The organism is Hymenobacter sp., from assembly GCF_036387835.1.
Classification (GTDB): Bacteria; Bacteroidota; Bacteroidia; order Cytophagales; family Hymenobacteraceae; genus Hymenobacter.
Genome location: NZ_DASVSY010000092.1, coordinates 57,672 through 115,342, shown reverse-complemented (window position 1 = coordinate 115,342; position 57,671 = coordinate 57,672). Strand labels below are relative to the sequence as shown.

Below are 57,671 nucleotides of genomic sequence, written 5' to 3'. Positions count from 1 at the left end.
CGGTAGTTTTTGGCTACGGCCACGTTGTACATGGCGCGGGCCTCATCGGAAATAGCAGTAGCAACGCGCAGGGCCAGATCCTCATCGAAAGTGGCCCCGAGCCCAATGGCCTGCGGAAACACCGTCGCCCCGCCGGAGCGGCCCACGCCGTGCAGGGCTTCGTTCCACCAATAATAAGCGGGTACGTTCAGGCGGGGCACGGCCGGGCTGCTGTCCAGCATCTGGCTGACTTTCTCTTCCAGCGTAAGCTTGGAAAGCAAGTCGTTGACGCGCGCGTTTAGGGGTTGAGTGGGATTAAGATAAAGGGCTGTTTGCTGTGCATGCGCTTTGGGCAAGGCCAGCATTGCCAGTAGCGGCAGCAGCAAGTAGTTTCTCTTCATAAGCGGCAGGCAGGGCAGGTGGGAAGGCTACTTTTGACAGCAAGTAAAGCTAATCCCAAAATACTACCAACCTAAAAGTGAATTGGTAAAAGGTGAGGCTGCTCAGGATGAGAGGCTAGAGCAACGAGCTAGTTCGTTGCTCTAGCCTCTCATCCTGAGCAGCCTCACCTTTTACCTTTCACGGATGAGCAACGCTGCGGTACGCTGGAGCTGGCGCGTCTGGTCTTGGAGTTGGGCGAGCAGGCGCTGCTGCTCGGCATCAACCACGGTGGCCGGGACGGTGCCGGGGCGGTGGTGGGCGGTGACGAGGTCGAGAGGACCGGTGGAATCGATGCGGGGGGTGCCGTCGGCGGTTTCGTAGCCTTCGAGGCGGTGCGCCATGTCGTTGAAGGCGCGCACTACGTCGGCAAACTCGTCGTGGTGCGAGGGGAGGCGTTGGGCGTAGTTGCCGTCGGCCACGCGCCGGATACCGGCGGTGAGCTCCTGAATGGGCTTGGTAATGTAGTCGGGGAAGGAAAAGATAAACGAAAGGGTGGCCAGGATGCCCACGGCGGCCAGCAAGCCCAAGGTGCCAATCGTGCGGTTGGCAATGCGTCGGGTGCGCTCGGCCTGCTCTTCAATAGCCCGCAGATTCAACGTGCCCACTCGGTTTATTTGCTGGCGCAGTTGCTGGTACTGCCCCGCCTCGGCAGCGGCAGTAGAGGTCAGGTATTGCTGAAATCCAGCGGTTAGCGAATCAGCCAGCTCCTGCTCGCCGGGTTCGGTGATGTTGTTGCGCTCGGCCGTGAGGTAGCGTTGAAACGTTTGCTGCGCGGCCCTATTGGTACCAGCGCCGGCCAAGCGGGCATCGCGCAGGTCCGACAGGGCGTCGGACAAGTAACGGGAATAGCCAACCGAGCGGTAGTTGTCGCGCAAGGTGGCCGTCGAGTTGCGCGACAGTTGGTAGAGAAAATAAGCGCCTACTCCACTCAGCAGCAGGATAATCAGAAACAAAAAGCCCAAGCCTAGCGTGAGCTTCGATTTGATGGTGCGTTGCATGGCTATGAATGTTAATTGCTGATTGTTGATTGTCCTTCCGACATTCCACGCATCAAGTGGAATGTCGGAAGGACAGCAGGGTTACGCCTCTAGTTTAGAAGCTACAGGTAAAGTAAAGATGAAGGTGCTGCCGGCGCCTAGCTCACTGTTCACCCATAGCTGGCCGCCCTGGCTGGTGATAAACTCGCGGGCAATGCTGAGGCCGAGGCCCGAACCGCCTTTGTAGCCGTTCTTGTCGGGAATCTGGACGAAGCGCTGAAAGATTTTTTCCTGGTATTGCGGCGCGATACCGGGGCCGCTGTCTTGTACGCTTACTTGCACCTGCTGGCCGTCGGGCGCCAGGGTGGCGTAGATGCGGATTTGCTCCTGTTCGGGCGAGTACCGGATGGCGTTGGCCAGCAGGTTGAGCAGCACCCACGTCGTTTTCTCGATGTCGGCGCGCACGGGCGGCAGGTCGCCGGGCGCTTCCAAGGCGAGGCGGAGCTGCTTGGGCTTGAGCTGCAACTGAATGGTGTCGGCGGCAAACTGCATGATGTCGTGCACCTGGCTCGGCTGGAAGTTGAGCTGGATGTTGCCCGACTCCAGGCGCGAAACGTCAATTAATTCTCCGACCAGCTTGAGCAGCCGTTGGTTTTCCTGCTTGAGCGTAAGCACAATGTTCTGCTGCTCGGCATTGAGCGGCCCGACTTTGCCGTTTTGCAGCAGCTTCAAGCTGAAATTGATGCTGGAAAGCGGCGTTTTCAGCTCGTGCGAAACCGTGGCCAGGAAGTTCGATTTGGCTTGGTCCAGCTTCTTGAACTCCGAGATGTTACGCAAGGTCAGAATCGAACCCACAAATTCCTTTTTGTCAAGGGCTTCGTTGAAGCTTACCACATCATGCACGCTGAGGCGGTAGTAGGCTTCCTCGCCTTGCTGCGCAATGGTAAGCAGCGGCGTTTGCTGCTCGCGCTTGGGCGCAGGCACATCCAGGTGGCGCAGCATCTCCCGAAACAGGTCGTTTTCGGCGGCCACTTCATCGGCCCGGCGGCCCACCAGCTTCTCCGAGGGCACGTCGAGCAAGGCGCTAGCCACCGGATTAACCACAATGAGGCGGCGGTTTTGGTCGATGAGCAGCAGGCCTTCATCCAGCGTATCGACGATGCTGGCTACGCGGTTGCGCTCGGCCATCAGCTCGGCCAGCGTGGAGGTGCGGTAGCCTTGCAGCTGCACCAGCATGCGGTTGAAGCTCCGGCCCACGGCCGCAAACTCGTCGTGCCCTTCCACCGGAATCGAGGCCGTAAAGTCCTGGTTGGCGGCGTGGTCGATGCTGGCCGAGAGCTTGCGCAATGGAGTTACCGCCGATTCGGGCACGCTCAGCACAAAAAACAGCATGATGATGCCGCTGAACACCAGCATCGACAGCGTGTAGCGCTGCACCTGCGTGGCCGTCTTGTGGGCGGCTTCGTTTTTGCGGCTGATGACGGCCATGTTCAAGCCAACCATGCGGGCCGTTTCGTGGCGTAGCTGCTGCTCCTTGGGCAGAATCCGGCTCAAGTAAAACGCCGCCGTGCGCGGCTCTGTCGATTCGGGGTCGAGTAGAAGCTGGAGGTCGTCGAGGTTGCGGGTGAGGTTATCGACCATACTCTGCTCGCCTTTCTCGGTTACGTTGCCGGCCTCGCGGGTGAGGAGCTGCTGAAACTGCCGCAGCTCCCGCGCCACCCGGGCATCGTAGCCCGCGGGTATCGTGCCACCCACATAGCGCTGCTGCTGCAGCCGCGACAAGGTGTCGAGGGAAGCCACCATCTGGTGACCTAGCTGCACCGAGTAAAAGTTGTCTTCCAGTACGCCTTGCGTCGTCTGGCCTAAACGCTGAATGGAGTACAGCGTGTACGCCCCCACCCCGCCTAGCAACAGCAGGACGGCCAGAAACCCTAGCGTAATTTTCGTTTTCAGGTTCATGATTTGTTGAGGCTTGGGAGCTTAGAGTCTTAGGGTCTTAGAGGCTTGGAAAAGAACGGTCATGCTGAGCGAAGCCGGAGGCGAAGTCGAAGCATCTCGCTAGGGTGGTAATCCCCTTTGTTGGTGCAACGACTTCGAGCGAGATGCTTCGACTTCGTTGCACTGCGCTCAGCATGACGTTCTATTTTCAAATACAAAGTCTAATACGTTACCAGGTAAATGTCGAGGTCTTGGTCGGTGCGGGCTACTTCCCGAATCAGGTCGTTGGTGACGCCGCGGCGGGTGAAGCCGCCCCACCAGCCTTTCTCACTGGTAACGCCGCAGATAAGCAACGAGACTCCTTTTTCGGCCGCTATGCGGGTTACTTCCGCTACTATATTATCGGCTTTCACCCTAAGAATTTGACCGCCTAACTCGGTGGCCAGTTGCAGGTTGTTGATGAGGTGCCGCTGCGCCGCCAGTCCCACGTTATCAGCCGATTCGGCCGAGGTTTGCACGTAGAGCACGTACCACCTAGCCCCGCCAAGGCGGTCGGCGAGGCGGGAGGTCTTGCGGATGATTTCCTTGGCCGCAACGGCGTTGGAGTTGATGCAGGCCAGTAGCCGGTCGGCGTTGCGTTGCTGCGGGGCCACGGCGGGTGCCCCGCCCGCGTCGGTTTCAATCTGGCGGCCGAGCTGGTTGGCTACTTCCCGCAAGGCTAGTTCGCGCAGCTGCAACAGCTTTTCGGGCTGGAAAAAGTTTTGCAGCGCCGTCGGCACCTTGGTCATCTCATAGATCTTGCCTTCCTCGAGGCGGGTGCGCAGCTCGGTTACGGTCAGGTCCACGTTCACTACCTCGTCGGCCAGCTTGAACACCTGGTCGGGTACCCGCTCCTGCACGTCGGTGCCGGTTATTTTCAATACTTGGTCGTGCAGGCTTTCCAGGTGCTGAATATTGACGGCGCTAATCACGGAAATGCCGGCCTTCACCAGTTGCTCCACGTCCTGCCAGCGTTTTTCGTTGAGGGAGCCGGGCACGTTGGTGTGGGCCAGCTCGTCGACTACTACCACCGAAGGCCGGCGCTGCAGAATGGCCTGTACGTCCATTTCTTCCAGCATCCGGCCTTTGTAGAAAATCTGCTTGCGTGGCATCACCGGCAAACCTTGCAACTGCGCCTCCGTGCCCGCCCGCCCGTGCGTCACCACGTAGCCTAGCACCACATCCACGCCGTGCTGCAGCAGGTCGTGGGCTTCTTGCAGCATGCGGTAGGTTTTGCCCACCCCCGCCGCTAGCCCAATATAGATTTTGAACCGCCCTCGTCGTCGCTCCTGCACCAGGCGCAGAAACCGCTCAGCAGACCGGTCCCGAACATCATCGGCGTTAGGCTCCATGGGTGAATGAGTGATTGAGTGAAGTGGCGACTACTTGCTTGGCGCTAAAGCTAGAAAGACTAGTGTACTAGTTCCCCTCCTCAGCTGAGGAGGGGCTAGGGGCGGCTGACCGACGTTGTTTACCTCGAACGTCCTGCTTCGACTGCGGCAGCGCACCCTGGCTTGAGGCGCCACCTGCGGATGCCAGATCAAGCATAATGTTCGAGGTAAATAGCGCTTTCAATTAAAACGAAATGGCGATGCTGGAGGTGATGTTGCCGTAGCTGTCCGAGGTGTTGCCGTTTTCTTGCAGGAAAATCCGGTCTTCGGCATCCAGCACGCGGCCTTCCACGCGGAAGAGCACGTTGCTGGTGGGAGCGTAGTCGAGGTTGAGGGAGGCGCCCTTTACTTCGTAGTTGGCGCTGCCAGTGGTGGGCGCAAACGAGTTGATGATGACGCCCCGGTCGGCGTAGTAATACTCGCCGCGCAGGGCGGCAGTCCACTTGTCGGCCAGCTTATAGCGCAGGAAAAGGGCGCCGGTGTGCCAGGTATCGTCTTTGCCGCCACTTTCCGCTTTTTCCTGCTTGCCCACGTCAAACACGCCCGCCACCGAGAGGCGGTCGGTGGCCGCGTAGGTGATGTAGAAATCGTGGAAGTAGCGCCGCCGACGGGCCGAATCCTGCGGCTGCTCGTTGCCGTAGAAGGTACTGCTGTTAATGAGCAGCTTGTCGGTGGGTTTCCACTGGATTTGGGTGCCAATGGCTTTTTTCTGGTTGTTTTCGCGGATGTTCTGCCAGCCGTTCAGCACCAGGCCGGTCAAGGTCAGCTTGGGGCCAACCTCATAAGTGAAGCGCACCCCCGACTCGTAGTAGGGCGAGTTTTCGGCCATCAAGGAGCGGGTCAGGGTCCAGTTGTCTTTGCTGATAGCCGACTCGAAGCCGATGTGCGAACCGAAAATACCAGCGTCCAGCCACGCCTTTTGAAACGGCCGGAAACCGGCGTAGGCTTCGTATATGTGCTTGAACACTTGGTCTTCGGCGGCGTAGTTGGCCGTCACGTAGGAGCCGGCGTGCAGGCCGATGGCGCCGCGCACCTTGTCGTCTTGGTAGCGCATGCCAATGATGCCTTGGTTGACGGTAAACTCGTTTTGGCGGTCGTGCGAGTACAGGAAGCCGGGGCGGTCCTGCGTATTAGCGTGCTTGAAGTCGTAGCCGTAGTAGCCGTCCACGAAGCCATAGAAAGTTAGTGGGTTAGGCGTCGCCTCAACGGGGGCGGCGGGCGGCGGCACGGCCAGAGCGGGGTCGGTGGTGGGCGTGACTTGGGCCAGGGTGGTGCCGGTAGCTGCGGTTAGGGCCAAGCCCAAGGTGAATAGGTGCTTCATGATGTTGCGCCAACTTTTAGCTGGCTGTTGAGTTGCCTCACCTCCCGGCCCCTCTCTCTGGAGAGGAGGAGGCAGACTGAACTAAATGGAAAAACGTGTAATCGGACGGTGTAGCGCGGAAATCCTGTGGCTTCCGTTCCGCGATGAGCAAAGCGAGTTCCTACGCGTAGGAGCCGCTCGGTGCGGTACCAGATACTCGCTTTGCTCGTCGCGGAACAGATTTCCTGTGGCTTCCGCGCTACAAATCGGGCGTTAGCGGGTAGCCGGGGCCAGCTCGTCCAGGGCCAGGTTCAGGCGCAGTACGTTCACGGTGGCAGGGCTGAAGCTGCCGCCTTCGGTTTGCTGCCGTACCAGCTCCTGCACGCGGCCAGGGGCCAGGTTGCGGGCTTTGGCAATGCGGCTCACTTGCACCAGCGCACCTTGGGGCGAGAGGTGCGGATCGAGGCCGGAGCCGGAGGCGGTAACCAGTTCGGCGGGTACTTGCGCTTTGCTTACGCCCGGGTTCTGCAGCAGGAAGGTGTCGAGGCGGGCTTGCACGGTGGCCAGGTATTCGGGGTTGCTCGGGCCTTTGTTGGAGCCGGCCGAGCCGCTGGCGTTGTAGTCTACGGCCGAGGGGCGCGAGTTGAAGTATTCGGGCTTGTCGAATTTCTGGCCTACGTTAGCGTAGCCCACTACGCGGCCCTTGCGGCTCAGCTGCACGCCTTCGCCGTGGCCAGGCGCCAGTTGCGCGGCAGCCCACACGATGGCCGGGTAGAGCACACAGCACAGGACAAGCATGGCGAGAGAAAGACGGAAAGCGGGAAAGAGGTTATTTTTCATGGTGGTTTTATTGAAAAGAGGAACGGTCGTGCTGAACACAGTCGAAGCATCTCGCTAGGGTGGTAAACTCCTCCACTTTGCTAAAGTCAGCACGCGAGATGCTTCCTGTCGTCAGCATGACATATACCACTGCAATGTCAGCACGCGAGATACTTCGACTACGCCTCCGGCTTCGCGGACGCTAGATGAAGCATGACGTTCTTGTTTATTTCGTTCTATAAATTAATCAGTTACAGAAACACGCCTACAATCAAGTCAATCAGCTTGATGCCGATGAAGGGGACGATAACGCCGCCGAGGCCGTAGATGAGCAGGTTGCGGCGGAGCAGGGCCGAGGCCCCGATGGGTTTGTAGGCCACACCGCGCAAGGCCAGCGGCACCAGCGCCGGGATGATGATGGCGTTGAAAATCACGGCGCTCAGAATGGCCGATTGTGGCGACTTCAAGCCCATGATGTTGAGGGCGCCGAGGGCCGGAATAGCCACCATAAACAAGGCCGGCACGATGGCAAAGTACTTGGCTACGTCGTTGGCGATGCTGAACGTGGTGAGCGTACCGCGGGTCATGAGCAGCTGCTTACCGATTTCCACGATTTCGATGAGCTTGGTGGGGTCGTTGTCGAGGTCGACCATGTTGCCGGCTTCTTTGGCGGCTTGGGTGCCGGAGTTCATGGCCACTCCCACGTCGGCCTGGGCCAGGGCGGGGGCGTCGTTGGTGCCGTCGCCCATCATGGCTACCAGTTTGCCTTGCTGCTGCTCGTTGCGGATGTAAGTCATCTTGTCTTCGGGCTTGGCTTCGGCAATGAAGTCGTCGACGCCCGATTTCTCGGCAATGAACTTGGCCGTGAGCGGGTTGTCGCCGGTGACCATCACGGTTTTGATGCCCATTTTGCGCAGGCGCTCGAACCGTTCCTGAATGCCGGGCTTGATGATGTCTTGCAGTTCCACTACCCCAAGTACCCGGTCGTTTTCACTGACTACCAGCGGCGTACCGCCGTTGCTGGCCACGGCGTCGGTGCGCTGCGTCACTTCCAGTGGGTAGGGCTGGTTGGCTTTCACGGCCAGCTGGCGGATGGCATCGGAGGCGCCCTTGCGGATACGGGTGCCGTTGGCCAGCGTCACGCCGCTGCTGCGGGTTTCGGCCGTAAACTTGATAAGCTCCGCGCCTTCCAGGCGGCTGCGCAGGGCCTGCGGGTCGATCTGCTTTTCGCGGGCCAGCTCCACAATGGATTTACCTTCGGGTGTTTCGTCGGTGAGCGACGAGACGGTGGCGTACTCAATGAACTCGCGCTCATCGACGCCGGGAGCGGGCCAGAAGTGGGTGGCTTTGCGGTTGCCGATGGTGATGGTACCGGTTTTGTCGAGCAGCAGCACATCAATGTCGCCAGCCGTTTCCACGGCTTTGCCGCTTTTGGTGATGACGTTGGCGCGCAATGCCCGGTCCATGCCGGCAATACCGATGGCCGAGAGCAAGCCGCCGATGGTGGTCGGAATCAGGCACACGAACAAGGCAATGAAAGCGGAAATGGCAATGGGCGTTTTCGAGTATTCGGCAAACGGCGCCAAGGTCACGCACACAATCACGAACACCAGCGTGAAGCCCGCCAGCAGGATGGTGAGGGCAATTTCGTTGGGCGTTTTCTGCCGCGACGCGCCTTCCACCAGCGCAATCATCTTGTCGAGAAACGACTCGCCGGGGGCGGTTGTCACCACCACCCGAATCCGGTCGGACAGCACCTTGGTACCGCCCGTTACGGAAGACTTGTCGCCGCCCGCTTCCCGAATAACAGGAGCCGATTCGCCGGTAATGGCCGACTCGTCGATGGTGGCCAGGCCCTCCACGATTTCGCCGTCGGTGGGAATGATTTCGCCGGCTTCCACCAGGAACTCCTGCCCTTTTTGGAGCTGCGACGACGACACGGAGCTGATGTTGCCGTTGGCGTCGATGACGCGGGCGGGGGTTTCTTCGCGGGTTTTGCGCAAACTTTCGGCTTGCGCTTTGCCGCGCGCTTCGGCAATGGCCTCAGCGAAATTGGCAAACAGCAAGGTCAGGAACAGCACCAGGAACACAGTGAAGTTGTAGCCGAAGCTGCCTTGGGCGGCGTCGGGTTTCACTAGCAGTCCGAGCGTCACGAACAGCATCACCACCGTCCCGATTTCCACGGTGAACATCACCGGATTGCGGAACATAATGCGCGGGTCGAGCTTCACGAAAGCCTGTTTCACGGCTTCGGAGACCAACTCGGGTTGAAATAAGGATTGAGATTTGGAGGCCATTTTGTGTGCTTACGGTGCCTCACCCCCTAGCCCCCTCTCCTTCAGAGAAGGGGAACTAGCCTCTAGTTTTCTAGAGTTAGTTTATTGTTTGGAAGGTGTGACAGTTGAATTTGTAAAAGCTAAAAAGCTATTCTAGTCCCCCTCTCTGAAGGAGAGGGGGCTAGGGGGTGAGGCGACTAGCTCCTAGTACAGTGAGAAATGCTCGGCTATCGGGCCCAAGGTTAGGGCCGGGAAGAAAGCCAGGGCGGCGATAATCCAGATGACGAAGAAAACCATGATGCCAAAGGTGGCGGTGTCGACGCGCAGGGTACCAGCCGATTCGGGGACGAACTTCTTGCGGGCCAGCAGGCCGGCAATGGCCACCGGGCCGATGATGGGCAGGTAGCGGGCCAGCAGCAACACGACGCCAGTGCTGATGTTCCACCACGGCGTGTTGTCGCCGAGGCCCTCGAAGCCGGAGCCGTTGTTGGCGGCCGAAGACGTGTATTCGTAGAGCATCTCGGAGAAGCCGTGGTAGCCGGGGTTGGCCAACCAGCCGCTCAACCCTTGGGGGTCGTGGGCGAAGAGGTAGGAAGCCATGGCCGTGCCCGTGAGGATGAGCAGCGGGTGCAGCAGGGCAATGATTACGGCAATCTTCATCTCGCGGGCCTCGATTTTCTTACCCAAGAATTCGGGGGTGCGGCCCACCATCAAGCCCGAAATAAACACGGCCACAATGATGAAGACGAAGAAGTTGAGGAAGCCCACGCCTACCCCGCCGTAGAAGGCGTTGGTCATCATGCCGAGCAGCGCGTTCATGCCCGAAATCGGGGTCAGCGAGTCGTGCATGGCATTGACCGAGCCGTTGGAGGTGACGGTGGTGGTGATGGCCCACATGGCCGAGGCTGGCGCGCCGAGGCGCATTTCCTTGCCTTCCAGCGAGCCAAGGCTCTGGTCGACGCCCATGTGGCTGATGGCGGGGTTGCCGTGCATTTCCAGGTAGATGGTCGGAATTTGCAGCAGCAGGTAGCCAGCTGTCATCACCCCAAACACCATCCAGCCGAGCTTGGGCCGGCGCAGGTAGTAGCCGAAAGCCAGCGCCATGGCAATAGGAATCAGAATGATGCTGATATTCTCGACAGCATTGGTTAGGTAGGTAGGGTTTTCGAGCGGGTGCGCGGAGTTGACTCCGAAGAAGCCCCCGCCGTTGGTCCCGATTTGCTTGATACCAATCATGGCGGCGGCCGGGCCGCGGCTCACCGTGGCCGAGTCGCCTTGCAGCGTGATGAGGGGCTGCTTGGCCTGGAAGGTCATGGGCGTACCCTGGAACGCCACCACTAGCGCCACTACCAACGAAAGCGGCAGCAGTACGCGCGTCACGCTCTTCACGAAGTAGTTGTAGAAGTTGCCGAGCTTGTCGGTGCTGCCTTCGCGCAGGGCGTTGAACACCACCACGCAAGCCGCCATACCGGCACCCGCCGTCACGAACTGCAGGAACATCAAACACACCAGCTGCGAGAGGTACGTTACCCCCGATTCGCCGGAGTAGTGCTGCAGGTTGCAGTTCACCAGAAACGAAATGGCCGTGTTGAACGCCAAATCAGGACTCATGGAGGGGTTGCCGTCGGGGTTGAGGGGCAATGAGCCTTGGGTGGTAAGCACCAGCATGGCCCAAAAGAACCACAGCAGGTTGATGGAAAGCAGCGCCACCAGGTGCTGCTGCCAGGTCATTTCCTTGTTGGGGTTGATGCCGCTGATGCCAAACAAAGCCCGTTCTAAGGGGCCCATAAAGTCGGACCAGGTACGGTCGCCGCGGTACATGGCGGCCATGTAGCGCCCGAGCGGAATAGCCAGCAGCACGGTAGCCAGAAAGATGCCCGTGATGCTGAGTAGTTGATTATTCATGGAGAGCAAGGAGTGAATGAGCGAATGCGTGATTGAGTGAGGAAAGCCAGGAGTAGGTCGCTCCATTCACTCAGTCACTCATCTAGTCTAGAATTTTTCGGGCTTCAGCAACACGTAGACGAGGTAGCCGAACGTGGCGAGGGCGAGCAGAAACAGGGCAATCATCATGGCAAGGGCTGGAATTAGATGTGGTCGAAAAACTCGACGGATTTGTAGAAGAGCCAGAAGCCGGCGCACCCGGCCAGGGTGAGCAGCGGAATCATAAGAGCAGGTGCCATAGGTGTAGATATTGTAAGTGACAGATTCTACTGCCAGCACTACCAAAGCCGGTCCGAATCGTAGCAACCCACCGAAATACAGCTCAACTCCCTGAATTACAGACGTATAATTTCATACCCTACGGTTCTGTTACCAGACCGGGCCCTAGCATTTTGCTAGGCTGAGGTAGCAGAACGCTAGGCCGCTTGCCCACCCGAACTAGTAGAATAGCTGACGCATCGACTCAACTGCGAGCAGCAGGACCTTAGGACAGCCTATAGTGGCGCTGCTAACGCGGGTTTGATGGAGACGCAGCGGCATGAGCTGCCGGGCAAGCTGGCAGCCTCGTAGCTGCGGCTGGGTTTAGGGTGCTGGCAGTACAGGCCGACGTTTTCGATATAGCTGCCAAGCGGGTATCGTCGAAGCGCAGCACTTGGCTCCTGGCGCTTAGCAAGCACAGGGAAATAACAACAAGCTCCTTTTGTGCTAATAGCAGTGGCCTATTCAGGCTTGAAAATCAGTAGGTCTTCCATAAAAAATTAGAATTACCAGAATGTTGTAACACCTGATGACCTCACTGATGCAAACGTTTGCCTAATTTGCTACCATCATAAAATCCCATCTAATCTATGCTGACAACTACCAGAATATGGCTTGGTGCTGCGCTTCTAGCAAGCTGCACCCTAAGCCCGGACGCCGCGCAGGCTCAAATGCCAGCGGCTTATCAGTGGAAAAACGTTCAGATCCATGGCGGCGGCTTTGTCTCGGGTATCATCTACAGTCCGGCCGAGCAAAACCTGCTCTATGCCCGCACGGACGTAGGCGGCGCTTACCGTTGGAACGTCTCCACCCGCACCTGGATTCCTATCACGGACTACCTCAGCCGGGATGAATCCAACTTTATGGGCGTGCTCAGTGTAGCGCCCGACCCATCGGACCCAAACCGGGTGTACTTAGCCACGGGTACTTACACGCAGTCGTGGGCGGGCCGAGGCGCTATTCTGGCTTCCAACGACAAAGGCAACACCTGGACCCGCTACAACCTCCGAAACAAGCTAGGCGGCAACGAAAACGGCCGTGGCACCGGCGAAGCGCTGCAAGTAGACCCCAACCTAGGCACTACCCTCCTGCTAGGCACCAGCAATGGCGGCCTCTGGAAAAGCACCAACCGGGCCGCCAACTGGAGCAAGGTCACCACCTTCCCGGTCGATACCACGCAGGTAGGCTCTAATGGCATCAGCTTTGTTCTTTTCGACAAGGCAAGCGGCACTACGGGCACTGCTACCGGCACCGTGTATGTGGGTGTACTGCGTACGGGCGCCGCGAACCTGTTCAAGACCACTGACGGCGGGGCCACTTGGGCCGCCGTTGCGGGAGCACCTACCACGCTCATGGCGCACCACGCGGCCCTGGCCGCCGACGGAACGCTGTACCTGGCTTACTCGAACGGCCCCGGCCCCAACGGTGTAACAGCCGGCGACGTAATGAAATATGTGCCGTCTACGGGTGTTTGGACCAGCATCAAGCCTAACGTACCGGTCGGCGGCGGCTATGGTGGCATCTCCCTCGACCCGCAGCGGCCGGGTACTATTGTGGTGAGTACTATCGACCGTTGGGGCCCCGGCGACGAAGTGTTTCGTACCACCGATGGCGGCGCAAACTGGCGGCCTCTGATTAACTGGCGCGCCACCAACAAGTCCAACCTCGACCACTCCCTTTCGCCTTCCAACGCCACTTCCAATCCGCACTGGATTGCCGATGTAGACCTCGACCCTTTCAACTCGAATAACGCGTGGTTCACTACGGGCTACGGCTTGTTTTCCAGCGGCAACATAGCCGCTGCCGACCAAGGCACCCCGACTCCGGCGCAGTGGAAGTTCGAGAACAAAGGCTTGGAAGAACTGGTACCCCGCGGCTTGATTTGCCCGCCCACCGGCGCGCCACTAGTAAGTATAGTGGCGGATATCGACGGCTACCGGCACGACAACCTCGACGTGGTACCCGCTACCCGCCTCACCCCGGAATATGGCACCAATGCCAGCATCGACTTCGCCGAGCTTTTGCCGACTTTTATGGTTCGCACGCACAACAACGCGGCAGGTAAATACGGTGCCTACTCAACCAATGGCGGCACCACCTGGACGCCGTTCGGCAACGCGCCGACGGTAACCGGGGGAGGTGGCAACATTGCCGTAGCCGCCGATGGCAGCCGGATGCTCTGGCAGCCAGATCCGGCCAGCAACCAAACAGTCGGGGTGTATTGGTCGACGGACCGCGGCACCACCTGGACGGCTTCGACGGGCATCACGCCAACCCGATTTGGCGGCAGCCTGCGTCCCGTTGCCGACCGGGTGAACCCGCTGAAGTTTTATGTGTATGATGCCATAGCCGGGCGCGTGCTAACCAGCACCGACGGGGGCGTCACGTTTACGGCAGGCGCTACCACCTTCATCAGCACGCCTGACTACCTGCTCGGCGACGCTACCCTTCGGGCGGTGTTCGGTCGGGAAGGCGAGCTGTGGCTGACCTTTCCTGGCACGTACGGCACTGACCCGCGCGCGGCTCTGTATCGTTCTACCAACTCCGGGGCAGCGTTTCAGGAAGTAACGAACGTAGCGCAAGCCTCGGCCGTTGGTTTCGGTAAGTCCTCGATCAGCACTGGCTATCCAGCTATTTATATAGTAGGCACGGTAGGCAGCACCTACGGTTTCTACCGCTCCGATGATACGGGTGCCACGTGGGTGCGCATCAACGATACCCAACACCAATTCGGTTACGTCGGCATTATAGTGGGCGACCGGAACGTGTACGGGCGCGTTTATCTCACCACGGGTGGCCGGGGCATTGTGTACGGCGAGCTAACGCAGCCGCTGTCAACCACGCAAACCACGAAAGCCGATGGCCGCTCGCTGAGCGTGTACCCCAACCCTGCTAGCAACGGAACCTTCCAGGTAGCCTTAGCTGGTTTCGCACCTGGCGAAGCGCTACAGCTGAAAATCACGACCACAACGGGCCGAGTGGTATATCAGCAGGGCATAACCAACCAAGGAAGCAGCACGCTGGCAACCAACGTTCAGGTAACTCAAAAGCTACGTGCTGGCCTCTATATGGTACAGATAACCGGCAAAAAAGGCTCGCTCACCAGCAAGCTCGTGGTGCAGTAGGTTTAGGTGGCGCCATAGCTTCACCGGCGTCTACAGGTAATAAAAAAGGGTTCTGCCGTAGCTGGCAGGACCCTTTTGCGTTTTCTGGAAGTACCGGTACCGCCCCTACCGAAACGACAGGGGCGGCTTATGATGTGCTAGGCGACGGATACAGACCATGAGAAGTCTGTCCTGCTGAGCTTGCCTTAGGCTACTTCGCGGGCACTTCTTCGCGCACGAGTTGCAGCTCCGGGCGGGCGGGAATAACCAGGGGCACGTTTTCGATGCTGACGTTGCTGTTGTCGAGGCCGAAGCTTTCCTGCTCGGATACGCCTAAGTGCTTGAGCCGCTCGTAGAGGTTCATGACGGTGCTCAGCAGGCCGCGCAGCAGGTAGCGGGTGGGCAGGGTTTTGTTGAGCAGAATGAATTGGAAGTCGCCCACAATTTCGTTTTTATTGAGCGACTCGTAGCGCGAGGTGATGTCCACTTCCTTGTTCTTTACCAAATCCGTAACCACCTGCCGAAACATGATGTTGATGGCGTGGTCGACGCGGAAACCAAGGCGGAAATCGATGCGCACCAGCTCGTTGGGCATAATGTGCTGCACGGTGTAGGTGGTGGTGTAGGGGTCGTCGGTGGTTTCGACGTGGATGAAGTAGTACACGTCGGCCCGCTTAGGGCGCTTCATGAAGATGCTGTAAATCACGCCGTTTTCCACGCATTTCGGATTGTCCGATTTGGTGAGGTACACCAGGTGGGTGGCGTACTTGGGAACCGAATGGTCGTTGCTGAGCTCCTTAAGCATGGGCAGGTACTCGGCCAGGTCTTTGAACTCGGTTAGCTCGTTGCGCAGGCGCTGCCCCCGAATCCAAATCAGCATCACCGACAGCATGATGGAGGCCAGCAGAATGCTCAGCCAGCCGCCTTCCGGAAACTTGCGCAGGTTGGCCACCAGAAACGAGCCTTCGATGGTGAAATACACCACCACCAGCAAGCCTATCCAGAGGACACTAACCCGCTTGTAGTACAGGTAGTAAGCCAGCAGCACCGTGGTCATGAGCATGGTGAGCGTGACGGCCAGCCCGAAAGCAGCTTCCATGTTGCCTGACTCGCGGAAGTAAAGCACCACCCCCACGCAGCCGACGTAAAGCAGCCAGTTGATGCTCGGCACGTAGGCCTGCCCACGTAGCTCGGTGGGGTAGCTGATGCGCACCTTCGGCCAAAACCGCAGCCGCAGCGCCTCAATAATGAGCGTGAACGAACCGGAAATCAGGGCTTGCGAGGCAATGATGGTGGCCAGCGTGCAAATGGCTATGCCCGGCAGCAGAAACCAGTCGGGCATTAGCTTATAGAACAGATTCTGGCCGGCCAGCTTCTGCCCCACGTGCTGCATCAGCCAAGCCGCCTGCCCGAAGTAGTTGAGGATCAAGCAGACCTTGACGAAAGTCCAGGAGAAGTAGATGTTGCCGCGCCCTACGTGCCCAAGGTCGGCGTAGAGAGCTTCGGCCCCCGTGCTGCACAGAAAAATGGCACCGAGCAGCCAGAACCCACCGGGCACGTTCACCACCAAGTTGATGGCGTAGTACGGGTTGAGGGCCTTGAATACGGCCGGATAGTGGAGCAGCTGCACCACGCCAAGCACGGCCAGCATCGAGAAAAACACCAGCATCACCGGCCCGAAGAGCTTCCCGATAATGGCCGTGCCGAACTGCTGGAACACAAACAGCCCGGTGATAATGGCCAGAATAATAGGCACTGTATTGAGGTCGGGCTTAAGAATCTGCAACCCCTCAATGGCCGACGCCACCGAAATGGGCGGCGTAATGATGCCATCGGCCAGCAGCGCAGAAGCCCCCAGAATAGCCGGAATGTAGAGCCACTTTGTTGGCCGCCGCCGCAGCAGCGCGTACAAACTCAGGATACCGCCTTCCCCGTTGTTGTCGGCCCGCAACGCCAGCAGCATGTACTTCACCGTCGTGAGCAAGGTCAGGGTCCAGAAAATAGCGCTGACCGAGCCAAGCACCACTTCTTCCTGAATCGGCCCTCGTGCGAAAATGGCCCGCAACGTATACAGCGGCGACGTGCCAATGTCCCCATACACGATACCCAAAGCAATGAGCACCCCGGCCGGGGTGGCTACGTGCAAGTTTGCGCCGTGCGCAGGCGGGGCGGCAGGAGCGGACGCAGGAGCGGGTGCGGCCTGTGCGGCAGTGGTATTCGTTGATGCCATAGAAAGGAGTAGAGGCAAGTTCCAGGTTGAGCTTACGGCAAAGTGGTGAGTTGGGTGGCCTCACCCCCCGGCCCCCTCTCCATGGGAGAGGGGGCCGGGGGGTGAGGCGCGTGAGGCTCTACAGCCCATACTCCTGGATCTTGCGGTAGAGCGTAGTAAGTGCCACGCCTAAGATGCGGGCGGCTTCGGTTTTGTTGCCGTGGGCCTCCTGCAATACGCTGCGGATGTGGTTGCGCTCCATGCTGCGCAAGGTCCGCTCGTGGTCATCGGGGGTGCCAGACGCGGGCGGCACTACCACGTCGAATTCGGCGGGCAGGTACTCGGGGGTCAGCAGGTCGTCGTCGGCCAGAATGACGGCGCGCTCGAGCACGTTTTTCAGCTCCCGCACATTGCCGCGCCAGTTGTAGTGCGTAAGCTGCCGCAGAAAGTCGGCATCCATGCCGCGCAGGCGCTTGCGCAGCTTACCCGCGTAGAGCTGCAGGAAGTGGTTGGCCAGCGGCTCGATGTCTTCGCGGCGCACGTTGAGCGGTGGCACGGGTACTGTAAACACGGCTAACCGGTAGTACAGGTCGGGGCGAAAATGGCCTTCGTCGGCTTCCTGGCGCAGGTTGCGGTTGGTGGCGGCCACAATGCGCACGTTCACGCGCACGGGTTTGGTATCCCCAATCTTGGTGAAGCTTTGAGTTTCCAGTACCCGCAGTAGCTTGGCTTGCAGTTCCAGCGGCAGCTCCCCTATTTCATCCAGAAACAAGGTGCCACCGTTGGCTTCCTCCATCAGGCCGCGCTTGTCGGTCAGGGCCCCGGTAAAGGCTCCTTTTCGGTAGCCAAACAGCTCCGATTCCAGCAAATCCTTCGGAAAGGCGCTGCAATTGACGGCTATGAACGGCTTGGTGCACCGCGGACTTGCCGCGTGAATAGCTTGCGCAAATAGCTCCTTACCCGAACCCGTAGGGCCTTCCAGCAGCACTGTGCTGTCGGTGGGCGCTACGCGCAGGGCCAGGGCTTTGGCTTGGGCAAGCGGGGCCGAGTGGCCCACCATCGAATCAAAGGTGAACTGCGGGGCCAGCTGCTTTTCCAGCTCAGCTACGCGGCGCTGGAGGCGGGCTTTTTCGGCGGCCCGTTCCACTACTACTACCAGTTGGTCGTCGGAGTCGCCTTTGGTGAGGTAGTCGAAGGCGCCCGACTTCATGGCCTGCACGCCATCAGCAATAGTGCCGAAGGCGGTCATCAGGATTACTTCGGCCAGGGGCGCCACGGCTTTGTAGCGCGGTAACAAGCTCAGACCATGGCCGTCGGGCAGCTTCACGTCTGACAGCACTACCAAAATTTCTTGATTGTGCTCGCGCAGCAGCTCCAGGCCGCGGTGCGCGTCGGGCGCCATCAGCACGGTGTAGCCTTCCAGCTCTAGTACCCGGCCCAAAAGCTGGCGCAGGCTGTTCTCGTCGTCGATGATTAGAATACTGTTGTGAGGCATAAAGGAAAACAAGAAATCATCGACGGCCTTAGGCCCGCAAGGGTACGCAAAACTCAATTATCGCACAAAAGCCTATGCGGCCTTGGGCCGGTTGTTTGCCGCTTGGTTGAAGCACCTTTCGTTGACAGTCATGCTTAGAATACAAGCAAGAGCTCGACAGCAACTTAAGTTCTTTTAGTATGTACCTAGAAGGTAAAGTGGCCGTTAGCTTCCATCTACCAGTAGGTTTACTTATCTTAACCTCGGTTATGCAACATTATTTTATTTTTATTTTTACACTGACTTCACCCTGAGTATAGCCTTTACCGCCGTTTCCTGCCAGAAGCGTGCTTTTATTCACTAGTCATTTATCAGCATGCTTTATGCAGCAAATCCTTCCGCCTTCCAAGCAGTACGAACTCCGCCTTAAAAGCGAGCTTCTTGCGAGTTGGCTCGCAACATCAGCCTTTGCTTTAGCGTCTGTAGTTTCCTATTCTACTGCTAGAAGTAAGACAACCAAAGAGCCGCGTTGCCTCAATTCCAATGGTTATGTAGTGCCACGCCCGGCTGGTTTACCGCTTCTCTTTTCTCACCTGGCAGTTTCCGGCTGTCGAGCCGCCATTACGTATGCGTCGCATTAGTCAGAAGGTCGTCATGATACCGGTGCCAGAACTTCCTCGCTGGCAACAATACCTGCTGCTGGCAGGCTCTTTACTAGCCGTTATCACCTGCGTGTGCTTGCGGCTAAGCCATCACACGCAGGGGATCAGCTTGTTGCCCATGGTGCTTCCTTTTCTGCTTTGGTGGCCCCGCCCCACTCCCCCCGATGAGCTTCTGACCTGGTGGCTCGCGGTGATGTGCGTGTTCATCCTTGTGCTAGGACTACTTATAACTGCGCTGCCGCACATCGTGTCCTTTTTAAGCACGATAGGAGGATAGCAGCAATACAACATAAACGCATAAATGATGACAAACTAGACACTTAGAACATTCACAGATCGAACAAGCAGGGGCGCCACAGTAACACGGAACAAGCTTCCATGCTGCTGTGGCGCCCCTGCTTGTTTAGCTTAGCTATTGAAGTACCCGTTGTATTCATGCATGATAAGGGGGCAGCGAAGCCGCAAGTACTACGAATCGCGCAAGCCCTTAGCACTGCGAAGCTTTAACGCTACAGGCTTAATCAAATGAGTGCAGGCCAGCGGGCGAGGCTTGCTGTTTTGCTAAATCTATATTGCAAAATGCAAGGGGGCACTTAACCAAAAAGGGCGCAGCAACTCACAGCAGACGGTTTAGCTCGGCTGGCACCGTGTTGGCAGCGGTGGCCGCAACAGGCATCTGGTGCCTGCGCTTACTCTCCCGCTGTTTTTCTTTTGCTAATGGATGGTATCAATGTCTTGCTGCTGTTCGGGCTGGCGGTACTGCTGGCGTGGCCGGTGGGGCGCTACATGGCCCGCGTATACACCGGCGAACGAACCTGGCTGCACTTCCTGACCCCGCTTGAACGGGGCTTCTACCGCCTGTCCCGCATCAACCCCGCGCAGCCCATGACGTGGCAGCAATACGTGGGTGCTTTGCTTGGCGTCAACCTGGTTTGGCTGCTGTGGGCCCTGCTTATGCTCTTGGCCCAAGACCAGCTGCCGCTCTGGAACCCCGACCATATTCCGGCCATGGAATTTACGCAGGCTCTGCACACGGTCGTGAGCTTCCTCACCAGTACCAACGCGCAGCACTATTCCGGCGAAACGGGAGCCTCCTATTTTGTTCAGATGGCCGTCCTCGCCTTCTTGCAGTTCATGAGTGCCGGCAGCAGCCTGGCCGTGGGCATAGCGGTAGTACGCGCCCTGGCCTCCCACAATACCACCAACATCGGCAACTTCTACCAGGACTTGGTTCGCTCTTGCCTGCTGGTGCTGCTGCCGCTGTGCTTTGTGTTTTCGGTGGCCTTTCTGCTGACGGGCGTGCCCATGACGTTCGAGAAAGCCGCGGCCTACACCTCGCTTGAAGGCGTGGCGGGCACAGTGGCACGCGGACCGGTGGCGGCTATGCTGTCCATCAAAGAGCTAGGCTCGAATGGCGGCGGATTTTTTGGCCCGAACTGCGCTCATCCTTTCGAAACTCCGAATTTTCAGGCCTTTGTATTGCATCATTTAGCGGTGCTGCTGCTGCCCATGGCCTTCGTGTTCATGCTCGGCTACTACCTGAAGCGTCCTCGCTTCGCGGTGATGGTATTTGGCGTGATGACAGTGGGTCTGGCGCTGCTGGTCGTACCCGCCGTGCTCCTGGAGCTGAACGGCAACCCTACGCTGAATGCCATGGGCATTGGACCGGCCGCGGGCGGCAACATGGAAGGCAAGGAAGTGCGGTTTGGCGTACTGCCTACGGCGGCGTACAACGCCCTCAACATGGCCATTCCGGCCGGTACGCTGGTGGGCGCGCAGGACAGCTTCGCCCCGCTTACCGGCGTTCCGTTCATGCTGCTCATGCAGATTGACGCCTTCTTTGGTGGGTTGGGCACCGGCTTCCTCAACTTTCTTATCTACCTCGTTATTGCCGCTTTCGTGGCCAGCCTGATGGTGGGCCGCTCGCCGGAATTGCTCGGCAAAAAGATTGAAGCGCCCGAAATGCAGGTGGCAACGCTGGTGGCCGTGGCTCAACCCGTAGTGGTGCTGGCCAGCACGGCCCTGGCCGCCTATGTGTGGTACGCCACCCCCAACCCCGCCGACTCGCTGAAATGGCTCAACAATCCCGGCGCCCACGGTTTCAGCACCATGCTTTACGAGTTTGTGTCGGGGGCCGCTGGCAACGGCTCCGGCTACGAGGCCCTCGCCGACAACACGCCGTTCTGGAACCTGCTGCCCTGCCTGGCCATGCTCAGCGGCCGATTCGTGCCGCTGCTGGGGGCGCTACTCATTGGGGCGCAGCTGATGCAGAAACCTTACACGCCGCCGAGCATAGGCGGTATCCAGTTGGAAAGCCCCACGTTCGGCATGCTTTTGCTGGTTGTCATTGGCATTTTGGGCGCCTTGCTTTTCTTTCCTGCCCTCACCCTGGGCCCGCTGGCCGAGTATTTCGCTGGCAGATGAAAAACGAGTTCACCCAACCCCAACATTACCAGTCTTTCAACAAGCAACCCCACCCCATGAATATTCTACGTCCGGTGCTGCTGAGTGGCTTGCTGCTGCTTGCGTTTGGTTTTGCGTTTCCAGGCCTTGTTTGGGCTGTGGGCCTGCTGGTGCCGGAGCGGGCGGCCGGCTCGGCAGTGGTAGTGGCTGGCAAAACCGTTGGCTTCGAGCAAATCGGGCAAAAGTTTATGCAGGCGCGGTATTTCCACGGCCGCCCTTCGGCTGTCGACTACAACGGCGCGGCCACCGGCGCCTCCAATACCGGCCCCACTAACCCGGCCCTGCAAGCCGCTGTGCAGGCCCGGCTCGACACATTTCTGCTGCAAAACCCCATTATCCGCAAAGAGCAGGTGCCGGCCGAGCTGGTTACTGCCTCTGCCTCCGGCCTCGACCCCGACCTTTCCCCGATTGGCGCGGCCGTGCAGGCAGCTCGGGTGGCGCAGGCCCGGCAGCTCAACCCCGCTCGGGTGCGGGCCCTGATTGCCCAACATACCGAGTTGCCCTGGCTTGGCTTCATGGGCCCGGCCCGTGTGAACGTGCTGCGCCTCAACCTAGCCCTCGACCAAATACAGCCTTAGCCCAACCCAAGCCATGCCCGACTTACTCACCGAAATAACCCACGCCGCCCGCGCCTATTATGGGCAGTGGCATCTCATTACCGCCACCGAAACAGATTTTCGGGATTGGCTGCAGGAGCTGCCGCCAGCCGAGCACCTGCGCTTGGCGAACAGCGGCTTTGCGGTGGCTTGTACCCAACGTGCCTTCCAGCGGTTTTGCCTGGAATGGCGCGGCTACCCTATGCGCGATTTTATGGGCGAGACGCTGTCGGTCGATGCTTATATGTTGTGGCAAAAAGTTCAGGAATTCAACGGCGAATTGCCCGACGGCAGCGGGTGATGCTTCACTGGAAAAAAGAAAAACGGTACTAACGCAAGTGAGTGCCAGCCTGCAAGCCACACAAAAACTGCTTTATAATCAGCTGCATACGGTTCTAGGCGGCGCGGTATATCGACTTCATTGCCACTTGAGAAGATAATGCCCCGTAGATTACACCTCAACTGACCTGAGTGGCATCATGGAGCTATACACCGCCTTTTCGTTGTTGTTGGTGGTGGCAGCCGCGTTTGCGTACCTCAATTTCCGGTTTCTGCACCTGCCTAGTACCATTGGGCTAATGGTATTGGCGCTGCTTTCCTCCCTGGCATTAGTTGGGTTGGGCCGGATGGGGGTGCCGGCGGTGCTAGAAATAGCCAACGTGGTGCGCACCATTGATTTTCATACCGTGCTGATGCAGGTGATGCTCAGCTTCATGCTTTTTGCTGGCGGCTTACATCTTGATGCCGCCAGCCTGGGCCGCCAGCGCCTGCCCGTACTCACCTTGTCTACGGTGGGCACTATGCTTTCCACCGTACTAGTGGCTACCAGCCTCTATATCACCCTGCCCCTGTTTGGCTTGCCGCTGGCTTTTGTGTACTGCTTGCTGTTCGGGGCCCTTATTTCCCCCACCGATCCTATTGCCGTACTGGGCATTCTCACAAAAGCCGGTATTCAGAAGCCGCTGGAAATTAAGATTGTGGGGGAATCGCTCTTCAACGACGGGGTAGGCGTCGTAATTTTTGCCACGGTGCTATCGGTGGCGAAGGCGGGTGCGGAGGCGCTGAGCGTTGGGGCGGTGCTAGGGCTGTTTTTGCGCGAAGCACTGGGCGGGGTGGCGTTGGGGCTGGCGCTGGGCTACGGAGGCTCTTTTCTGCTGCGCTCCATCGACAACTATAAAGTGGAAGTTTTGCTCACGCTTGCCCTCGTGGCGGGCGGCAGTTCGCTGGCTACCTTGCTGCACACTTCTGGGCCCCTGGCTATGGTTATGGCGGGCATCATCATCGGGCATCTGGGCCGGCGCGATATGTCGGATGTGACGCAGGAGTACGTCGACAAGTTCTGGGAGATGCTCGACGAGATTCTCAACGCTTTGCTCTTTGTGCTCATGGGCCTGCAAATGCTGGTTTTGAACATTACGCCACTCTACCTGCTGGTGGGGCTGCTGGCCGTGGGGCTGGTGCTGTTTGCCCGGCTGATATCGGTGGGTTTGCCGCTGGCCGTGCTGAGTCTGCGTCAGCAGTTCACTGATAATAGCCTCACCATTCTGACCTGGGGCGGCCTGCGCGGCGGTATTTCGGTGGCCTTGGCCCTATCCTTGCCCCCCACCATGCCCCGCGACCTGCTGGTGGGCGTAACGTATGTGGTGGTGGTATTCTCGATTCTGGTGCAGGGTCTCACAATCGGGCCTTTGGCCCAATACCTTCAAACCAAGCAGCAGAAGCGCGCCCAAGCTACAAAGCCGCAATAAACTCGGTGAGGCGCTTGCGAAAGGCGGCCGCGGCCAGCTTGTGCTCGGGGTTGGTGCTCTCCAGAAACTTCTCCAGCGGCACCGTTACCGTCTTGCCATTGTTCTGGTACGCGCACTTCAAATCCTCGACCCGGTAGGTACATTCTCCTTCTACCAAGCGGGCCGCTACACCGGCTAGCAGCTGGTAGTCGTTGGGGCCAGCTTTGATGACGGCGAAGCGGCCCCATCCATAAAACTCGCCCCGCGCTGAAAGACGGCCGTTTTCCACCAGCAAGGTGGGAGCCAAATTGTTGGTAAACCAAGTTTGTACGCGCTGCTGGAAGTTCTTCCGGGTAGCTTCCTGACCCTCGAATTGTCGCTCCCCCGTGATTTGAATGTTACCGTATTCGTTTTTCGGCCACGTTTGATTTTGTGCGCTCACCGGGAAAGAGGTAAGGACCATCAAAAAGACGAGTAAAATAAAAGCTACGCATGATTTCATGACGCTAAAGTAGCTTAACAACTAGAAGTAGCTCGACGAAACCACTTTTCCGCTTAGGAGTACTAGGTGCTGAGGCCGCTGCGTAACATTGGCGTAACATTGGTTCGTTTAAGGTTTCAAAACAGAACTGCCTTTAGAAGAGGCTGCTCGCAAACCATCTTTTAGTTAAGCGTATTTCGCGTTTTCAAGTGCCCATTATGCGTTCTTTTCTGCTTACCCGAGCCGCCACGCTTGTTTTGTTTGTTGGCTCGTTTACCTCCGTCCAAGCGCAGGTACCCACCACGCCGGCCGCTCCCGATACGCTGCACAAGTTCGAAAACCCTACGGCCGTATCTGCTGCAGTCCCAAAGCCTTGGTACAAAGGCAAGCTGATGAAAGCCACCATAGTACCGGCCGTTTTAATCGGCTACGGCATCAGCACCATCAACGGCAACGGCTTCTACAGCAGCTACGACGCCAAGCGGGACATACAGCAGCAGTTCCCCAACTTCCACACCCGCGTTGATGACGCCCTAATTTTTGCGCCGTATCTGGAGTTGGGCGCCGTGGCCTTGGCGGGCGTCGAGTCGCGCAACGACCGGCTTAATACGCTGCTTATCATTGGCAAAGCGGAAGGCTTGATGCTGGTTAGCGTATTTGGCTTGAAGAGTATTACCGGCGTCACCCGCCCCGATGCCTCCGACAATCAGTCGTTTCCGTCGGGGCATACGGCGCAGGCCTTTCTGGCCGCCAGCATAGTGCACGCCGAGCTGCGCGACAAAAGCCAGTGGTATGGCGTGGGCGCTTATGGCATAGCCACCAGTGTTGCGGCGCTACGCATGCTCAACAACAAGCACTGGCAGAGCGACGTGTTTGCCGGGGCGGGCATTGGTATTTTGTCGGCGCACCTGGCCTACCTCTCGCACCGCAACCGCTGGGGCCGCAAGCCGCGCCTGCTGGAAGGCAGCAGCTTTTCGCCTATGTATCAGCAGGGCGCCGCTGGCCTGACGTTCACTTGGCGCCCCGTGCATTAAGCGCAGCTTTTCAAGTTTGCGCCGAGCTAGTTCGACTTCATCCGGCGGCAGGATTTCTTTTGTTGGGTTTTCAGGCGCTTGCTGCCGTTCAGGTTACCTGTCGGCGCTGTGCTCGAACTCAACTTTTTCTGGCGGACGCAGTATCTACACTGTTGCTCCGCACGGGGGCAGTTTCCTCTCTTCCTACCTCAACCACGCTACCATGACCTCCTACCGTCCTTTACTCGCCTTCTGCCTTATCGCCCTGTCGCTCACCGTCAGCAGCTGCGATGCTATTGGCTCCATCTTCAAAGCCGGCGCCTGGACGGGTTTGATTGCGGTTTTCCTGGTGGTTTTGCTGCTTTGGTTTATTGTCACGAAAATGCGCAGCCGCTAACCCCCGCTTGGCCATTCCTATAAAAAAGGCGGCTTCCGTACGGAAGCCGCCTTTTCGTTTTGTTGTCGCGGCACTTTATTCCTTTACCACCCGCAACGATACGGGCCCCTGCGCTGTGGCCAAGCGCAACACGTAAATACCGGCTGGCTGCCCAAATTCAGAGCAGTTTAACAACGTACGGTTTGCTGAACTGCGCCAAGCAGGTTATAAAAGGAGCCGTGCAACAGGGCTTATTTTTCTCGAAGACCTTTACTCTAAAACACAAAAACGACCTGCCAATTGCTTGACAGGTCGTTTCGTAGTGCTTAGATCGGGTTATTACTGCTTCTTCACTTTGTCGGGCATGGTCCCGATGATGTGGTCCCAGAGGGTGCTGCTCACGCCAAAGGCAATTTCGTCTTGCCGATAATGGTGCTGCGCGTGGTGCGTCCACCATACTTTCAGGAAGTTCTTCGGCGGCGCGTACACGTGAATCGAGTAGTGCACGAACAGGTAGAGAGCGTAGCCAAATACGAAGCCCGCCAGCACGCCAAACGCGGCACTCCCAAAAATAAAGCGGAAGATGAAAAAGAATACCGATGCTACGAACACCGAAACGATGGGAGGCATCGCCAAGCGCGTCTTGTCCTTCGGAAACTCGTGGTGGACGCCGTGCATGGTATACTGAAACTTGATGCGCTTCGGTGTGGTGGCCGGAATGTGGTACAAGTAGCGGTGCATGGCATACTCCACAAACGTGAACAGGAACCACCCGCCCAGAAACTGGCCGAAGGCCGCTAGCCCAGTAGTGAAGCCCTGGGTAACGCCATAATACAGGCTAAGAGTTGCCGTCAAAATAAAAATGGAGACGGGCAACGCAATGTGGGTGTGTGAGAGGCGCTCCAGTACCGGGTTCTGGAAAAGTTGAGCCGAACCTTTGTGCTTAGGCTTCACATTCTCAGGAGCTTTCGCCGGAGTGGGGATTGGCAGTGGGGAAGCCGCAGTTTCTGTTGACATCGTCGGTAATAGGCTTATTTCAGGGAGCAAAAGTACGCATCCTAGCGCAAACGGTTTGCTTCTTTGTATCAGGCTGACGTTTGATAGCGAGCTACGAGTTGGCGCACCGCTGCTACCGTGCAGGTCGATGCTTCGCAGCGTAGCGGGGCTTGTTCGTAAAACTGCTTGCGTACCTGTAAGGTTTCGCGCAATCGGGCTTCCAGGGCCGCTGCATCGGGTAGCGCGGCCAGCAGGGGCCGGCTTTTGGCCACCGCCACTACCCGGCTCACCAGGGTCGCCACGGGAACATCCAGATACAGCGTAAGTCCGGTTTCGAGTAGCACAGCTAAGTTGTTGTGAAAGCAGGGCGTACCGCCACCGGTAGCCAGCACCATCTGTGGGTAACGCGCTGCCACGTCGCGCAGCACTGCTGCTTCCCGCTCCCGGAAATAGGCCTCTCCTTCGGCCTCGAAAATAGCCGGTATGCTGCGGCCTTCCTGCCGAACCAGTTCCTCATCCAGATCCAGAAACGGCACCTCGTACGCCACTGCCAGCCCCCGCCCCAAGGTAGTTTTGCCAGACCCCGGCATGCCAATCAAATGGATTTTTACATTTAACATTTATCAATTAACATTTAACAGGTACCCATAAGCTACGCATCATTGAAAGCAAAGCCATAAGCGCAAGGCCGCTAGCTGTTAAATGTTAATTGATAAATGTTAAATGTCCTTGTCAGTTCAGTCTTACCCGCGGGTCGAGTACGGCATAAAGCACATCGACGGCGATATTGACGAGCACGAATAAGGCCGCAATAAAGATGGTGGAGCCCATAACCACCGGAAAATCCAGGTTCTCGACGGCGCGCAGTGTCACGGTACCCAAACCCTTCCAGTTGAAGATGTACTCGATAAAGAAAGCCCCTGCCATCAGGGAAGCCAGCCAGCCCGACACGGCCGTTACCACCGGGTTCAGCGCGTTTTTAAGCGCGTGCCCCATCACCGTCCGGTAACCCGACAGCCCCTTGGCCCGCGCCGTTCGGATATAATCCTGGCTGAGCACATCGAGCATAGAGGAACGGGTAAGCTGCGTGATAACAGCCAGCGGCCGGATGCCGAGCGCAAACGCCGGCAGCACCAAGTTGCGCAACACCAAGTGCCGGCCCGTGAACGGGTCGGTTTCGTAGAGCTGCCCGGTGAGGTTGAGGCCGGTCCAGTGGCTCCAGTAGAACCCAAACGTGATGGCAATCAGGATACCCGCCACAAACGAAGGCACCGAAATACCGAGTACGGAGGTAGTTATCAGGGTTCTATCCAACCAAGAATGCGGCTTAAGGGCCGCCACTATTCCAAACGCAATACCGAGCACGGCGGCCAGCAGCATGGCCGCCAGCGCCAGCCACAAGGTGCCCGTAAAATGATCGAGCAGGATGCTGAGCACGGCTTTATTGCTTTGAAACGAGCGGCGCAGATAAGGCTTCTTCAGCACCAGCGCCTTAGCGCCCAATGGCAGCAATGTAACGCCGCCGTACTTGGCTACGCCGGCCGAGTCGCGCGGGTGTAGCCCCAGGGGCGAAATGTCGTTGAGGTAACCGCCGAGCTGCACCGGCATGGATTCGTTGAGGCCGAGGTCGGCGGCAATGGCGGCGCGGGTGGCGGCGTCGGAGCGTTGACCGGCCAGTAGCGCCACCGGGTCGCCGGGCAGCACCTGAAACAGAAAAAACACCGTGCACGCCACGCCCACCAATATCAGCAGACCTTGACCTAGGCGACGGAAGACGAAGGATATCAAGTTATTAGTTACCAGTTGCGAGTTGCCAGTTGCCGGTTATGGGTTGTCAGCTGATAGAACTAACTAATAACTGGCAACTCACAACCGGCAACCGGCAACTCATAAGAGTTTCTCCACGTCGCCGATGGCGGGAATGTCGTGGTAGTGGTATTTGCCCTTTACAGTGCCGTTTTGCAGGAGCAAAAGGCCGGGATTAGAGCGAATCATGGATTTAAGCACCGTGGCATCGGCGTAGTAGAAAGGGGCGCTCAGGTTCACGTCGTGGCGGAAGGCGTCGAAGGCGGCGGGGCTGCTGCTGGTGAGCACCAGCACGGAAATCTTCTTGCGCGACTTCTGCGCGGCGGCAAATAAGTCGTTGATGAGCTTGAACCGGTCCCGGTCGGCCTTCTCGGTACCCTGCACGATAAGGACGAGGCGGTTGCCTTGCAGCAGCTCCTGCGTGAAGTCGCCTTCGTCGTTCCACACCCGGAAATCGGTGATTTTGGGACCGGCCTCGGGGTTGAGGGCCACCATCTGCTTGAACTTCCAGGTGGAGTCGGTGGGATAATCAGTGAAGTCTTTGCTTTCGCCGTTGCGCTCCATCACGTACTTGTAGCGCAGCGGCGCCGAAGACTTCATCAACTGCCCAATGTTGTTGCCCACTTTATAAGGCAAGAAGTCGAAGTACGGCAGGTGCCCTAGCGCCCGCACCCCAATGCCAATGGCCACGGCCGAAGCAAAGGTGATATACATTACGCCCAACTGCCCCTTGGCAAATACCCGGCGCAAAAAGCGCTGATTCAGGAACACCACCGTCCACAACCCTAACAGGAACAGGTCTTTCAGAAACGAAGTCCAGGGCGTGAGTTTGATAAAGTCACCGAAGCAGCCGCAGTCCGTGACTTTGTTGAAGGCGGCCGAGTAGAAGGTCAGGAAGCCGAAAAACACCAGCAGCACCAGCAGCACCCATAGCGTCTTGCGCAGCATCCAGCGCAGCAACAGTGCCACGCCTAGTATCACCTCCAACGAGCTGAGCACGATGCTCATCGTGCGGGAGAACGGCTTGAAAAACAGAAAGAATCGGCCGAAATCTTCGGCAAATACCTCGAAGTATTCTTCTAGTTTGAGGGCCGTGCCCACCGGATCATTCAGCTTGATAAGGCCCGAGAAAATGAATATCATGCCCAGCAGCAGCCAGCAGATTCGGGTAAGTTGTTTCATAATAGAGTAGTGCGTGCGTAGTGCTTGGTGCCCGGTGATTAGGAACAGGGATGACAATTTGGGTCACGAGTTGCAGCTACGTAATTCCAGGCTCTGCAAGTTACTCATCCAAATAGCACATTCGATGCTAATTAAGTACCACGCACCAGGCGCTAGGCGCTAAATCCTTTCTTAATCAACACAAATACCGCATAGTTCAACATGTCGCGGTAATTGGCTTCCACGCCTTCCGAAACCTGCGTGCGGCCCGCTAAGTCTTCGATTTGCTTGGTGCGGTGCAGCTTCATCAAAATGATGTCGGTGATGCTCTCGATGCGCATCTGGCGCCAGGCCTCGCCGTAGTCGTGGTTTTTGGCGAAGAGCAGGCGCCGGTTTTCGGCGGTTTCCTGGTCATAGGCAGCGGCCACATCGGTGGGGTCGAGGTCGAGGGGCGCGTTGGGGGGCAGGCGGAGCTGCATGAGGGCAATGACGCAGTAATTGATGATGGCTACAAACTCGCCATCTACGTCATCCGCCACCAACTGCGTGCCCTTCTCCTGAATGCTGCGAATGCGCTGGGCTTTGATATAAATCTGGTCGGTGATGCTGGGCAGGCGCATGATGCGCCAGGCCGTACCGTAGTCGTGCGTTTTGGCCAAAAACAGCGTCCGGCACTGCGCTATTATCTGGTCGTATTCGTGTTGGGTTTGATTCTCCAAGTTTTTACGCCTATTTTGTTGGGTGACGTCGAACACGTCGGTAGCAAGAACACCCCTCTCCTTTGGCCTCCCGCGGCAAGGACCTGCTGGGGGTTATTGAAGTCGTTGGAGTTGTTCTGAATTATCTGTTCTCACCACCCGAAAACCATGCTCCAGGCCCCGCAAGATACATGTTTTCCGGCCGCGCAAACCCTGCGCTGCCCCGGCGGCCGGGTACTTGATTTAAGCTGGCCGCGGGTGATGGGCATCCTCAACCTGACGCCCGACTCGTTCTTTGCCGGCAGCCGCATTCAGGCGGAAGACGACCTGCTGCGCCGCGCCGAAACCATGCTACACGCCGGGGCCGCCGTCCTCGACCTGGGCGGCTACTCGTCGCGGCCGGGGGCCGAGCACATCGGCGAAGACGAGGAGAAGCGCCGCCTGCTGCCCGCCGTGGAAGCGGTGCGCCGAATGTTCCCCGAGGCTTTCCTGTCCGTCGATACGTTTCGGGCCTCGGTGGCCGCCGAAGCCGTAGCCACAGGCGCCGACATTATCAACGACATCAGCGGCGGCACCCTCGACCCCGACATGCTGCCCACCGCCGGCCGCCTGGGTGTGCCTTATATTCTGATGCACCTGCGCGGCACGCCCCAAACCATGACCCAGCACACCCACTACGAGGGCGACATTGTGTTGGAGCTGGTGCGCTACTTCCGCGACAAGCTGGTGACGCTACGCCAGCACGGCGTGACCGATGTCGTGCTGGACCCCGGTTTTGGGTTTGCCAAAACACCCGCCCAAAGCCACGAGCTCCTGCGGCGCTTGCCCGAGCTGGCGGTATTGGGCCTGCCCATTTTGGCGGGGCTTTCCCGAAAAAGTATGGTGTATAAGCCCCTTGGCCTCACCCCCGATGCAGCCCTTACCGGTACGGTTGCCGTCAATGCCTTAGCGGTGCTCAACGGCGCCCGGCTCCTGCGCGTACATGATGTAGCCGAAGCCGTTCAAACTATTCAGCTCGTTTCTCCCACCTTCCCGCCTACCTCCTACCCGTGATTGGTTCTTTCAGCATCGGCTTCCTGCGCATTGGCTGGATAGACGTCATCGACGTGCTGCTAGTCACGGTGCTGTTTTATCAGCTCTACAAGCTGTTAACGGGAAGCGTCGCGCTGAAGATTTTCCTGGGCTTCATGTCCATCTACCTGTTCTATCTGGTGGTGAAAGCCGCTGGCATGGAGCTGCTGACCAGTATTTTAGGTCAGTTTATGAGCGTGGGCGTGCTGGCCGGCATCATCTTGTTTCAGCAGGAAATCAGGCGGTTCTTGCTGAACGTGGGCAAGGTAACGGCCTTTGAGCGGGTACGCAACTTCGCGTGGCGGCGCGATAATGCTGGAGCCGAACGCATGAATATCACGCCCTTTGTGGAAGCCGCCAAAAGCCTGGCCGGCAAAAACACCGGGGCTCTCATCGCTTTCAACCAAGCCTCCGACCTCACGGCCTTCGCCAACTCCGGCGACCTGATTGATGCTACCGTGAGCAAGCGCCTGCTGATGAGCATCTTCAACAAAACCAGCCCCTTGCACGACGGCGCCGTCATCATCAACCGGGGCCGGATTCAGGCGGCGCGCTGCATCTTGCCGGTCAGCGAAAATCCTGATGTGCCCGCCGCCCTTGGGCTGCGCCACCGCGCCGCCATCGGCCTGAGTGAAGTGACGGATGCGGTGGTATTGGTGGTGAGCGAAGAAACCGGCCAGGTTTCGTTGGTGCGCGGCGGCGAGGTCTTCCGCAACCTAGCCCCTGCCGACCTGCGCGCCCGCCTCAACGAGCTTCTGTTTGATGTGGTGCCCAAGCCTACTGCGGCCTCATCGGCGGCGGAAGTGGCGGCATAAACGCCCACGCGAAGACGGCACTATTGGGTTGGCGGAAGAGGTATTCGGAACAGAGACTTTAGAACGCCCTGCTGAACAAAACCCAAGCCCCTTGCTCGAATCGTGGTAGACCCTGAGGCTGGTATCAGCTACTTATTGCCGTTTCGTGCACGGTGCAGCCGCTTGTAGAGACGCCTCTTTGCGTCTCATCGTTCGCGCCGCCTGCCTAACCATCGTTCAACGACAAGACGTAAAGATGCGCCTCTACCGCAATGGGTACACCGTGCACGAAACCGCTATAGCTCTGGCACCCTTGCTGAGCCACTAGCTCTTCCACTAACCGCAACGGTCAAGTAAAACTTGCTATAAGAACTCTTTCAAATAACAAGTTTTTACTATATTTTTACTGTGTTCCATGTCTTACCCATTGCTTAGTTATTCCGAAACAACGTAGCAGCTACGGCTGCGCGACTTTCGGGGCTTGCGTATCCTTCGTGCTGGTAGTCTGCTGGCTGCCCTTCTTATCCCGGTTTTGCGCCCCCGCGCCGGGTCCACCGTTTTTGCCGCGTTGCTAGCCGGCCTGCTTTTCGCGGGTTGAGTCTGGCAGATTGTTTTATGATCTGGCTTTCTCTTCCGAGAGGGCCGGACGCTAGGCATTGCCGCTAACGCTATGGACCTTATAATTGACTTGCACTGCCACCCGAGCATGAAGCCGTTCGGGCACAGCTTCAAGGCCGACCAGCAGAAGCAAAACCCGCGTCCAACCTCGGTGGCGTGCGCCTGGCACCACGACCGGCCCACCTTGCTTGATAAGGTGGTTAATTTTGTGGCTCAGCTCACAAAGTTCCGGCAGAGCGACTTTACCAGCAGCCGCCGGGGACAAGTGCGGTTGGTAGTGGCGGCGCTGTATCCGCCGGAGCGCGGCTTTTTTGTGAATCAGCTCGGTACCGGCCCCGTGGGCGACGTGGCCCTGGATTTGGCCACGGGCCTGGGGCATCAGCGCATTCAGGCTATTCAGCGCCAGCAAGACTACTTTCTGGATTTGGTAGCGGAATACGAGTTCCTGCGCAGCCTTGACGGGCAAACCGTAACGCTGCCCTCGGGCGAGAAAGCCCGCTACCGACTCTGCGGCACCCGCGCTACCGTGGAAGCGGCTTTGCAGGAACCGAACACCGTGGCCGTGCTGCTTAGCATTGAAGGCGCCCACGCTTTCGGCTGCGGCCTCGACCCCACTGGCCGGCCAGCGGACCTAGCCACCCTGCAAGCGCATATCCGGCAGGTGAAAGCCTGGCCGCACTGCCCTCTGTTTATCACTTTTGCCCACCACTTTTTCAACGAGCTAGGCGGCCATGCGGCCAGCCTGACGGGCATTGTGGCGAAGTTCACCAACCAGAGCCTAGGGCTTGGCACAGGACTAACGGAGCTGGGTCGGGCAGTGCTGCGCGAACTACTGGCTACCACGCCGGGCCGCCGCATTCTGGTGGACGTGAAGCATATGAGCCGGTTGTGCCGCCAGCAGTTCTACGCCCTGCTCGATGCCGAATTCGCCGGCCAGGATATTCCCGTGGTAGCCAGCCACGGCGCCGTAACCGGCTCCGACGCCGACCGACATCTATTCTGGGACTTCGACATCAACTTCTACGACGAGGATCTGCTTCGTATAGCGCGTTCGGGCGGGCTGCTCGGCTTGCAGCTCGATGAACGACGGGTGGGCTCACCGGCCGCGCTGCGCAAGGCCAAAGGACATTTGCAGCGCCGCAAAATTCTGTTTCACTGGGCTGGGCTGGTTTGGAATCAGGTGCAGCACGTGGCCGAGCTGCTGGATAAGCACAACCTCTTCGCCTGGGGCACGCTGGCGCTGGGCACCGACTTCGATGGCATTGTGGACCCAATAAATGGGTATTGGACCCACGAGGAACTTCCTCTTCTCAGCGACTACCTACTCAAGCACGCGCATAACTACCTCACTGGCTCCGGCAACCTATCCCTGACGCTAGCTGCCAACCGCGCCGTGGATGCCGAGGAAGTGGTGAGCCGCATCATGGCCGACAACGCTTTGGCTTTTCTGCTGAAATACTTGCCGGCAAGCTCGGCGGCCAATTAGAGTGCCCCCGCCCTTCCGCTCTGATTCTCTTGTTCCTTATTTCTTTCGCTATGAAAACGACCGTTAAAACTGCTCCTCTTACCGCCCAGGACTTCACGGATTATGTTCATGCCGATATGCACGAGCTGCATAGCTATCTAGTCGAGCGGCCAGGCTGGTCGATTTCCGATGTCACGGATGCTTTGCCGCCCGACGCGCGGGGCTACCGGCACCAGTACGTGGACCTGGTGATGGAAGGCGGCGGCATGCTTGGAATTGCGCTGGTTGGCTACGTGTACGCGCTAGAGCAAGTGGGCATTCGGTTTCTGCAGCTCGGCGGCACCTCGGCCGGCTCTATCAACGCCCTGCTGATGGCAGCGGCGGGGCCGCGCCACGAGGCTTCTACCGATTGGATTATCGAACAGCTGGCCAACAAAAATTTCTACGACTTCGTGGACGGCGACGAGCACGCCCGCGAATTCACGCAGGAAGTGATGGAGCCTGACATCACCGAAAAAGGGTTTATTGGGTGGTTGAAGCGCCGGACCGACCACGTGCAGGACATCAAGGCGGCGTGGGACGTGCGCGGGCATATCAGCCGCGACTTCGGCTTGCACCCCGGCAAGAAATTTACGCGCTGGCTGGAGACGCTTCTAAAGGAACGAGAGGCCAACAGCATTGAGGCCCTGCTGGAGCGCCGGACCCAGGTGCCTCCCGGTGGCTTGCGCCGCCGACCCGCGAGTTCCACCACCGAAACGCTCTACGAATCGGCCTCCTTGTCGCGGCTGGCTATCATTACGGCCGACATCACCACCCAAACCAAAGTGGTATTCCCGGAAATGGCCCCGCTTTATTGGGTTGACTGGCGCAAAATCAGCCCGGCGCTGCTGGTGCGGGCGTCGATGTCGGTGCCGCTGTTCTTTCAGCCCTACCGCTGCCTCAACCTGCCCGGCCGCCAGAAAGACGACCCGACTGCTATTGACTATCGCCGGGCCTGGGACGCGCTGGGCTACCTCGGTCCTATCCCCGAAGAAGCCTTATTTGTGGACGGGGGCATTATCTCCAACTTCCCCATCAACGTTTTCCACGACAACACCCAGGTACCGGCCGCGCCCACCTTCGGCGTGAAACTGGGCATCGACCGGGCCAGCTTCCAGCCCACTGATTCGGTGCTGCAATACCTGGGCGCCATTTTCGATGCGGCCCGCTCCCAGTATGATGCCGACTTTATCCGCCGCAACTCCGACTACCGCCACTTGGTGCACTGCTTGAACGTGGACGGCTTCAACTGGCTGGCCTTTGATATGCCGGCCGAGGAAAAGCTGAAGCTTTTCGCGGTGGGTGTGCGCGGGGCCGTTAAATTTCTGCAAGGCTTCGACTGGACGGCCTACAAGGAGCTGCGGGCGGCCAAGGTGGAAGTGGTGACTCGCTCCATCAACATGACGCCGCAGGTTCATGAGGTGATTAGTGGGCTCGACTGGCCGGGTGGGCTGCTGCCGTCTTATATGCTGGAAAACTAACGGCCACAGGGGCATAGCATAGAAGGCGCCATGAACTTTGTTACGGAACCTTTGCGGCGTCATGCCGTCACGATTGGCTTAAGCTTGTTGCTGGTGCTGGTTGTGGTTTACTACGCGCTGGGCTACCTGCCGGCGCGCGAAGCCTACCTGCGGGCCCGCTATTTCCGGGTGATGAGCCGCATTGGGGAAAACCTGCAGGATAAGGAAAAAGCTTACGGTAAGCGGGTGGATGCTATGCGCCGCGAAATCTGGCACGCGGCGCACCAACAAGGGCCGAACGCCTTCCGGCCTATTGCGGTGGCCTTGCCGGACACCGCCTACCGCAATGCCGCGCGGCGGCTGCAGCCAACCTGGCAGCGCCAAGACCTGAATACGCCTGCTTTCGACAACCTCATCTCCGCGCCGTCAAAGCGGTCGAGCAAACCGTGGCCCGTAGGCGAGCTAACGGAAATTCGGTGGCAGCCAGCCCAGCAGCGGGTGCAATTCGAGTATGCCTTCAACCAGCAACAGCACATTGTCAGCTCCGCCAGCATCGTCGATTTCGTGCGCGACCTGCTGCGGCCTGACACGTTCGGGCAGTTTCTTATTATCGGGCCGGAGTTGTCGGCGCAGGGCGAGCCGCAGTACAACCAGGTGTACTACAGCTCGTTCGCGGCCCCGGCCACCATTCAGCTGCCAGCCGACTCGAAAAGCAAAGCCCCGCGCTGGCTCCAAGACTCCACGGGCATCCTGGTTTCGCGCCAGGTCGAGCTGGCCATCAACGGGCAGTCGTACCAGCTGTTTGTGCAACCGTTGCGCCTGCGCGGAGCCGCTACCTGGCTGCTCGCGGGTGCCGTGCCGACCGCCGATTTTCGGAACGAGCAGCGCGCTCTGCCCGACAACGTGCTGGAAGTAGCCTTGGCCGTTATCCTGCTCGGGCTACTGGCCTTGCCGTACATGAAAATTGTGTTCATGAATGCCCGCGAGCGGCTCGGCCATGCCGATGTGGTGCTGTGCGGCTTGTCACTGGTTTTTGCCACTACGTTTCTGATGCTACTCTCGCTCTCGCCAATAGCCAAGTACGACCTCGAACCCGACTTGCTGGATGCCCAGCTGCGGCAGTTGTCGGGGGCGGTAGAACAAACGCTGATCCGGGAGCTGCGAGAGGTACGGGCCTCGCTACAGAAGGCAGAGGCCGGCTTGCGCACCACGGACTCCCGGCAGTTACTGGCCGCACAAGAGAAAAGCCATGCTGCGTTGCGCCAGCAGTATCGTAACCAAGCCAGCGTATCCGTCGAAAAATATGTTCCGGCCAATAAGCTCGATACAGCCGCCGTTGGCTTGAGCCGGGCTATCCGCACCTGGCAACCCACCGACCGGATTCAGTGGCTGGACAAGCAAGGCGAGGGGCTGATTTTTGTGGACTACCTGCCCACCCGGTTCAATCCTAGCCTGCAAGACCGGGAATACATGCGGCAAGCCCTCAAAGGCAACCTCTGGCTATTTCCGCCCGACCCTTTCCGGCTGCGGCTGCGCAGTCCGTGGCTCAGCGACTTCCGGCAGCTAAGCTGGCAAACCGGGCCCGATAGCGCCGCGCTGGCCGATACGCTTTTCCGGCTGGCCTCGGTGATGCGCTACGGTCGGCAGGGTGAAAAGGCCGCCGTGTTTGTGCGCCCCAGCCACCAGCCATTCTACCAGCAAAGCTGGGCGCAGGTTCTGGCCCCACCAGATAGCAGCCTGCAGTCGGTGCTGAGCATTTACACCACCCAGCTCCGGTCGCTTTCGGCTCCGATACTACCGCCTGGCTACAGCTTCTGTTTGATGGATGAGCGGGGCGAAGTGCAGTTTCATTCGGATGCCCGCCTGAACCTAAGCGAAAACATGTTTCAGGATACTGAGCCCGTTGATTTGCTGCGCACGGCCCTGCTTACCCACGAAGCCACCCAGGGCGTGGTTCAGTACCAGGGGCACTACCAGAGTGTGTGCGTTCGGCAGCTCGGCACCTGGCCGCTCTACCTGATTACCATGGCCGACCTACGGGCAGTACAGGCCCGCCAGATGCAAACGCTCAGCTTGGCGGCTACCCTGCTTGGCGCCATTGGGCTGGCTCATTTGCTGTTCATTGGGCTCTACGTGCTGGTGCTGCCGCGCCGCCACCGGATACTGGATTTGCGCTACAGCCTGCGGCGGCTTTGGCCTAGTTCCGAACGGGAAGACGCTTACTGGCGAATTATGGCCGCCTTGGTGGGCGGCGCGGGGCTACTCGTGTGGTTTGCCGACTTTACCATGCCTACTGTCCAGCCGTTTCTGCTGCTGCTGCTCCCGCTCTATGCCTTCGGGTTTGGCTTTCGACAATTGCAACTGCCCAGCGACAAGCAAACCAAAGCCCTGGCCAGAGTACAAACCCTGGTACTGGCCGAGCTGCTTGCCTACAATGGCTTAGCGCTTTACTGGACTGGGCCGGGCTGGCAAGAACTAACGATGGAGGCCGTGCTGCCGTGGGGCTGCATTTTGCTGTTTCAGCTACTACTGGTTGTTATGCTACGGGGCATTGAGCGGTACCTCTCGAAAGCGAAGCAGGAGCAACTCATCTACCTGTTTCAGCGCCCGCCGCGGCTCGCGCTACGCAGACGATTAAGTCAGGTGCGGCAGCTCTTCATGAACCAGTCGTCGGGGGCAGTGCTGGGGCTCACGGCGATGCCCGTAAGAACGGCGCCGGCTGCCCCGGTAGTGGGCCAGGCACGGCCGCTCGCAACGTTTGCTTCTTTGCCCCGCTCCTATCATTGGTTTAAACGGGCTTACGCGCTGATGCTGCTTGGCTGGATACTGGTGGTCAGCATTTTGCCGCCTATCTACTGCTACCACCTGGCATACCGCGTCGAGCGGGAGCTTCAGCTTCATTATGCCCACCTGCGCCTGGGCCAGCAGCTGCAGGCAGCCCAGCGACGGGCCGCTACCGAGAGGTTGAACCGCCGGGAGCAAGCGCAGAGCTACGCCTACCTACCCTTCTTCTTTTCCACTCATTACGCCCCGCTGGCTACCCCCAGGCACGAAGCCAGCCGCTCCACCCAGAATTTCCGGAAACTAGTGCGCTGGCTGCATCCTTCCTTCGATACCCTGGCCCAGGCACCGCGCAGCACCCTGCCCCTGGGCAGCCATACGCCCTTGCTGACCACCGAGCACAGCGAGCAGCAAGAAGGGGAACACAACCGCCTGCAAACGTACATTCCGCGCCCCAATGGCACCTACGACCAATTCACGGCCCATGTCAGCGACCTGGCTTGGGGCCGGCACTGGTATCTGCCCCAGCCCATTGTGCGGGGCGAGTCACCGGCCCATTATCTGCTGCGCTGGCTGCGCCAGGTGGGGCTGCTACTGCTGCTGAGCGTGGTACTCTACGTGTTGCTGCGCATCCTGACGCGGCGGATCTTCAACCTCGACCTCCAAAGTCTGAAAAACCGGGTTCAGCTAACCGGTACCCAGGCGCAGCCCTCGCATTCCAACTCGGCAGTTCGTCAATACTTCGTTAAACCGCTCGACAGCACCTTTACCGAGCGCAACCTTTTCGACTTTAGCGTGCTGCATCTCAATTGCCAGCTATTGCCGCCTCAGTCGCCCAACGACCCGGCCTCAGACCAAGCGCAGCAGTGGCTGACCGATGCACAAAAGCCAGGCCTGCGCACCATTGCGCTAGAGCACTTCGACTATCGCCTGCATGACCCAGAGTTTACCCGCGCCAAAATCGAAATACTGGAGAAGCTAACCGCCTCTTTACCGGCCCGGCTCCGCCTGGTGGTTGTGTCGAAGGTGCATCCCGCGCTGTTTGCCGACTGTGGGCACACCCGGGAGCAGTGTCCGAGCAAGAGCCAGCACCAACTGGTGTGGGCCCTCGGCGACCGGCTGCTCGATACGCTCGCCAATTTCACCTTTGCCTACGAGCCCCTTCACCCCGAGCCCCACCTACGCCCCGACCAGCCCTGGCAGCCCCCGGCCGCTGCCCCCAGCCTAGCGCAGGAGCTAACCCAGCAAAAGCACGACTTCGGCCAAGAGGTGCAGCAGGTGCTCCTCAAGCAGAACACTACTGCCTGTCTCGCCGAACAACTGCACCGCTACTGCCTGCTCCGGTGGTTTGTGAAGGTGGAATGCGACGCGCTGCCTATTCTGAAGTTTATGGAGCCCGAGTTGGAAAGATTTCTGCTCGACGGCGCCCGGCGAGGACGCATGCCAGCCGAAGAAGATGTTATTCTGATCATTCAGCGCCGCACGCAGCTCCAATTGCGCCAGCTATGGGAAACCCTGAGCCCCCACGAGCGGTACCTGCTCTACGACTTAGCCCAAGATGGCTTGGTCAACGGCCGCGACTCACTCATCATCAACGACTTGCTAGAGCGCGGCCTTCTTCTCTACGATCAGCTCGGCATCCGGATTGTCAACGAAACCTTTCGCAGCTTTATCTTGATTGGGCTGCCGCAGGAGCAGGCCCTGCGCATTGAGCGCGAAGCCCTACAAGAAGCTCAAAGCGACAGCGCCTGGAGCCAGCGTAGCTTCCCGGTTTTCCTGCTGCTCTCCGCCGCCGGGTTGTTTATCTTCGTCACGCAGCGCAGCACCCTAAACGAGGTGCAATCTTTCTTGACTGCTATTCTGAGTATTGCGCCCTTGGCTTACCGGTTTCTTAGCTTTTCTTCCCTGGGCACTAGCCAAGCAGCGGCTTCGCCGAAAAGCGCAGAGGGGTAAGCATCAGTTGATTCAGGCTGCGGAAATTCCGCAGCCTGTTTTTCCTGTAGCACGCCCCTTACGGCGTATTCGTTACCACTTGCCCTGCTTCTGACTTGGCGGCCGAACGGTCTTTGAGGGTACCTAGCTCCTGCCCTACTTCAATGAAGGCGTTGATGGCCTTGTCGAGATGCGCGCGGGTGTGGGCGGCACTGAGCTGCACCCGGATGCGGGCCTGACCTTGGGGTACTACGGGGTAGTAAAAACCAACTACGTAGATGCCTTTTTCCAGCATTTTGGCTGCAAACTCCTGGCTGAGTTTGGCATCATAAAGCATAACGGGCACAATGGGATGCTCGCCGGGCTTGATGTCGAAGCCGGCCTCGGTCATCTTTTGGCGGAAATACTTGGTGTTTTCTTCGAGCTGGTCGCGCAGGGCGGTGCTTTCCGTCAGCAATTCCAGCACCCGGAGCGAGGCGCCCACTATGGCCGGGGCCAACGTGTTCGAAAACAGGTAGGGGCGGCTGCGCTGCCGTAGCATTTCAATCACTTCCTTGCGGCCCGAGGTGAAGCCGCCCATAGCGCCGCCCAACGCCTTGCCGAGCGTGCCCGTGATGATGTCGACGCGGCCGAGCACGTTGCGGTACTCGTGGGTGCCGCGGCCGGTTTTGCCGAGGAAGCCCATGCTGTGGCACTCGTCTATCATCACCAGCGCCTGGTACTTGTCGGCCAGGTCGCAGATTTTGTCGAGCTGCGCGATGGTGCCGTCCATGCTAAACGAGCCGTCGGTGACGACGATGCGGTGGCGGGTGCCTTTGGCCTGCGCATCCTGGAGCTGCTTTTCCAGGTCGGCCATGTCGTTGTGGGCGTAGCGGTAGCGTTGCGCTTTGCAGAGCCGCACCCCATCGATAATGCTGGCGTGGTTGAGCGAGTCGGAAATAATAGCGTCCTGCTCGTTGAAGAGCGGTTCGAACACGCCCCCGTTGGCGTCGAAGGCGGCGGCGTAGAGAATAGTGTCTTCGGTGCCGAGAAATTCAGCCAGCTTAGCTTCCAGCTGCTTATGAATATCCTGCGTGCCGCAAATGAAACGTACCGACGACATGCCGTAGCCGTGGGTGTCAATGGCTTCTTTGGCCGCTTTAATTACCTCGGGATGCGAGGAGAGACCGAGGTAGTTGTTGGCGCAGAAGTTCAGCACTTCTCCCCCTTCTTCGGTCCTGATTTCCGCCCCCTGCGGTGAGGTAATAACCCGCTCCTTCTTGTAGAGGCCGGCGTCTTTGATATCCTGAAGCTGCTTTTCGAGGTCGGGTTGAAGAGTGGTATACATGGGAATGAGTGGATGAAGTGAATGGGCGGAATGGCGAGTCGGCAAAGATAGCCAAGGCAGCGCGGTACCGTTCCGCTGCTCTCAAACCAACCACAACTTCTACCTTTAGATTGTTCGCACGGTTGTCACCCCGCCAACGCGTCGTCTGTGAAAAGACGAAGCCCCGGCTGCGGACACAGTCGGGGCTTCAGGAAGTGGGTGATTAGCACACCCTCAACCTACAATAAGATGGGTAAACGTGCGAAACAGAAACCGGTTGGCAAGGCCAATTGATTTCAGGTCGTGCTGGAACTGACGAAAGCAGTTCTAGGCGGCGCAATTCGGGCGGTGGTTAGCCACTTGCTCGGACATCCGTAGGATGGCGGCGGTCAGGGTTTCAGCCCTGGCCGCCGTTTGTTTGACAGACCGGTTATCTATCAGCCTTTTACAAACATACGGGTTTTATAAAAATAGTTGCGCGGTGTCTGCCGAAAGCCCTCCGTGAAATCTGGCCGCAACTACTCCCGCCGGAAAAACGCGCGTACCCCTTCCCTGCCACTGTCCATGAGCTGCTGCTTCTGCGCATCAGAAACGCGCCTGATTTTGGGGTTAAAGCCCAAGGTGCTGATGCTGACGGTGCGGGGCCAGTCTTCGGGGTGTGAGGCGTTGAGGTTTTCGATGGCCACGGTATAGAGGGCGCCCATGTAAGAGCCGAAGTCATGGATGGCGTAGGGAGCGAGCTGCTGCCGGCCGCCGGGCTGCGCGTCGTAGGGCAGCTGCTCGGCCCGGTCGAGGCGCAGGCCTAGCGTTTCGGGGTTGAAGAAGGAGGTAGTTGAGGTGGTAACGGGTGGAGAGGCGGCAGGCAACCCGCTGGTTTGCAGAGTGCGGTAGCGGGGATGGTCGAAGAGGTTGATAGGATAGTTGGCCAGTAGACCGCCATCAACCAGTACTTCCACTTCCTGACCTTTGGCGGGCTGGCGCACCACGTGGCCTTGCTTGTCGAGGAGCACGGCGCGGAAATACAGCGGGATGCTCATGCTGATGCGGACGGCGTCGGCCACGCGCATGTCGGGGAAGGTTTCGTGGCTGAATATCTGTGTGCGTTGGGTGGTGAGGTTGGTGCCGGTGGTGTACAGGTCGCGGTAGTGAGTGGGCTGCTGTTGCGCCAAGGCGTGCAGCTGGCCAAGGGTGAGGTCGGGGTTTCCGGTTTTGCGCACGACTAGTTCGCTTAGATACTTCGTGAACTGGTCGCCGCGGTACCAGCCGTACTGCTTCACGAGCCGCGTGCTGCCCCCGAAGAAGATAAGGCGACCATCGTTGAGGCGCTGCACGGGCGTGTTGTTGACCACCTCCACAATTTCGGCAGGCGAGTAGCCAACCGCCAGCAGCGCCGCCTGAATAGCCCCGGCCGACGTGCCGCCCACCCGCCGGATGCCTGCCAGAACCCCCTGCTTCTCCAGCTCGGCCAGCGCCCCGCCGTAGGCAATGCCCCGAATGCCGCCTCCTTCCATCACCAGATTTCGGTAAACCGGCGACTGTGCCCACCCAACCCGCAGTACGCCAAGCAGCAACACAAAAATCAAAACAAAGCGCATAGACTACAGCAAAAAGGAAGGACAGCAAAAGTCAGAAACCGGTTCGAACGGTGTAGAGACGCATGTTTGCGTCTCATCGTCCGCGCCGCCTGCCCAAAGCTTGTTCAACGCCGAGACGCAAAGATGCGTCTCTACATTGTTCGGTGATTTCGAAAACGTAACGCAAACAGCCTCTAAGGAAAGTTAGCAAAAGCCAGAAAACCGCACACCACCGAGCAAAAGGTAGCCGCCCGCCAACAAGATGCGCAACGAACCAATAAGAGTTGCTTTGCCTTCAAGCTATCCGTTGAGACAGTAGCCGCGGGGCAGCTTTAGTTCGTGAAACTTGCTTGACAGCAACTCACCTTGCCGCGCCCGCGCCGCCGCTGGATGCAACCAAGATTAAGCTGTTCACTTTCGCGAAGTAGCAGCGTCTCAACGGCGAAACCAGCCTAGCCCGTTATCTTTGCGGCCCCATCCCCACCCACTATTGTTTGTATGGAAAATACACCCCGCCCTGCCACCTCTTCCGCCGATACCATTCTTGTAATTGGAGCCGGCGGCCAACTTGGACTAGAGCTAACGCACGAGCTTCGCCAGCTCTACGGCGCGTCCAACGTAGTAGCGGCTGATGTGCGGGCGCCCAAGAACGAGGAGGTGCAGCAGGCGGGTCCCTTCGAGTTGCTGGACGTGCTCGACAAGCCCCGGCTGGAAAACGTAATCCGGCAGTACAAGCCCAAGCAAGTGTACCACCTGGCAGCGCTGCTGTCGGCCACGGCCGAGAAGAACCCGAAATTTGGCTGGCAACTGAACATGGACGGTCTATTCAACGTGCTCGATGCGGCCGTTGACCTCGGGGTGCAGCAGGTATATTGGCCTTCTTCTATTGCCGTATTCGGTCCTGATACGCCCCGCCACCACACGCCGCAGCTAACGGTAATGAACCCGAACACGGTGTATGGCATCAGCAAGCTGGCCGGCGAGCAGTGGTGCGAGTGGTACTTCCGCAAGCACAACCTGGATGTGCGCAGCCTGCGCTACCCCGGCCTCATTGGCTACAAAAGCCTGCCCGGCGGCGGCACCACCGACTACGCCGTCGACATCTACCACAAAGCCGTGGCCGGCCAGCCTTACGAGTGCTTTCTCAAGAAAGACACCTACCTGCCGATGATGTACATGCCCGACGCCCTGAAAGCCACGCTGGACCTGATGCACGCCCCCGCCGACCGCCTCACGGTGCGCAGCAGCTACAACCTAGGCGCCATGAGCTTCTCGCCTGCCGAAATAACCACCAGCATCTGCCGCCACTACCCCGAGTTCCACACCACCTACCAGTCCGATTCGCGCCAGCAGATTGCCGACTCCTGGCCCGCCAGCATCGACGACACGCAGGCCCGCCACGATTGGGGCTGGCAGCCGCATTTCACGCTCGATAAGATGACCGATGATATGCTGCTGCACCTGCGCCAGCTCCTGGCCGAGCCCGCCCACGTAGCGTAAGATCAGCTCCCATTTAAAGAAACCTGCCCCTGCCGCACCGGCAGGTTTTTTTGTTTCCGGAAAGCCCAGGTTCAGTAAGTTTTCGCAACCCCCAGGCGAAACCTTGCGTCAAACCCTGCGCAACTCCGCAAGCAACTCACATGATCGTAAATTACACCGCCGACGGCTGGCAGATTATCTACCAGCAGGCGCACGCGCTGCTAGCCGCTCAGCTCTTGCACGAGTGGCCAGCATTTTTGCCGTTAGACAAGTGGGTTGGCCTGCTTGCTGCCGTAGCGCAGCACGACGACGAGCAACCCAATTGGGACGGGCACTATGGCCTCACGCCCGCCGGTGCACCCGCCAATTTCACGATGAAAGAGTTTTCTTTGGAACAGGCGCAAGGTGTATTGCACTCCGCCCGGTTCCAGGGCCGCTGGCGCAGCTTGCTCACTAGCATGCACCTAAGCAAGCTCTACGAAACCCTGCGCGGTGATAACAAGACCACCGATACCTTTCTGGACGAGCAACAGGCCAACCAAAAACGTTGGATAAAACAACTGAACCTGCAGCGAGTGGAAGCCCAACAAGCCTACGACCTCATGCACTGGTGCGACCGGCTCAGCTTGATTCTATGCCGCCACGAGCTACCTGAAATGAGCCGCTCCCTCGAAATCTATACCGGCATGGACGGGCAGCGCTACGATGTGGTGCGCCCCGCAGAAAGCGGTCCGCTCATAGTGCATCCTTGGCCTTTTCAAGAAAAGCAATTCACGGTAAGCATAGAAACCAGCCTGTTGCAGCAACTCCAATTCAAGGACGACGCCGAGCTAGCCACCGCCCTACGCGAAGCCCCCATTGAAACCCTGACCTGGACCCTTAAATCACGGATTTAGCCGGATTTGCCGGATTACACGGATTCGAATAGGCATTCAATAACAAACGCGGCCTAGCATATGCCAAGCCGCGTTTGTTTTGTGTCGAAGCTACTTTAAGTACTCGACAACCAGGCTTATTGACAACCCATATTCAAACGACCTCGTCGTCTTTGCCGTTTGCATCCGTGTAATCCGACAAATCCGGCTAAATCCGTGATTTAGAGTTTAGTTACAGGGGTCTTGCTGTTCATGAGGCCGGTGGGCACATCGGTGCTGGCGTACACGTGGTCGAGGCGGCGGCCGTCTTTGCCGTCGGTGCGGTCGGTGGCCAGCTTGAGGGGGCCGTACTGTTTGTACTCCATCCAGCGGCGGCGGAAGGCGGGTTGCGCGTCGGTGGCTTTCGGGTAGTAGGCCCACTCTTCAACCAAGTTGGTTTTAGGATTCACCAGCACCTCGTATTTGTTTTCGGGCGTGACGCCTACGTTCTTGAACGTCATGTTCAGCACCTCGGCGGGCGTGGTACCGTCCATGAGTTTGCCGGGCCCTTTGTAGGTGAGCGTGACGCCCGAGTCCTTGAGTTTGAAGGGCATCAGCAGCCACCACGAGTTGTTCACCCAAATCGGGTACATCTTCTCGAGCAGTTTCTTACCCTCTTCGGTGCCTGATATGTCCTTGCCGCTGCTGTAGGCGTGGCCTTGCTTGGTGTTCAGGTTGTAGTTGGCTACCAGGCTGTCTTTTTGCCAGTGGAAGTCGCCGGTTTTCTTGTCCCACAATTGGTAGGAGCCGTCGAGGAAGTCCCAACCCAGGAGGCGGGTTTGCTCCCAGGCCGGATAGCCGCCCATTTGGCGCATCACTTGGTCGGCCACTGCCTGTGCTTTGGCATCCGAGCCGGTTTTATCGAACCCGGTGGCGGGTGGATAGGAGGCGGTGCTGTCGGTGGCGGGGGTGGTAGCTACCTCCGAAGCAGTTTCCTCGTTGGGAGAGCTGCAAGCCATGAGGCTGCTAAGCAGAAGAGTTGGCCAAAGAGCGGCCGGTCGAGCGGTGAAATCAAGGAGTTTCATATACTAAATCAAAGAAAAAATATGCTTCAATCCTATTGACAGGCCGAGCTTCTTTACGCAATCGGTTGCCTTTTAGCTTACTTCGCCGAACGTCGAGGCCGCAAGACCGTACTAGTTGCAGCGACTTTTCTTCGATTCTCTGTCTATGGCTACGCATTACCGCTTTTCCGACATCATCAGCACGCTCAAGACAACGGGCAGCGAGTTCATGTCTAACAACTCGTTTCGGCATGCCGCAGCGCTTTCCTACTACACTATTTTCTCGTTGCCGCCCCTGCTGCTTATCGTCATCACGGTAGCCAGTTCGGTGTTTGGCGGCGAGGCGCTAACGGGACAGATATACGGGCAAATGAAAGGCTTGGTAGGGGCCGATTCCGCGAAGTTCCTGCAAGATTCCATTGCTGAATTTACCAAGCAGCAGAAAAGCGGCGTAGCATCCATCATCGGCGTTGGCACCCTGATTTTTGCGGCCACCACCTTTTTCGTCACGCTGCAGGAAAGCATCAACGACATCTGGAACCTGAAGGTAAAGCCCCGCAGCGGCATCTGGCAGTTCATTCGCGACCGGCTTCTCTCCTTCGGCCTGATCCTGAGCGTGGCGCTGTTGTTGCTCATCTCCTTCGTGATTAGCGCCATTTTGAGTTCGTTCACCGACTACTTGCAACGGCTGCTGCCCGAAGTTACCATCATCGTCATCCACCTCGTCGACTTCGGCTTGTCCTTGTTTATTACGTCGCTGCTGTTCGCCCTCATCTACCGCTTCCTGCCCGACGCTATCATCCGTTGGCGCGACGTAGGCATTGGGGCTTTCATCACGGCGCTGCTCTTTCTGATTGGTAAGTACCTGATTGCCTTCTATATCGCCAAGTCCAACCCCGGCTCGGCTTTTGGGGCGGCCGGTTCGGCTATCGTGCTGTTGCTGTGGGTAAACTACTCGTCACTCATTATTTTCTTCGGCGCCGAGTTTACGCAGGAATTTGCTGATGCCTTTGGCCAGAAAGTACAGCCCAAAGCCCACGCCGTCCGCATCGAAACCCGCGAAGTACCCGAAGGCGAATCCAACGAAGAAATAGCAACCGGCCGCCCCCGCGCCGTAGGCCGCTGGAAAGATTGAAAAGTCGAATAATTTTTGGCTTAGCAAATCAAGAATAGCGTGCTACATCGTTGCAGAAAGCAAATAATACAGTTCGTCACTTCAAATGAGAGTGACAAATAATTACTTTGAAAAATCCGATTTAGGCTGCTATTTTTTTGAGGTTTTATGGTACTGTACCGGCGGAATATTAGGTTTGATCAATCTTTTATTTCTCCCGTAATTTTATGCCTCGCATTTTACTTTCTGCCTGCCTTGCACTGCTCGCATTCCTTACTTTCAGCCAATCCATTGCTCAGCAAATCACCCCACCAGCCACCCGCCCGCTCGTTGTTAATGCGGCGGTAGGCGGGGTTATTGACGCGCAGGAAAAAGCCACCTACGGCCTGTTTCCCTACTACTCGGCCGACAATTTCGTCGAGGCCCGCTTCGAACAACTGCTGGCTCCTGACAGCACCATCCGCCTGCGCACCCAACTGCGCGACGGCCGCACCATACTGCGTCCCTTCTCGGCAGCTGAGTTTGCTGCAATGCGTACCAGTATCGAAACCCGCCTGCAGGAAATAAGCCGCTTGAGTCCCACACAGGCGGGCACTACTGCTCTTACCGACTCAATAGGCCGCCGCTTCCGCGTACTACTGCGCACGGGCACTGCCTTCGACGGAGAGCTTACGGCTCGCCGCCCTACCCAATTGGAATTTATGACTTCCGACTTGGGGGTGGTGCAGGTAGAGCGAACCAATATTGCGCGCCTGGAGGAGCTGACGTCCAACGTAGCCCGCCGTCCGGCCAACTGGTATGACATCGGCAATGGAAATCGGTTGTTTTTTCAGCCTACCGCCCGTAACCTGCGGCGCGGCGAAGGTGCATTGCAAACCTTAAACTTGTATGTACTAGGCATCAACTACGGCATCACTAACCATGTGTCAATGGGGCTGCTGGCCTCGGTGGTGCCCGGCATTCCACTTGAATATCAGGTCCTGGCCTTTACGCCAAAAGTGTCTGGGCGGCTGAGTGAAAAGTGGTATGCCGGAGCTGGCGCGCTGTATCTACGTGCTTTTGAAACCAGCGCGGGCATTTTGTACGTCAATACCACTTACGGTTCGGCCGATAACAACCTGACTTTGGGATTAGGCTATGGCTTTTTTGATGACGAAATTGGCACTACGCCCGTGGTGCAGATAGGGGGCCAAACACGCGTGTCACGGCGGGTATCGCTCATCAGCGAAAACTACATCATTGCCGACAGCGAGGCTGGATTGGGTGGATTGTATGGCGTAAAAATTAACTGGCGCCGTACCAGTCTGGGGCTGGGGGCTGTGTACGTGGCAGTCTACCGAGACAGCCAAAACAGCTACGATTCGTCACCACGTGTGTTCAGCTCCTATGTCATCCCATTGTATTACGACTTCACCTTCCGCTTCGGCAAAGGCAGCCGCTAGAGCGACGACCATTATCTGACACTAAAAAGCCCTTCTAGTATCTGCTGGAAGGGCTTTTTAGTGCCAGTGCATAGACAAAGAAGCCTGCAAGGGAGGGGTGACAAAAACAATTTAGATATAGCAACCAACGAATAGCTTACTCACCGACCCTTTACTGCAACCAGGTGGCTAAATGTAGCAACAAGTGCTTCCTGTGCAGGTAGATTCTTTTTACCGACGCGAAGGGGTAACACTTCAATCTTACAAGATTACGCTACGGCCCGGCAGTGAAACTTCAGGCAATAATCAACTCTGTGCTATTCATTCAAGCTTATGCGCCGAATACTTATCCTAAACTGCCTTGCGCCGCTCGTATTCCTTCTTTCCAACCAGGTGCAAGCCCAACAGGCCGCTTCGCCTCCAGCCACCCGCCCGCTCGTTGTTAGTGCGGCGGTAGGTGAGGTTATTGACGCGCAGGAAAAAGCCACCTACGGCCTGTTCCCTTACTACTCGGCCGATAACTTCGCCCAGGCCCGCTTCGAGCAGAACCTGTCGTCGGACAGCACCATTCAGCTGCGCGCGCTGCTGCGCGACGGCCGCACTGTATTGCGTCCCTTCTCCGCAGCTGAGTTTGCTGCGGTGCGCACCAGTATTGAAACCCGTCAGCGAGAAGTAAGCGGCTTACCTAGCGTTCATTCCCGCAAACCTTTATTTGCAACCAGCGGCCGGCAGTTGAAGATAGATCGACGCTATCGGGTGGGCTTGCGCTCCGGCATCACTTTGGAAGGGTACCTCGTTGATCAGCGGCGGACGCAGCTGGATTTTCTGACCGCCGACTCCGTGGTAGTAGTGGAGCGGTCGGCTATTGTGCTACTCGAAGAAATAAGCAGCCAACTCTACCGCCGCCCCACCGACCGGTTTGCTATCGGCAGTGGCGACCGACTGTTCTTGTCGCCCACTGCGCGCAGCCTGAGCCGCCACGAAGGCTACATCCAAAGCATTGTTCCGTGCGTGTTGGGCGGCGGCTACGGCATCACCAACAATTTCTCCGTCAGCCTGATTTTCTCGGCCATTCCCCTGTTACCGCTTAGCTCCCAGTTCCTGGTTTTCACGCCGAAGGTGTCGGTTCAAATGTCAGAGAAATGGCGAGTAGGTGGCAGCCTCATGTATGTGCGCGTGCCCGATTTCGGCTCTGAAAGTGTGGCTTATGGGCTTGGCATCGCCTACGGAGTTGCCACCTACGGCTCGGCCGACAACAATTTTACGGTGGGGGCCGGCTATGGCTTTGCCGGTACCCATGGAACCAACTTTTTCGCCGGGCACTTTGGCGGCCAGAAGCGCATCAGCCGGCGCTTATCCTTGGTTAGCGAAAACTACCTGCTGACCCACGACAGTCCTGGCTTGCTTGGGCTTTACGGCGCCAGGTTTGCTTGGCGACGCAACAGCGTAAGCCTTGGCGCCCTGTACGCCTTGCCTTTCCTTGAGCGGGAATATGCTTTTAACACCGTCATTCCGCTTTATTACGAATACAGCTACCGCTTCGGCAAGCGTAAGCGGTAAGCACTGGACTAAATATATTTGATAAAATTGAATTTTACTGTGCAATAGATAACTTTAGCGTTAGTACCATCAATAGATCTTATTGTCTTTATGCGTTACTACTTTCTTTTTGCGACTTTACTAGTATTACCAATACACTCCTTTTTTGGCGAGATTTTCAAAATCAGCTATTCATCTGAAAACGAAATACTTACCATTATCTACCAAGACACACAAAAGGAAAACCAGCATACTACCTCTGTACCAAGCAGAGTTGGCAAGCTGTTTAGTTTAATAATAATTCTGCCTGACACTTTGCCCGGTGAGACACACCTCACAAATCTAATGGCAAAGGGGATGTGCGAGCAGATTGCATTAGAAAGCCGACATCAGGATTTAGCCGTACTCACCCGGGCGCAAGGAACGGGTTTGATTGAGGATATGCTGGCTATAATAATTTTACAGGACTCCACCGAGTTTAAAGCTTTCATACTAAAGGCGCCTGACGCTGATGCTGCCATGCAGCGCCTGACCATTCATGCGATATTACGTCTAGCCAGCACCTGTCCAACAGCAAGCAAGCTGTTAACGCAAATGGGGGTTCAAATGGGCAATGTTGATACCAAGTTGACCGTCCCACAGGAACAAGTCTTACAAACTATTTCGCATGGGTTATGCGGTCAACTGAGTACCGCAGACGCCGAACGCGCATTGGATAAGCGTTCTGCTCCTGAAAGAATTGAATTGTATCAGCAAGCCGTTCATGATATGATGCTTACGCATGGTCAGGAAATAGGCACTGCTTTTGGCAGTGATGTATTCACCAACAAGCAAATGGAGAGCAAACTATGGCAGAATCTTGATCGGCTGATGTTTGAGGAATGTCCCGCTTTCACCGCAGTGCTACGGGTTGACCGAGGCCTAGCACGAATGCAAGACACTACCTCTACAGAATCAAGCTCCACTAAAACAACGGTTACGCCTACGCAACGCAAGCGCAAGAAATAAGCCCATAGCGTAAGGGTACAATACAAGCCATGTTGTACTACGCCACCTCCGACTTCTCTTTCACGGCCAGCTGCCCGCAGGCGGCGTCGATGTCTTTACCGCGGCTGCGGCGCAGGTTGGTTTGCACGCCCCGGTCGGCCAGGTACTTCAGGAAGGCCATCAGCTTCGCTTCGCCGGTGTTGCGGTAGTCGGCGTTTTCGATGGGGTTGTACTCGATAAGGTTCACTTTGCAGGGCAGCCACTTCGAAATCTGGAACAGCTCTTCGGCGTCCTGCAGCGTGTCGTTGAAGTTCTCGAACACGATGTACTCGTAGGTGACCTTGCGGCCGGTTTTCTGGTGGTAGTATTGCAGGGCTTCTTTCAACGCGGCCAGGGAGTTGGCTTCGTTGATGGGCATAATCTCGTTGCGCTTGGTGTCGTTGGGCGCGTGCAAACTCAGGGCCAGGTTGGCTTTCACGTCGTCATCTGCCAGCTTCTTGATCATCTTGGCAATGCCGGCGGTGCTGACCGTGATGCGGCGGGGCGCCATGTTCAGACCGTCGGGAGCGGTGATGCGCTCGATACTTTTTACCACGTTGGCGTAGTTGAGCAGCGGCTCGCCCATGCCCATGTACACGATGTTGGTGAGCGGCGTGCCGTACTCGGCTTCGCACTGCTCCTTGATGCGTACCACCTGGTCGTAGATTTCGGCGGCGTCGAGGTTGCGCTTGCGGTCCATGTAGCCAGTGGCGCAGAACTTGCACGTAAGCGAGCAGCCTACCTGCGAGCTGATGCAGGCCGTCATGCGGGTGTCGTGCGGGATGAGCACACCTTCCACAATGTTGCCATCGTAGAGCTTGAACGCCGACTTAATGGTGCCGTCGTTGGAGAGCTGCTTGTTTTGCACCGTCACGCCGTTGATAACGAAATGCTGGGCCAGCAGCTGACGGGTGGCCAGGGAAATGTTGTTCATCTCCTCGAATGAGGAGGCCGTGTTTTTCCACAGCCACTCGCTTACCTGCTTGGCACGAAACGGCTTTTCGCCGTGCTCTACCATAAAGGCTTTGAGCTCGTCGGGGCTGATTTTGCGAATGTCGCGTTTGGAAATTACGGGCAGGTCAATCATCATAGCTGCAAAGATACAACGTGTGAGGCAGTTGGGTTCCTGGAAAACCAACTTCTCTTAGGGGGTTCCTTGGGCTAGTTTTAGCATGAGGGTTACGGCCACTCGACGGCGGTTTTGCGTGCCTGGCGTGAAGCGCGGCAGTTTGCGGCCGGCCGCCACTAAGGCTGCTTCACAGGCTGCGGACAGCTTGGGCAAGTTGTTAGGAGTGGATTGATTGTTGACGCTCTTAATATCGTTAACGCTCTTAACGTCGTAGATGGTGCCACTGGGCCCCACGGTGAAGCTTACAAACACCGGGGAAGGAGGAGCACAGCCCGCCGCCGCACTAGCTCCCCGAAATTCGCGCAGGAAATCAGCCGTCAAAGCTTGCATGCCACCACCACCGGGGTACACTGGCATGCGCTCCACGTAGTGATAGACTTTAGAGGAATCGAGGGCCACAGGCAGTTTCGTTGGAGCGCCAGGTTTAGGCGCCCGCCCTTGAGCAACTGCTTGTCCCGCTGTCGAGAGAAGTACACCAGCCAGCAGGAGCAGCAAACCGAGTGGCCGAGAAGATGAAGGCATACGCATAGGGAAAGCACTGATAACTAAAGATAAAGATTCGCCAAGAATAGAAGCTTAGCTGCTCAGACTCGCCGTCGTTTCTTCCGACAAACGCAGCAGCTTCCGCGTATTGTAGTCGAAGCGGAGCATACCGGTTTTGGCTCTGGCTACTTCGCGGCCATCTTGGTTTCCAACGTTGTACACAACGTCGAATCCGTAGCTATGAACGTCGCTAGCGGCCATCTGAATGTGCAGCACGTCGCCGTAAAAAGCTTCGCCCTTGTACTCGATGGCTACATCGGCCATGATATAGCCCTGCCCGGTGGCGCGGTCCACCTCCGACTGACCTAGGTGCCCGAGAAACTGTACACGAGCTTCGTGCAAGATGCCAAGCAGGGAATCGTTGCCGAGATGGGCGCCGTAGTTGAGGTCGGTGATACGGACGGGAATAGCAACTGAAAACAGGAAAGTTTTGGGTAGATTTACTTTGATGCGGGCCATGAGGAGTTGCTAGGTGAAACCAGATTAGATGGTACTGTTGGCGTACGAACCAGCCAGCAAACAGGCTACCGCAAATCTTGTCCGGTTCGTCCTTCCGACATTTACTTTATTGTTTCGTTGTTGACCTCCATGACCACTCCTAAAGTAGAAGTCCGGGTTACAGCCGATGGCTCCAGCACCCTATACGTACCCGAGCTAGACGAGTACTACCACAGCACCCACGGGGCCGTGCAGGAAGCGCAGCACGTATATCTGGCCGCTGGCCTCGAACCCGTGCTGACGACGCCTACCAGCCCGGTACGAGTATTGGAAATCGGGTTCGGCACGGGCCTCAACGCCCTGCTGACCTTGCAGCGCAGCTTGGCCAGCCCCTACCCCATCCGCTACGATACTATTGAGAAGTACCCGCTGCCCGCCGCTGTTATCAGGGAGCTTGGCGTAGAGCGGTATGTGCTCAATCCAGAATTGCTCGATTATCATCAACAGTTGCACAACGCCGCCTGGGATACCCTCGTGGTACTTACGCCGCGGTTTGCCCTCCATAAAATTACGGGTGCCCTGCAAGACACCCCGCTGCCCAACGATACCTACCATGTAGTTTACTTCGATGCCTTTGCGCCGGAGAAGCAGCCGGATATGTGGACCAATGAAGTGTTTGCGCAACTTTATGCGGCCACCGCGTCGGGAGGCGTGCTGGTGAGTTACTGTGCTAAGGGTAGTTTCCGCCGTAGCTTGAAGGCCGCTGGCTGGCTGGTGGAAAAAATTCCCGGTCCGCCTGGCAAGCGCGAAATGACGCGGGCAAGGAAAGCGTTGGAGTGCTTATAGTTAAAAATAATTATTCCAAAAACATTACTCATTAAATAGAAAAGGGAAATATAAATCAAATAAGCATGGGCTTTGGATTCAATCTATTTTTTATATGTATATTAATTCCATTTACAGTTATTTTAATTGCTGCTTGGATTCTAACAGGCGAAAGCATATTCGGCAAAGTGCTTGGTCTGACATGGATTTCAGTATTTGGCTTGGTTGTCTTGAGTGGACTCGTTCGTGTCTTTATGTCTACTGATATTGAGCGAGGAGACATCTATGGCAACTATGTAATTGATAGAACAAAATGTCCGGGCAAGCAAGCTGACTGGCAATACAATCATTTCAGATTTGAAATAACTAAACGCAATAAGTTATTTTTCTATGAAACCGAGCAGGAAGAAGTTATTAAAACTTATTCTGGCACCGTTTCATTTATTGAATATTACAGAAATCCTCATATTGTTCTCCACACCAGTATTCCAACCCATCATATTATTAGTGACAATCCCACTCTTTACACAAATACCCGAGTATTTTATTATGTATTTCACTCCCCCAAATTTGGCGATGTCTTTTTCAAAAAAGGCAAATGGGAACCAATAGAATAATGCGCCACAAAGCTGGCAGCCGAACGGCTCTTTCCCGCCTTCCTGCGTAAGTTGCACTATCTATGAGTCGAAAGCTACTGGAAACGGACGGACTGGAATGGGTGCGCAAAGGCATTATCAGCCCGGAGCAGCACGCGCAGCTGCTGGCCCTCTACCCGGCCGAACAACGCGCTATTGGGCTGCTGCCGCTGCTGGGCAGCCTGCTTATCGGGCTAAGTGCGCTGAGCGTGGTAGCGGCCAACTGGCAGGAGATGCCGGAGCTGATGCGAATGGGGCTGCTCTTAGGGTCGTTGACAGGTGCTTATGCTGCCGCCGAATATTTTCTGCGGCGCCAGTACGAAGCGCTGGGCATGGGCTTGGTGGGGTTAGGACTAATCCTGTTTGGGACGGGTATCGTACTTACCAGCCAGATGTACCAGCTCATTGGCTACGACCTAACCGGGCTGCTGGCCTGGGCCGTGGTAGGTATCCTGCTGACGTGGCTGTACCGTAGCCAGTTCGTGTTTTTGCTCACCGTTGTCATCGGGGGCATTGTGCAGGGCTACAACACGGGGCAGCTGGGCGTATTCAGCTATTTCACGGCCGTCCTCACGGCGGGCGGGCTAGGCTACTACTGGTGGCGGCGCCCCGATTCGCTGCTAGGTGGAGTGCTGGCGACGGGCTTGCTTTGGCAAACTGCGTTACTTGTGAACCACTTACACGTCAAAATCACGTGGTTTTTCGTACCGGCCATGCTCATTTATGCCGCTGGCGATTGGCAAGCTGACCGCCCCGCTGGCCGTGCTTTGCAAGGTCCGCCACTGGTAGCGGCCTTCTTGTTTACACTGGGGCTGGCTTTGTTTGGAGAAACGGATACGTACGCCGGGGAGTTGCGGCCCCCACTGCTGGCGTATCTGGCGGCGCTGGGGGCCGTGCTGGCTTTCTCGCTCTGGGGCAAACGCGCCAGGGGCCGCCTAAGCAGCGCTACTGACTGGCTGCTGCTACTACCAGGCTTCTACCTGCCCGGCGGGCTGCCGCTGGCCGTGGCTACGCTGGTGGTGCTTTACGCGTACTCGGGGTCGGTGCTGGCCCGCGCCCACCACGAGCAAAACCCGGACCGGGTGACGCTGGGCACGGCGCTTTTCATTTTAACTACGGCCGTGGCTTACTTCAAGCTCACCTGGGGCTTCATGGACAAGTCGTTGTTTTTCTTGTTAGGCGGGTTACTGCTGCTAGGCCTGTGGTGGTTTTTGCGCCGCCGTGCCACGGAAACCTTTTCGGTTAAAGCCCCCGAATAACCCATGCCGACTTCTCCTGAATCCTCGCATTCAACGGCCGCCAATACGCCGGCTCCCCCTGCCTTACCTACACCTGCTCCGTTGCCGCAGATGCACGAGTCGCGCAGGCGGCAGGGGGTGCGGTGGCTGGTGGTGGCACAGGTGCTGTTTGTGCTGGCGGTAGCAGCGGCTGGTTATGCCACGGCTGCATTTGGCCGCACCATCACGCTGCGCACCACCGCCATCGACCCGCGCGACTTACTCTACGGCGACCATCTTAACTTAAACTACAGCATCAGCCAGATTCCAAGCCACTTATGGCGCGGTTCTGCTACGCCGCGGCGCAAACAAGCCGTGTACGTGGTTCTAGAATCCCGACAAGGCGATTATGAGGCCGTAGCCGTGTATCCGCAAGAGCCCAAGGTACCGGCCAACCAGGTAGTGCTCCGCGGCTGGGTAGCCGATACGTTTCGGCGCAGCATACGCCTGCGCTACGGCTTCGAGCGGTACTACGTCCCCGAAAATACCGGCCGCAAACTGAAGCCGAAGCAAACCCTACGGGTACAGGTCAGTATCGCGCCGTGGGGGCAAGCCCGGATCAAGCAAGTGGATGTGCTGCCAACATCTTCGAACGCAACAACCGCACCGTGATGCCCTTGAAAATTTTGCGGCTGGTGCTGCCTTGGCTGTTGGTGTCGTTGGTGCTAGCCGTTTTGTTGACCGGTGTCTTATTAGGCTTTGACGCGTTACTGCAGCCACAATTTGATAGCCAGATGCACAACACGTATTTCGTAGGGCAGCCCTTATTTCTAGTAGGCATATTGTTTTTACTCCTACTCTTGCTGGTCAACTTCTTTTTGCTGTTGCGAAGTCGGTATTCTCTGCCGACCTACTTATTGCTTGCAGCATTTAGTACCCTATCGATTGGTATAATCACCTGCTTGATTTCTCCGTTGACTGCAGGCGGCATAGGTAGCTGGACGGTTTATCCACCCTTAAACGCCACTGAAACTCCAGTTGCCTCACCCGTTAATCCCTACCAGTTGCTGTTAAATGGCGCATATTTCTTGCAACTCTTAGCAGTGGCTACTCTCGGCTATAGCAGCTACCAAGCCGGCAAGCTAGCCACCCGCTAATACAGCAAGTGGCTAGCTTACTACGACTTACAACGAATTCTTTTCCAGTAATTTCTTGTCGG

49 protein-coding genes (2 of these 49 cut by a window edge) are annotated in these 57,671 nt (G+C 57.7%); 25 read left to right on the top strand and 24 right to left on the bottom strand.

Annotation, left to right across the window (positions count from 1 at the left end; all coding sequences use genetic code 11):
- The 9 genes from VF639_RS17950 to kdpF form a co-directional block, all read right to left on the bottom strand.
- Window positions 1-380, bottom strand: partial view of a glycoside hydrolase family 3 N-terminal domain-containing protein gene (locus tag VF639_RS17950; RefSeq protein ID WP_331147308.1) — the start only. 1,804 nt of this gene lie to the left of the window's left edge; only the first 380 of its 2,184 coding nucleotides appear in the window; the start codon lies at window positions 378-380; its stop codon lies beyond the left edge, outside the window.
- Between the two features lie 171 nt (window positions 381-551).
- A complete protein-coding gene (locus VF639_RS17945) occupies window positions 552-1,418 on the bottom strand; it encodes a sensor histidine kinase (protein ID WP_331147307.1) in 867 nt (288 codons plus the stop codon).
- 81 nt (window positions 1,419-1,499) lie between these two features.
- The gene (locus VF639_RS17940; RefSeq protein ID WP_331147306.1) at window positions 1,500-3,356 is read right to left on the bottom strand and encodes an ATP-binding protein; all 1,857 of its coding nucleotides are present in this window, start codon (window positions 3,354-3,356) and stop codon (window positions 1,500-1,502) included.
- A 200-nt stretch (window positions 3,357-3,556) separates the two neighbouring features.
- A complete protein-coding gene (locus VF639_RS17935; protein ID WP_331147305.1) occupies window positions 3,557-4,726 on the bottom strand; it encodes a sensor protein KdpD in 1,170 nt (389 codons plus the stop codon).
- A 223-nt stretch (window positions 4,727-4,949) separates the two neighbouring features.
- Window positions 4,950-6,086: a porin gene (locus tag VF639_RS17930; protein ID WP_331147304.1), complete on the bottom strand. Its 1,137-nt coding sequence runs from the start codon at window positions 6,084-6,086 to the stop codon at window positions 4,950-4,952.
- 252 nt (window positions 6,087-6,338) lie between these two features.
- On the bottom strand, window positions 6,339-6,905 hold the full coding sequence (kdpC, locus tag VF639_RS17925; protein WP_331147303.1) for a K(+)-transporting ATPase subunit C: 567 nt from the start codon (window positions 6,903-6,905) through the stop codon (window positions 6,339-6,341).
- Between the two features lie 230 nt (window positions 6,906-7,135).
- Window positions 7,136-9,181, bottom strand: coding sequence for a potassium-transporting ATPase subunit KdpB (kdpB, locus tag VF639_RS17920; RefSeq protein WP_331147302.1), 2,046 nt, complete (start codon window positions 9,179-9,181; stop codon window positions 7,136-7,138).
- Between the two features lie 183 nt (window positions 9,182-9,364).
- On the bottom strand, window positions 9,365-11,065 hold the full coding sequence (gene kdpA / locus VF639_RS17915; protein ID WP_331147301.1) for a potassium-transporting ATPase subunit KdpA: 1,701 nt from the start codon (window positions 11,063-11,065) through the stop codon (window positions 9,365-9,367).
- Window positions 11,066-11,152: 87 nt separating this feature from the next.
- Complete coding sequence (kdpF, locus tag VF639_RS17910; RefSeq protein WP_331147316.1) at window positions 11,153-11,230, bottom strand: K(+)-transporting ATPase subunit F; 78 nt, start codon at window positions 11,228-11,230, stop codon at window positions 11,153-11,155.
- 722 nt (window positions 11,231-11,952) lie between these two features.
- Between kdpF and VF639_RS17905 the strand changes: the two genes are divergently transcribed.
- Window positions 11,953-14,487 carry a T9SS type A sorting domain-containing protein gene (locus VF639_RS17905; protein WP_331147300.1) on the top strand — a complete coding sequence of 845 codons (2,535 nt, stop codon included), beginning with the start codon at window positions 11,953-11,955 and terminating at the stop codon, window positions 14,485-14,487.
- Window positions 14,488-14,677: 190 nt separating this feature from the next.
- On the opposite strand, the gene VF639_RS17900 is transcribed toward VF639_RS17905, so the two are convergent.
- Together VF639_RS17900 and VF639_RS17895 are read right to left on the bottom strand one after the other, a co-directional pair.
- Complete coding sequence (locus VF639_RS17900; RefSeq protein WP_331147299.1) at window positions 14,678-16,696, bottom strand: KUP/HAK/KT family potassium transporter; 2,019 nt, start codon at window positions 16,694-16,696, stop codon at window positions 14,678-14,680.
- Between the two features lie 118 nt (window positions 16,697-16,814).
- Window positions 16,815-18,170, bottom strand: coding sequence for a sigma-54-dependent transcriptional regulator (locus VF639_RS17895; protein ID WP_331147298.1), 1,356 nt, complete (start codon window positions 18,168-18,170; stop codon window positions 16,815-16,817).
- Window positions 18,171-18,776: 606 nt separating this feature from the next.
- Between VF639_RS17895 and VF639_RS17890 the strand changes: the two genes are divergently transcribed.
- From VF639_RS17890 to VF639_RS17870, 5 genes are all read left to right on the top strand, one after another.
- The gene (locus VF639_RS17890) at window positions 18,777-19,088 is read left to right on the top strand and encodes a hypothetical protein (protein WP_331147297.1); all 312 of its coding nucleotides are present in this window, start codon (window positions 18,777-18,779) and stop codon (window positions 19,086-19,088) included.
- Window positions 19,089-19,528: 440 nt separating this feature from the next.
- On the top strand, window positions 19,529-21,235 hold the full coding sequence (gene kdpA, locus VF639_RS17885; RefSeq protein ID WP_331147296.1) for a potassium-transporting ATPase subunit KdpA: 1,707 nt from the start codon (window positions 19,529-19,531) through the stop codon (window positions 21,233-21,235).
- Window positions 21,232-21,852: a potassium-transporting ATPase subunit KdpC gene (kdpC, locus tag VF639_RS17880; protein ID WP_331147295.1), complete on the top strand. Its 621-nt coding sequence runs from the start codon at window positions 21,232-21,234 to the stop codon at window positions 21,850-21,852. Before kdpA (VF639_RS17885) ends, kdpC (VF639_RS17880) begins: the two co-directional genes overlap by 4 nt.
- 13 nt (window positions 21,853-21,865) lie before the next feature.
- Window positions 21,866-22,171 carry a hypothetical protein gene (locus VF639_RS17875; RefSeq protein WP_331147294.1) on the top strand — a complete coding sequence of 102 codons (306 nt, stop codon included), beginning with the start codon at window positions 21,866-21,868 and terminating at the stop codon, window positions 22,169-22,171.
- Window positions 22,172-22,349: 178 nt separating this feature from the next.
- The gene (locus VF639_RS17870) at window positions 22,350-23,618 is read left to right on the top strand and encodes a cation:proton antiporter (protein ID WP_331147293.1); all 1,269 of its coding nucleotides are present in this window, start codon (window positions 22,350-22,352) and stop codon (window positions 23,616-23,618) included.
- Here VF639_RS17870 and VF639_RS17865 read toward each other — a convergent pair.
- On the bottom strand, window positions 23,602-24,039 hold the full coding sequence (locus tag VF639_RS17865; protein ID WP_331147292.1) for a hypothetical protein: 438 nt from the start codon (window positions 24,037-24,039) through the stop codon (window positions 23,602-23,604). The two genes, VF639_RS17870 and VF639_RS17865, sit on opposite strands and share 17 nt — an antisense overlap.
- Before the next feature lie 257 nt (window positions 24,040-24,296).
- Between VF639_RS17865 and VF639_RS17860 the strand changes: the two genes are divergently transcribed.
- Both VF639_RS17860 and VF639_RS17855 read left to right on the top strand, forming a co-directional pair.
- The gene (locus VF639_RS17860; protein WP_331147291.1) at window positions 24,297-25,112 is read left to right on the top strand and encodes a phosphatase PAP2 family protein; all 816 of its coding nucleotides are present in this window, start codon (window positions 24,297-24,299) and stop codon (window positions 25,110-25,112) included.
- 202 nt (window positions 25,113-25,314) lie between these two features.
- The gene (locus VF639_RS17855; protein ID WP_331147290.1) at window positions 25,315-25,488 is read left to right on the top strand and encodes a hypothetical protein; all 174 of its coding nucleotides are present in this window, start codon (window positions 25,315-25,317) and stop codon (window positions 25,486-25,488) included.
- Window positions 25,489-25,806: 318 nt separating this feature from the next.
- On the opposite strand, the gene VF639_RS17850 is transcribed toward VF639_RS17855, so the two are convergent.
- The 5 genes from VF639_RS17850 to VF639_RS17830 form a co-directional block, all read right to left on the bottom strand.
- Window positions 25,807-26,484, bottom strand: coding sequence for a sterol desaturase family protein (locus tag VF639_RS17850; protein ID WP_331147289.1), 678 nt, complete (start codon window positions 26,482-26,484; stop codon window positions 25,807-25,809).
- 68 nt (window positions 26,485-26,552) lie between these two features.
- A complete protein-coding gene (locus VF639_RS17845; RefSeq protein ID WP_331147288.1) occupies window positions 26,553-27,083 on the bottom strand; it encodes a shikimate kinase in 531 nt (176 codons plus the stop codon).
- A gap of 112 nt (window positions 27,084-27,195) precedes the next feature.
- Entirely contained in the window at window positions 27,196-28,251 is a 1,056-nt protein-coding gene (locus VF639_RS17840) for an ABC transporter permease (RefSeq protein WP_331147287.1), read from the bottom strand.
- A gap of 99 nt (window positions 28,252-28,350) precedes the next feature.
- Window positions 28,351-29,451, bottom strand: a complete 1,101-nt coding sequence (locus VF639_RS17835; protein ID WP_331147286.1) for a BT_3928 family protein — start codon at window positions 29,449-29,451, stop codon at window positions 28,351-28,353.
- Between the two features lie 152 nt (window positions 29,452-29,603).
- The gene (locus VF639_RS17830; protein WP_331147285.1) at window positions 29,604-30,149 is read right to left on the bottom strand and encodes a DUF1599 domain-containing protein; all 546 of its coding nucleotides are present in this window, start codon (window positions 30,147-30,149) and stop codon (window positions 29,604-29,606) included.
- A gap of 147 nt (window positions 30,150-30,296) precedes the next feature.
- On the opposite strand from VF639_RS17830, the gene folP reads away from it, so the two are divergent.
- The 6 genes from folP to VF639_RS17800 all read left to right on the top strand — a co-directional run bounded on the left by folP (window position 30,297) and on the right by VF639_RS17800 (window position 40,309).
- Window positions 30,297-31,181, top strand: coding sequence for a dihydropteroate synthase (gene folP / locus VF639_RS17825; protein WP_331147284.1), 885 nt, complete (start codon window positions 30,297-30,299; stop codon window positions 31,179-31,181).
- A complete protein-coding gene (gene cdaA / locus VF639_RS17820; protein ID WP_331147283.1) occupies window positions 31,178-32,014 on the top strand; it encodes a diadenylate cyclase CdaA in 837 nt (278 codons plus the stop codon). Before folP ends, cdaA begins: the two co-directional genes overlap by 4 nt.
- A 178-nt stretch (window positions 32,015-32,192) precedes the next feature.
- A complete protein-coding gene (locus VF639_RS17815; RefSeq protein ID WP_331147282.1) occupies window positions 32,193-32,321 on the top strand; it encodes a hypothetical protein in 129 nt (42 codons plus the stop codon).
- Between the two features lie 342 nt (window positions 32,322-32,663).
- The gene (locus VF639_RS17810; protein WP_331147281.1) at window positions 32,664-34,097 is read left to right on the top strand and encodes a membrane dipeptidase; all 1,434 of its coding nucleotides are present in this window, start codon (window positions 32,664-32,666) and stop codon (window positions 34,095-34,097) included.
- Window positions 34,098-34,147: 50 nt separating this feature from the next.
- On the top strand, window positions 34,148-35,596 hold the full coding sequence (locus tag VF639_RS17805) for a patatin-like phospholipase family protein (protein ID WP_331147280.1): 1,449 nt from the start codon (window positions 34,148-34,150) through the stop codon (window positions 35,594-35,596).
- Between the two features lie 30 nt (window positions 35,597-35,626).
- On the top strand, window positions 35,627-40,309 hold the full coding sequence (locus tag VF639_RS17800) for a hypothetical protein (RefSeq protein ID WP_331147279.1): 4,683 nt from the start codon (window positions 35,627-35,629) through the stop codon (window positions 40,307-40,309).
- Window positions 40,310-40,367: 58 nt separating this feature from the next.
- Here VF639_RS17800 and kbl read toward each other — a convergent pair whose 3' ends face one another.
- Complete coding sequence (gene kbl / locus VF639_RS17795; protein ID WP_331147278.1) at window positions 40,368-41,615, bottom strand: glycine C-acetyltransferase; 1,248 nt, start codon at window positions 41,613-41,615, stop codon at window positions 40,368-40,370.
- 497 nt (window positions 41,616-42,112) lie between these two features.
- A complete protein-coding gene (locus tag VF639_RS17790; RefSeq protein ID WP_331147277.1) occupies window positions 42,113-43,189 on the bottom strand; it encodes a patatin-like phospholipase family protein in 1,077 nt (358 codons plus the stop codon).
- A 477-nt stretch (window positions 43,190-43,666) separates the two neighbouring features.
- Here VF639_RS17790 and VF639_RS17785 point away from each other — a divergent pair, with 477 nt between their 5' ends.
- Both VF639_RS17785 and VF639_RS17780 read left to right on the top strand, forming a co-directional pair.
- On the top strand, window positions 43,667-44,668 hold the full coding sequence (locus VF639_RS17785; RefSeq protein ID WP_331147276.1) for an NAD-dependent epimerase/dehydratase family protein: 1,002 nt from the start codon (window positions 43,667-43,669) through the stop codon (window positions 44,666-44,668).
- Window positions 44,669-44,808: 140 nt separating this feature from the next.
- Window positions 44,809-45,543: a DUF3891 family protein gene (locus VF639_RS17780; protein WP_331147275.1), complete on the top strand. Its 735-nt coding sequence runs from the start codon at window positions 44,809-44,811 to the stop codon at window positions 45,541-45,543.
- Between the two features lie 200 nt (window positions 45,544-45,743).
- Here the strand turns inward: VF639_RS17780 and VF639_RS17775 are convergent, their stop codons facing one another.
- Window positions 45,744-46,520 (bottom strand): hypothetical protein, encoded by a 777-nt coding sequence (locus VF639_RS17775; RefSeq protein WP_331147274.1) that lies wholly within the window; start codon window positions 46,518-46,520, stop codon window positions 45,744-45,746.
- A 211-nt stretch (window positions 46,521-46,731) separates the two neighbouring features.
- Here VF639_RS17775 and VF639_RS17770 point away from each other — a divergent pair, with 211 nt between their 5' ends.
- The 4 genes from VF639_RS17770 (at window position 46,732) to VF639_RS17755 (ending at window position 51,647) form a co-directional block, all read left to right on the top strand.
- Entirely contained in the window at window positions 46,732-47,700 is a 969-nt protein-coding gene (locus VF639_RS17770; RefSeq protein ID WP_331147273.1) for a YihY/virulence factor BrkB family protein, read from the top strand.
- A 206-nt stretch (window positions 47,701-47,906) separates the two neighbouring features.
- Window positions 47,907-49,121, top strand: a complete 1,215-nt coding sequence (locus tag VF639_RS17765; protein ID WP_331147272.1) for a hypothetical protein — start codon at window positions 47,907-47,909, stop codon at window positions 49,119-49,121.
- Window positions 49,122-49,433: 312 nt separating this feature from the next.
- The gene (locus VF639_RS17760; protein ID WP_331147271.1) at window positions 49,434-50,660 is read left to right on the top strand and encodes a hypothetical protein; all 1,227 of its coding nucleotides are present in this window, start codon (window positions 49,434-49,436) and stop codon (window positions 50,658-50,660) included.
- A 90-nt stretch (window positions 50,661-50,750) separates the two neighbouring features.
- On the top strand, window positions 50,751-51,647 hold the full coding sequence (locus VF639_RS17755) for a hypothetical protein (RefSeq protein WP_331147270.1): 897 nt from the start codon (window positions 50,751-50,753) through the stop codon (window positions 51,645-51,647).
- Between the two features lie 37 nt (window positions 51,648-51,684).
- On the opposite strand, the gene rlmN is transcribed toward VF639_RS17755, so the two are convergent.
- The 3 genes from rlmN to VF639_RS17740 are packed head-to-tail and all read right to left on the bottom strand — an operon-like array spanning window position 51,685 to window position 53,796.
- Window positions 51,685-52,752 carry a dual-specificity RNA methyltransferase RlmN gene (gene rlmN, locus VF639_RS17750; RefSeq protein WP_414654754.1) on the bottom strand — a complete coding sequence of 356 codons (1,068 nt, stop codon included), beginning with the start codon at window positions 52,750-52,752 and terminating at the stop codon, window positions 51,685-51,687.
- A gap of 57 nt (window positions 52,753-52,809) precedes the next feature.
- A complete protein-coding gene (locus VF639_RS17745) occupies window positions 52,810-53,316 on the bottom strand; it encodes a hypothetical protein (RefSeq protein WP_331147268.1) in 507 nt (168 codons plus the stop codon).
- Between the two features lie 54 nt (window positions 53,317-53,370).
- Window positions 53,371-53,796 carry a thioesterase family protein gene (locus VF639_RS17740; protein ID WP_331147267.1) on the bottom strand — a complete coding sequence of 142 codons (426 nt, stop codon included), beginning with the start codon at window positions 53,794-53,796 and terminating at the stop codon, window positions 53,371-53,373.
- A 129-nt stretch (window positions 53,797-53,925) separates the two neighbouring features.
- Between VF639_RS17740 and mnmC2 the strand changes: the two genes are divergently transcribed.
- The 5 genes from mnmC2 (at window position 53,926) to VF639_RS17715 (ending at window position 57,609) form a co-directional block, all read left to right on the top strand.
- Complete coding sequence (gene mnmC2, locus VF639_RS17735) at window positions 53,926-54,621, top strand: tRNA (5-methylaminomethyl-2-thiouridine)(34)-methyltransferase MnmC2 (RefSeq protein ID WP_331147266.1); 696 nt, start codon at window positions 53,926-53,928, stop codon at window positions 54,619-54,621.
- 65 nt (window positions 54,622-54,686) lie between these two features.
- The gene (locus tag VF639_RS17730; RefSeq protein WP_331147265.1) at window positions 54,687-55,217 is read left to right on the top strand and encodes a hypothetical protein; all 531 of its coding nucleotides are present in this window, start codon (window positions 54,687-54,689) and stop codon (window positions 55,215-55,217) included.
- Between the two features lie 62 nt (window positions 55,218-55,279).
- Window positions 55,280-56,494 carry a DUF2157 domain-containing protein gene (locus tag VF639_RS17725; RefSeq protein WP_331147264.1) on the top strand — a complete coding sequence of 405 codons (1,215 nt, stop codon included), beginning with the start codon at window positions 55,280-55,282 and terminating at the stop codon, window positions 56,492-56,494.
- 3 nt (window positions 56,495-56,497) lie between these two features.
- Complete coding sequence (locus VF639_RS17720; RefSeq protein WP_331147263.1) at window positions 56,498-57,124, top strand: GDYXXLXY domain-containing protein; 627 nt, start codon at window positions 56,498-56,500, stop codon at window positions 57,122-57,124.
- Window positions 57,125-57,129: 5 nt separating this feature from the next.
- Entirely contained in the window at window positions 57,130-57,609 is a 480-nt protein-coding gene (locus VF639_RS17715) for a hypothetical protein (protein WP_331147262.1), read from the top strand.
- Between the two features lie 27 nt (window positions 57,610-57,636).
- Here VF639_RS17715 and VF639_RS17710 read toward each other — a convergent pair whose 3' ends face one another.
- A protein-coding gene (locus VF639_RS17710) for an ExbD/TolR family protein (protein ID WP_331147261.1) crosses the window boundary here: on the bottom strand, window positions 57,637-57,671 show its end. Its footprint extends 478 nt past the window's final position; the window shows 35 of its 513 coding nt (coding positions 479-513); its start codon lies beyond the right edge, outside the window — the gene reads right to left on this strand; the stop codon is at window positions 57,637-57,639.

What these genes read in the sequence shown, in the direction of transcription:
- VF639_RS17945 (WP_331147307.1), bottom strand. Translation starts at nt 1,418, where the DNA reads ATGCAACGCACCATCAAATCGAAGCTCACGCTAGGCTTGGGCTTTTTG.
- VF639_RS17940 (WP_331147306.1), bottom strand. Translation starts at nt 3,356, where the DNA reads ATGAACCTGAAAACGAAAATTACGCTAGGGTTTCTGGCCGTCCTGCTG.
- VF639_RS17935 (WP_331147305.1), bottom strand. Translation starts at nt 4,726, where the DNA reads ATGGAGCCTAACGCCGATGATGTTCGGGACCGGTCTGCTGAGCGGTTT.
- VF639_RS17930 (WP_331147304.1), bottom strand. Translation starts at nt 6,086, where the DNA reads ATGAAGCACCTATTCACCTTGGGCTTGGCCCTAACCGCAGCTACCGGC.
- kdpC (WP_331147303.1), bottom strand. Translation starts at nt 6,905, where the DNA reads ATGAAAAATAACCTCTTTCCCGCTTTCCGTCTTTCTCTCGCCATGCTT.
- kdpB (WP_331147302.1), bottom strand. Translation starts at nt 9,181, where the DNA reads ATGGCCTCCAAATCTCAATCCTTATTTCAACCCGAGTTGGTCTCCGAA.
- kdpA (WP_331147301.1), bottom strand. Translation starts at nt 11,065, where the DNA reads ATGAATAATCAACTACTCAGCATCACGGGCATCTTTCTGGCTACCGTG.
- kdpF (WP_331147316.1), bottom strand. Translation starts at nt 11,230, where the DNA reads ATGATTGCCCTGTTTCTGCTCGCCCTCGCCACGTTCGGCTACCTCGTC.
- VF639_RS17905 (WP_331147300.1), top strand. Translation starts at nt 11,953, where the DNA reads ATGCTGACAACTACCAGAATATGGCTTGGTGCTGCGCTTCTAGCAAGC.
- VF639_RS17900 (WP_331147299.1), bottom strand. Translation starts at nt 16,696, where the DNA reads ATGGCATCAACGAATACCACTGCCGCACAGGCCGCACCCGCTCCTGCG.
- VF639_RS17895 (WP_331147298.1), bottom strand. Translation starts at nt 18,170, where the DNA reads ATGCCTCACAACAGTATTCTAATCATCGACGACGAGAACAGCCTGCGC.
- VF639_RS17890 (WP_331147297.1), top strand. Translation starts at nt 18,777, where the DNA reads ATGCGTCGCATTAGTCAGAAGGTCGTCATGATACCGGTGCCAGAACTT.
- kdpA (WP_331147296.1), top strand. Translation starts at nt 19,529, where the DNA reads ATGGATGGTATCAATGTCTTGCTGCTGTTCGGGCTGGCGGTACTGCTG.
- kdpC (WP_331147295.1), top strand. Translation starts at nt 21,232, where the DNA reads ATGAAAAACGAGTTCACCCAACCCCAACATTACCAGTCTTTCAACAAG.
- VF639_RS17875 (WP_331147294.1), top strand. Translation starts at nt 21,866, where the DNA reads ATGCCCGACTTACTCACCGAAATAACCCACGCCGCCCGCGCCTATTAT.
- VF639_RS17870 (WP_331147293.1), top strand. Translation starts at nt 22,350, where the DNA reads ATGGAGCTATACACCGCCTTTTCGTTGTTGTTGGTGGTGGCAGCCGCG.
- VF639_RS17860 (WP_331147291.1), top strand. Translation starts at nt 24,297, where the DNA reads ATGCGTTCTTTTCTGCTTACCCGAGCCGCCACGCTTGTTTTGTTTGTT.
- VF639_RS17855 (WP_331147290.1), top strand. Translation starts at nt 25,315, where the DNA reads ATGACCTCCTACCGTCCTTTACTCGCCTTCTGCCTTATCGCCCTGTCG.
- VF639_RS17850 (WP_331147289.1), bottom strand. Translation starts at nt 26,484, where the DNA reads ATGTCAACAGAAACTGCGGCTTCCCCACTGCCAATCCCCACTCCGGCG.
- VF639_RS17845 (WP_331147288.1), bottom strand. Translation starts at nt 27,083, where the DNA reads ATGTTAAATGTAAAAATCCATTTGATTGGCATGCCGGGGTCTGGCAAA.
- VF639_RS17835 (WP_331147286.1), bottom strand. Translation starts at nt 29,451, where the DNA reads ATGAAACAACTTACCCGAATCTGCTGGCTGCTGCTGGGCATGATATTC.
- folP (WP_331147284.1), top strand. Translation starts at nt 30,297, where the DNA reads ATGCTCCAGGCCCCGCAAGATACATGTTTTCCGGCCGCGCAAACCCTG.
- VF639_RS17810 (WP_331147281.1), top strand. Translation starts at nt 32,664, where the DNA reads ATGGACCTTATAATTGACTTGCACTGCCACCCGAGCATGAAGCCGTTC.
- VF639_RS17805 (WP_331147280.1), top strand. Translation starts at nt 34,148, where the DNA reads ATGAAAACGACCGTTAAAACTGCTCCTCTTACCGCCCAGGACTTCACG.
- VF639_RS17800 (WP_331147279.1), top strand. Translation starts at nt 35,627, where the DNA reads ATGAACTTTGTTACGGAACCTTTGCGGCGTCATGCCGTCACGATTGGC.
- kbl (WP_331147278.1), bottom strand. Translation starts at nt 41,615, where the DNA reads ATGTATACCACTCTTCAACCCGACCTCGAAAAGCAGCTTCAGGATATC.
- VF639_RS17790 (WP_331147277.1), bottom strand. Translation starts at nt 43,189, where the DNA reads ATGCGCTTTGTTTTGATTTTTGTGTTGCTGCTTGGCGTACTGCGGGTT.
- VF639_RS17785 (WP_331147276.1), top strand. Translation starts at nt 43,667, where the DNA reads ATGGAAAATACACCCCGCCCTGCCACCTCTTCCGCCGATACCATTCTT.
- VF639_RS17780 (WP_331147275.1), top strand. Translation starts at nt 44,809, where the DNA reads ATGATCGTAAATTACACCGCCGACGGCTGGCAGATTATCTACCAGCAG.
- VF639_RS17775 (WP_331147274.1), bottom strand. Translation starts at nt 46,520, where the DNA reads ATGGCTTGCAGCTCTCCCAACGAGGAAACTGCTTCGGAGGTAGCTACC.
- VF639_RS17770 (WP_331147273.1), top strand. Translation starts at nt 46,732, where the DNA reads ATGGCTACGCATTACCGCTTTTCCGACATCATCAGCACGCTCAAGACA.
- VF639_RS17765 (WP_331147272.1), top strand. Translation starts at nt 47,907, where the DNA reads ATGCCTCGCATTTTACTTTCTGCCTGCCTTGCACTGCTCGCATTCCTT.
- VF639_RS17760 (WP_331147271.1), top strand. Translation starts at nt 49,434, where the DNA reads ATGCGCCGAATACTTATCCTAAACTGCCTTGCGCCGCTCGTATTCCTT.
- VF639_RS17755 (WP_331147270.1), top strand. Translation starts at nt 50,751, where the DNA reads ATGCGTTACTACTTTCTTTTTGCGACTTTACTAGTATTACCAATACAC.
- rlmN (WP_414654754.1), bottom strand. Translation starts at nt 52,752, where the DNA reads ATGATTGACCTGCCCGTAATTTCCAAACGCGACATTCGCAAAATCAGC.
- VF639_RS17745 (WP_331147268.1), bottom strand. Translation starts at nt 53,316, where the DNA reads ATGCCTTCATCTTCTCGGCCACTCGGTTTGCTGCTCCTGCTGGCTGGT.
- VF639_RS17740 (WP_331147267.1), bottom strand. Translation starts at nt 53,796, where the DNA reads ATGGCCCGCATCAAAGTAAATCTACCCAAAACTTTCCTGTTTTCAGTT.
- mnmC2 (WP_331147266.1), top strand. Translation starts at nt 53,926, where the DNA reads ATGACCACTCCTAAAGTAGAAGTCCGGGTTACAGCCGATGGCTCCAGC.
- VF639_RS17730 (WP_331147265.1), top strand. Translation starts at nt 54,687, where the DNA reads ATGGGCTTTGGATTCAATCTATTTTTTATATGTATATTAATTCCATTT.
- VF639_RS17725 (WP_331147264.1), top strand. Translation starts at nt 55,280, where the DNA reads ATGAGTCGAAAGCTACTGGAAACGGACGGACTGGAATGGGTGCGCAAA.
- VF639_RS17720 (WP_331147263.1), top strand. Translation starts at nt 56,498, where the DNA reads ATGCCGACTTCTCCTGAATCCTCGCATTCAACGGCCGCCAATACGCCG.